The 57,671-nt window shown below is 33.1% G+C and carries 61 protein-coding genes and 1 pseudogene (2 of these 62 cut by a window edge); 43 read left to right on the top strand and 19 right to left on the bottom strand.

Annotated elements, in window-relative coordinates; all coding sequences use genetic code 11:
* The 3 genes in view from CSUIS_RS02000 to CSUIS_RS01990 are tightly spaced (at most 3 nt apart) and all read right to left on the bottom strand, a layout consistent with a single transcriptional unit that may run on beyond the window.
* Window positions 1-309, bottom strand: partial view of an efflux RND transporter permease subunit gene (locus CSUIS_RS02000; RefSeq protein ID WP_086296901.1) — the beginning only. It extends 2,118 nt beyond the left edge of the window; the window shows 309 of its 2,427 coding nt (coding positions 1-309); its start codon is at window positions 307-309; its stop codon lies off the left edge, out of view.
* Window positions 306-899: a Tgt2/MlaC family protein gene (locus CSUIS_RS01995; RefSeq protein WP_086237732.1), complete on the bottom strand. Its 594-nt coding sequence runs from the start codon at window positions 897-899 to the stop codon at window positions 306-308. The genes CSUIS_RS02000 and CSUIS_RS01995 overlap by 4 nt, the downstream gene beginning before the upstream one ends.
* A 3-nt stretch (window positions 900-902) precedes the next feature.
* Window positions 903-1,622, bottom strand: coding sequence for an MlaA family lipoprotein (locus CSUIS_RS01990; RefSeq protein WP_086296900.1), 720 nt, complete (start codon window positions 1,620-1,622; stop codon window positions 903-905).
* Window positions 1,623-1,798: 176 nt separating this feature from the next.
* Between CSUIS_RS01990 and CSUIS_RS01985 the strand changes: the two genes are divergently transcribed.
* The 5 genes from CSUIS_RS01985 to CSUIS_RS01965 all read left to right on the top strand — a co-directional run bounded on the left by CSUIS_RS01985 (window position 1,799) and on the right by CSUIS_RS01965 (window position 5,547).
* On the top strand, window positions 1,799-2,587 hold the full coding sequence (locus tag CSUIS_RS01985; protein WP_086296899.1) for a TOBE domain-containing protein: 789 nt from the start codon (window positions 1,799-1,801) through the stop codon (window positions 2,585-2,587).
* Between the two features lie 155 nt (window positions 2,588-2,742).
* Window positions 2,743-3,474, top strand: coding sequence for a molybdate ABC transporter substrate-binding protein (gene modA / locus CSUIS_RS01980; RefSeq protein WP_086296898.1), 732 nt, complete (start codon window positions 2,743-2,745; stop codon window positions 3,472-3,474).
* Window positions 3,475-3,482: 8 nt separating this feature from the next.
* Window positions 3,483-4,310 (top strand): sulfate/molybdate ABC transporter ATP-binding protein, encoded by an 828-nt coding sequence (locus CSUIS_RS01975; RefSeq protein WP_086296897.1) that lies wholly within the window; start codon window positions 3,483-3,485, stop codon window positions 4,308-4,310.
* Window positions 4,307-4,972: a molybdate ABC transporter permease subunit gene (gene modB, locus CSUIS_RS01970; protein ID WP_086296896.1), complete on the top strand. Its 666-nt coding sequence runs from the start codon at window positions 4,307-4,309 to the stop codon at window positions 4,970-4,972. The genes CSUIS_RS01975 and modB overlap by 4 nt, the downstream gene beginning before the upstream one ends.
* Window positions 4,973-5,004: 32 nt before the next feature.
* A complete protein-coding gene (locus tag CSUIS_RS01965; protein ID WP_086296895.1) occupies window positions 5,005-5,547 on the top strand; it encodes a hypothetical protein in 543 nt (180 codons plus the stop codon).
* Window positions 5,548-5,575: 28 nt separating this feature from the next.
* Here the strand turns inward: CSUIS_RS01965 and CSUIS_RS01960 are convergent, their stop codons facing one another.
* Window positions 5,576-6,349 (bottom strand): sulfite exporter TauE/SafE family protein, encoded by a 774-nt coding sequence (locus CSUIS_RS01960; RefSeq protein ID WP_330518889.1) that lies wholly within the window; start codon window positions 6,347-6,349, stop codon window positions 5,576-5,578.
* A gap of 132 nt (window positions 6,350-6,481) precedes the next feature.
* Between CSUIS_RS01960 and CSUIS_RS01955 the strand changes: the two genes are divergently transcribed.
* From CSUIS_RS01955 to cas4, 16 genes are all read left to right on the top strand, one after another.
* A complete protein-coding gene (locus CSUIS_RS01955) occupies window positions 6,482-7,744 on the top strand; it encodes an anthranilate synthase component I family protein (RefSeq protein ID WP_086298541.1) in 1,263 nt (420 codons plus the stop codon).
* Window positions 7,744-9,345 (top strand): anthranilate phosphoribosyltransferase, encoded by a 1,602-nt coding sequence (trpD, locus tag CSUIS_RS01950; RefSeq protein ID WP_086296893.1) that lies wholly within the window; start codon window positions 7,744-7,746, stop codon window positions 9,343-9,345. The genes CSUIS_RS01955 and trpD overlap by 1 nt, the downstream gene beginning before the upstream one ends.
* Window positions 9,342-10,439: a DNA adenine methylase gene (locus CSUIS_RS01945; RefSeq protein ID WP_086296892.1), complete on the top strand. Its 1,098-nt coding sequence runs from the start codon at window positions 9,342-9,344 to the stop codon at window positions 10,437-10,439. Before trpD ends, CSUIS_RS01945 begins: the two co-directional genes overlap by 4 nt.
* Complete coding sequence (locus CSUIS_RS01940; RefSeq protein WP_086296891.1) at window positions 10,439-11,050, top strand: phosphoribosylanthranilate isomerase; 612 nt, start codon at window positions 10,439-10,441, stop codon at window positions 11,048-11,050. The genes CSUIS_RS01945 and CSUIS_RS01940 overlap by 1 nt, the downstream gene beginning before the upstream one ends.
* Entirely contained in the window at window positions 11,047-12,228 is a 1,182-nt protein-coding gene (trpB, locus tag CSUIS_RS01935) for a tryptophan synthase subunit beta (RefSeq protein WP_086242200.1), read from the top strand. Before CSUIS_RS01940 ends, trpB begins: the two co-directional genes overlap by 4 nt.
* On the top strand, window positions 12,221-12,967 hold the full coding sequence (gene trpA, locus CSUIS_RS01930) for a tryptophan synthase subunit alpha (RefSeq protein WP_086296890.1): 747 nt from the start codon (window positions 12,221-12,223) through the stop codon (window positions 12,965-12,967). The genes trpB and trpA overlap by 8 nt, the downstream gene beginning before the upstream one ends.
* A gap of 110 nt (window positions 12,968-13,077) precedes the next feature.
* Entirely contained in the window at window positions 13,078-13,497 is a 420-nt protein-coding gene (locus tag CSUIS_RS01925; protein WP_086296889.1) for a chemotaxis protein CheX, read from the top strand.
* The gene (gene fliN / locus CSUIS_RS01920) at window positions 13,494-13,799 is read left to right on the top strand and encodes a flagellar motor switch protein FliN (protein WP_086237746.1); all 306 of its coding nucleotides are present in this window, start codon (window positions 13,494-13,496) and stop codon (window positions 13,797-13,799) included. Before CSUIS_RS01925 ends, fliN begins: the two co-directional genes overlap by 4 nt.
* Complete coding sequence (locus tag CSUIS_RS01915) at window positions 13,796-14,698, top strand: hypothetical protein (RefSeq protein ID WP_086296888.1); 903 nt, start codon at window positions 13,796-13,798, stop codon at window positions 14,696-14,698. Before fliN ends, CSUIS_RS01915 begins: the two co-directional genes overlap by 4 nt.
* A 20-nt stretch (window positions 14,699-14,718) precedes the next feature.
* Window positions 14,719-15,906 (top strand): 2,3,4,5-tetrahydropyridine-2,6-carboxylate N-succinyltransferase, encoded by a 1,188-nt coding sequence (locus CSUIS_RS01910; RefSeq protein WP_086296887.1) that lies wholly within the window; start codon window positions 14,719-14,721, stop codon window positions 15,904-15,906.
* A 9-nt stretch (window positions 15,907-15,915) separates the two neighbouring features.
* Entirely contained in the window at window positions 15,916-17,508 is a 1,593-nt protein-coding gene (locus CSUIS_RS01905; protein WP_086296886.1) for an ABC-F family ATP-binding cassette domain-containing protein, read from the top strand.
* Window positions 17,505-17,708: a sulfur carrier protein ThiS gene (gene thiS, locus CSUIS_RS01900; protein ID WP_086296885.1), complete on the top strand. Its 204-nt coding sequence runs from the start codon at window positions 17,505-17,507 to the stop codon at window positions 17,706-17,708. Before CSUIS_RS01905 ends, thiS begins: the two co-directional genes overlap by 4 nt.
* Before the next feature lie 572 nt (window positions 17,709-18,280).
* Entirely contained in the window at window positions 18,281-22,102 is a 3,822-nt protein-coding gene (locus CSUIS_RS01895) for an HNH endonuclease domain-containing protein (protein ID WP_086296884.1), read from the top strand.
* Window positions 22,083-23,039, top strand: a complete 957-nt coding sequence (gene cas1, locus CSUIS_RS01890; protein WP_086237752.1) for a CRISPR-associated endonuclease Cas1 — start codon at window positions 22,083-22,085, stop codon at window positions 23,037-23,039. The genes CSUIS_RS01895 and cas1 overlap by 20 nt, the downstream gene beginning before the upstream one ends.
* Window positions 23,040-23,309 carry a CRISPR-associated endonuclease Cas2 gene (gene cas2, locus CSUIS_RS01885; protein WP_086296883.1) on the top strand — a complete coding sequence of 90 codons (270 nt, stop codon included), beginning with the start codon at window positions 23,040-23,042 and terminating at the stop codon, window positions 23,307-23,309.
* Window positions 23,310-23,876, top strand: a complete 567-nt coding sequence (gene cas4, locus CSUIS_RS01880) for a CRISPR-associated protein Cas4 (protein WP_086296882.1) — start codon at window positions 23,310-23,312, stop codon at window positions 23,874-23,876.
* 249 nt (window positions 23,877-24,125) lie between these two features.
* Here cas4 and CSUIS_RS01875 read toward each other — a convergent pair whose 3' ends face one another.
* From CSUIS_RS01875 to gap, 6 genes are all read right to left on the bottom strand, one after another.
* Window positions 24,126-24,899 carry a hypothetical protein gene (locus CSUIS_RS01875; RefSeq protein WP_086296881.1) on the bottom strand — a complete coding sequence of 258 codons (774 nt, stop codon included), beginning with the start codon at window positions 24,897-24,899 and terminating at the stop codon, window positions 24,126-24,128.
* Window positions 24,896-25,366, bottom strand: coding sequence for a ComF family protein (locus CSUIS_RS01870; RefSeq protein ID WP_086296880.1), 471 nt, complete (start codon window positions 25,364-25,366; stop codon window positions 24,896-24,898). Before CSUIS_RS01870 ends, CSUIS_RS01875 begins: the two co-directional genes overlap by 4 nt.
* Before the next feature lie 313 nt (window positions 25,367-25,679).
* Window positions 25,680-26,498 carry an enoyl-ACP reductase FabI gene (fabI, locus tag CSUIS_RS01865; protein ID WP_086296879.1) on the bottom strand — a complete coding sequence of 273 codons (819 nt, stop codon included), beginning with the start codon at window positions 26,496-26,498 and terminating at the stop codon, window positions 25,680-25,682.
* Between the two features lie 2 nt (window positions 26,499-26,500).
* On the bottom strand, window positions 26,501-27,172 hold the full coding sequence (locus CSUIS_RS01860; protein ID WP_086296878.1) for a triose-phosphate isomerase: 672 nt from the start codon (window positions 27,170-27,172) through the stop codon (window positions 26,501-26,503).
* Window positions 27,169-28,377, bottom strand: coding sequence for a phosphoglycerate kinase (locus CSUIS_RS01855; RefSeq protein ID WP_086237760.1), 1,209 nt, complete (start codon window positions 28,375-28,377; stop codon window positions 27,169-27,171). Before CSUIS_RS01855 ends, CSUIS_RS01860 begins: the two co-directional genes overlap by 4 nt.
* 1 nt (window position 28,378) lies before the next feature.
* Window positions 28,379-29,374 (bottom strand): type I glyceraldehyde-3-phosphate dehydrogenase, encoded by a 996-nt coding sequence (gap, locus tag CSUIS_RS01850; RefSeq protein ID WP_086296877.1) that lies wholly within the window; start codon window positions 29,372-29,374, stop codon window positions 28,379-28,381.
* Window positions 29,375-29,433: 59 nt separating this feature from the next.
* On the opposite strand from gap, the gene nadD reads away from it, so the two are divergent.
* Together nadD and rsfS are read left to right on the top strand one after the other, a co-directional pair.
* Window positions 29,434-29,982 (top strand): nicotinate (nicotinamide) nucleotide adenylyltransferase, encoded by a 549-nt coding sequence (gene nadD / locus CSUIS_RS01845; RefSeq protein WP_086296876.1) that lies wholly within the window; start codon window positions 29,434-29,436, stop codon window positions 29,980-29,982.
* Window positions 29,972-30,298: a ribosome silencing factor gene (rsfS, locus tag CSUIS_RS01840; RefSeq protein WP_086237763.1), complete on the top strand. Its 327-nt coding sequence runs from the start codon at window positions 29,972-29,974 to the stop codon at window positions 30,296-30,298. Before nadD ends, rsfS begins: the two co-directional genes overlap by 11 nt.
* A 48-nt stretch (window positions 30,299-30,346) precedes the next feature.
* Here the strand turns inward: rsfS and argS are convergent, their stop codons facing one another.
* The 6 genes from argS to CSUIS_RS01810 all read right to left on the bottom strand — a co-directional run bounded on the left by argS (window position 30,347) and on the right by CSUIS_RS01810 (window position 36,314).
* Complete coding sequence (argS, locus tag CSUIS_RS01835) at window positions 30,347-31,942, bottom strand: arginine--tRNA ligase (protein WP_086296875.1); 1,596 nt, start codon at window positions 31,940-31,942, stop codon at window positions 30,347-30,349.
* Window positions 31,942-32,154, bottom strand: coding sequence for a twin-arginine translocase TatA/TatE family subunit (gene tatA, locus CSUIS_RS01830; protein ID WP_086237765.1), 213 nt, complete (start codon window positions 32,152-32,154; stop codon window positions 31,942-31,944). Before tatA ends, argS begins: the two co-directional genes overlap by 1 nt.
* Window positions 32,155-32,203: 49 nt before the next feature.
* Window positions 32,204-32,815, bottom strand: coding sequence for a guanylate kinase (gmk, locus tag CSUIS_RS01825; protein WP_086237766.1), 612 nt, complete (start codon window positions 32,813-32,815; stop codon window positions 32,204-32,206).
* Window positions 32,812-34,353 carry a response regulator gene (locus CSUIS_RS01820; protein ID WP_086296874.1) on the bottom strand — a complete coding sequence of 514 codons (1,542 nt, stop codon included), beginning with the start codon at window positions 34,351-34,353 and terminating at the stop codon, window positions 32,812-32,814. Before CSUIS_RS01820 ends, gmk begins: the two co-directional genes overlap by 4 nt.
* A 60-nt stretch (window positions 34,354-34,413) precedes the next feature.
* Entirely contained in the window at window positions 34,414-35,184 is a 771-nt protein-coding gene (gene fliR, locus CSUIS_RS01815; protein ID WP_086242214.1) for a flagellar biosynthetic protein FliR, read from the bottom strand.
* A gap of 68 nt (window positions 35,185-35,252) precedes the next feature.
* Window positions 35,253-36,314 (bottom strand): LptF/LptG family permease, encoded by a 1,062-nt coding sequence (locus CSUIS_RS01810; protein ID WP_086296873.1) that lies wholly within the window; start codon window positions 36,312-36,314, stop codon window positions 35,253-35,255.
* 110 nt (window positions 36,315-36,424) lie between these two features.
* Between CSUIS_RS01810 and CSUIS_RS01805 the strand changes: the two genes are divergently transcribed.
* The 20 genes from CSUIS_RS01805 (at window position 36,425) to trxB (ending at window position 53,690) form a co-directional block, all read left to right on the top strand.
* Window positions 36,425-37,027, top strand: a complete 603-nt coding sequence (locus CSUIS_RS01805) for a TVP38/TMEM64 family protein (protein WP_192940198.1) — start codon at window positions 36,425-36,427, stop codon at window positions 37,025-37,027.
* Window positions 37,024-37,635, top strand: coding sequence for a non-canonical purine NTP pyrophosphatase (locus CSUIS_RS01800; protein WP_086296871.1), 612 nt, complete (start codon window positions 37,024-37,026; stop codon window positions 37,633-37,635). The genes CSUIS_RS01805 and CSUIS_RS01800 overlap by 4 nt, the downstream gene beginning before the upstream one ends.
* A gap of 169 nt (window positions 37,636-37,804) precedes the next feature.
* The gene (locus CSUIS_RS01795; RefSeq protein WP_086296870.1) at window positions 37,805-38,653 is read left to right on the top strand and encodes a hypothetical protein; all 849 of its coding nucleotides are present in this window, start codon (window positions 37,805-37,807) and stop codon (window positions 38,651-38,653) included.
* A complete protein-coding gene (locus CSUIS_RS01790) occupies window positions 38,638-39,210 on the top strand; it encodes a C39 family peptidase (RefSeq protein ID WP_086296869.1) in 573 nt (190 codons plus the stop codon). The genes CSUIS_RS01795 and CSUIS_RS01790 overlap by 16 nt, the downstream gene beginning before the upstream one ends.
* Before the next feature lie 121 nt (window positions 39,211-39,331).
* Window positions 39,332-39,967: a bacteriocin gene (locus CSUIS_RS01785; RefSeq protein WP_086296868.1), complete on the top strand. Its 636-nt coding sequence runs from the start codon at window positions 39,332-39,334 to the stop codon at window positions 39,965-39,967.
* Window positions 39,955-40,947, top strand: coding sequence for a hypothetical protein (locus CSUIS_RS01780; RefSeq protein ID WP_086296867.1), 993 nt, complete (start codon window positions 39,955-39,957; stop codon window positions 40,945-40,947). The genes CSUIS_RS01785 and CSUIS_RS01780 overlap by 13 nt, the downstream gene beginning before the upstream one ends.
* Before the next feature lie 12 nt (window positions 40,948-40,959).
* Complete coding sequence (locus CSUIS_RS01775; RefSeq protein ID WP_086296866.1) at window positions 40,960-41,829, top strand: hypothetical protein; 870 nt, start codon at window positions 40,960-40,962, stop codon at window positions 41,827-41,829.
* A gap of 99 nt (window positions 41,830-41,928) precedes the next feature.
* Complete coding sequence (locus CSUIS_RS01770) at window positions 41,929-43,875, top strand: TonB-dependent receptor domain-containing protein (protein ID WP_086296865.1); 1,947 nt, start codon at window positions 41,929-41,931, stop codon at window positions 43,873-43,875.
* A 5-nt stretch (window positions 43,876-43,880) separates the two neighbouring features.
* Window positions 43,881-44,480, top strand: coding sequence for an energy transducer TonB (locus CSUIS_RS01765; RefSeq protein ID WP_086296864.1), 600 nt, complete (start codon window positions 43,881-43,883; stop codon window positions 44,478-44,480).
* Between the two features lie 87 nt (window positions 44,481-44,567).
* Complete coding sequence (locus tag CSUIS_RS01760) at window positions 44,568-45,788, top strand: saccharopine dehydrogenase family protein (protein ID WP_086296862.1); 1,221 nt, start codon at window positions 44,568-44,570, stop codon at window positions 45,786-45,788.
* A gap of 50 nt (window positions 45,789-45,838) precedes the next feature.
* Window positions 45,839-46,039, top strand: a complete 201-nt coding sequence (rpmE, locus tag CSUIS_RS01755) for a 50S ribosomal protein L31 (RefSeq protein ID WP_086237777.1) — start codon at window positions 45,839-45,841, stop codon at window positions 46,037-46,039.
* Between the two features lie 4 nt (window positions 46,040-46,043).
* Entirely contained in the window at window positions 46,044-46,865 is an 822-nt protein-coding gene (gene rsmI, locus CSUIS_RS01750; protein WP_086296860.1) for a 16S rRNA (cytidine(1402)-2'-O)-methyltransferase, read from the top strand.
* A gap of 71 nt (window positions 46,866-46,936) precedes the next feature.
* On the top strand, window positions 46,937-47,623 hold the full coding sequence (gene rlmB, locus CSUIS_RS01745) for a 23S rRNA (guanosine(2251)-2'-O)-methyltransferase RlmB (protein WP_086296858.1): 687 nt from the start codon (window positions 46,937-46,939) through the stop codon (window positions 47,621-47,623).
* Window positions 47,616-48,509 carry a hypothetical protein gene (locus CSUIS_RS01740; RefSeq protein ID WP_086237780.1) on the top strand — a complete coding sequence of 298 codons (894 nt, stop codon included), beginning with the start codon at window positions 47,616-47,618 and terminating at the stop codon, window positions 48,507-48,509. The genes rlmB and CSUIS_RS01740 overlap by 8 nt, the downstream gene beginning before the upstream one ends.
* Window positions 48,503-49,321, top strand: coding sequence for a hypothetical protein (locus CSUIS_RS01735; RefSeq protein WP_086296855.1), 819 nt, complete (start codon window positions 48,503-48,505; stop codon window positions 49,319-49,321). The genes CSUIS_RS01740 and CSUIS_RS01735 overlap by 7 nt, the downstream gene beginning before the upstream one ends.
* A 10-nt stretch (window positions 49,322-49,331) precedes the next feature.
* On the top strand, window positions 49,332-50,540 hold the full coding sequence (locus CSUIS_RS01730) for an LL-diaminopimelate aminotransferase (RefSeq protein ID WP_086296853.1): 1,209 nt from the start codon (window positions 49,332-49,334) through the stop codon (window positions 50,538-50,540).
* Window positions 50,537-51,802, top strand: coding sequence for a homoserine dehydrogenase (locus CSUIS_RS01725; RefSeq protein ID WP_086296851.1), 1,266 nt, complete (start codon window positions 50,537-50,539; stop codon window positions 51,800-51,802). Before CSUIS_RS01730 ends, CSUIS_RS01725 begins: the two co-directional genes overlap by 4 nt.
* 2 nt (window positions 51,803-51,804) lie before the next feature.
* Window positions 51,805-52,143: a YraN family protein gene (locus CSUIS_RS01720; RefSeq protein WP_086296849.1), complete on the top strand. Its 339-nt coding sequence runs from the start codon at window positions 51,805-51,807 to the stop codon at window positions 52,141-52,143.
* Between the two features lie 174 nt (window positions 52,144-52,317).
* The gene (gene trxA, locus CSUIS_RS01715; RefSeq protein WP_086237785.1) at window positions 52,318-52,632 is read left to right on the top strand and encodes a thioredoxin; all 315 of its coding nucleotides are present in this window, start codon (window positions 52,318-52,320) and stop codon (window positions 52,630-52,632) included.
* A 119-nt stretch (window positions 52,633-52,751) separates the two neighbouring features.
* Window positions 52,752-53,690: a thioredoxin-disulfide reductase gene (gene trxB / locus CSUIS_RS01710; RefSeq protein WP_086296847.1), complete on the top strand. Its 939-nt coding sequence runs from the start codon at window positions 52,752-52,754 to the stop codon at window positions 53,688-53,690.
* 1,031 nt (window positions 53,691-54,721) lie between these two features.
* On the opposite strand, the pseudogene CSUIS_RS01705 reads toward trxB, so the two are convergent.
* The 3 genes and pseudogenes from CSUIS_RS01705 to groL form a co-directional block, all read right to left on the bottom strand.
* A pseudogene (locus CSUIS_RS01705) lies at window positions 54,722-55,942 on the bottom strand (autotransporter outer membrane beta-barrel domain-containing protein); the annotation flags it as partial.
* 60 nt (window positions 55,943-56,002) lie between these two features.
* Window positions 56,003-56,602: a hypothetical protein gene (locus tag CSUIS_RS01695; protein ID WP_086242537.1), complete on the bottom strand. Its 600-nt coding sequence runs from the start codon at window positions 56,600-56,602 to the stop codon at window positions 56,003-56,005.
* Between the two features lie 704 nt (window positions 56,603-57,306).
* A protein-coding gene (gene groL / locus CSUIS_RS01690; RefSeq protein ID WP_086296842.1) for a chaperonin GroEL crosses the window boundary here: on the bottom strand, window positions 57,307-57,671 show its final stretch. The gene runs 1,273 nt beyond the window's last position; only the last 365 of its 1,638 coding nucleotides appear in the window; its start codon lies off the right edge, out of view — the gene reads right to left on this strand; the stop codon is at window positions 57,307-57,309.

The raw sequence follows: 57,671 nt of genomic DNA, 5'->3' as shown, positions 1-57,671 counted from the left end.
AGAAAATACAGAATCCACGCTTTGTAACTTCTCAAGATCGTTTGATATAGCCTCAATCTTGCTTAAGCTCTCCTTGCTTAATAGATTAGAATTTGGCTTATAGGCGATGATGAGAAAATTCTTACTCTCATAGCGTTTTACAATCTCTCTATAAATAGCTAGGTCTTTATCATTTTCTAAAAGTAAAGTTTGGGTTGAAGCATCAATCTCTAATTTATATGAAAACACCCCAATCCCAATGGATATAGCTAGGTTCAATGCCAAGACTAATTTAGGAAATAAAACTATAAATTTAAATATCTTTTTCATTTAATGGTTGTATTGTTATCTAAATTTACACTTTGCAATCTCTTTATAATCTCGTTAAAATCAGTATTTTGCGATAAATCACTAAATTGACTTCTATAGCTTTGAATTATGCTAACTCCCATAATATCTATATCATAAATTAGATAATCACTCCCATTAGCAGGGTGGAATTTAAGTATCAACGGGTAGTTTTCACTCTTATTTTTTATAATCGCATGAGCATTATATCGATTTTTATTTGTCAGCTCACCTTTTACAAACTCAATCTCTTGGTCGCTATAATATCCAAGCTTTTGAGAAAAAGATAGCTTTAAATTTGATACAAAAAGCCTTTGAAATTCATCTTGCTGGCTACTATTTAGAGCTTTATACTGCTTAGAAAGTGAGAGTTTAGCCATCAAAGAGTAATCAAAATAACCATCAAAAAGCTCAAAAATCTTAAGCGGTTTTTGCTCTTTGCTTATCTTATTATCGCTCATTATATTCAAAGCTTTTTGAAAATCCGCTCTAAGCGTATCATCAATACTTTTAAGCTCGATAGAAAAAGATATTGTGTAAATTAAAGATAGTAAAATTAAAATTCTCTTCATATTCTACTCCTGAATTTGTGCGTTTCTGCGTTGTTCATATCCATCTTTTAAGAATGCGTATAGATCGATTGTGCCGTTAGTTAGTTTATTATACAGCTCTGGATCTTTAGAACCATCATTGATTACCCGCCATGATTTTGCTATTAAATTTAGATGAAAATATCTATTTGCATTATCTGTAAATATCTCATTTGTATAGCTCATTGGATTGATAAAAAAGTCGCCACTCATACCTATTAAATCCCGCAAATTTGTCTGACCTAAAAATGGTAACACAATGGGAAATCCACCGCCAACACCCCAATAGCCAAGAGTTTGCCCTAGATCCTCATCATGCTTTTTAAGCCCATATACATTAGTAGCTACATCGCTAATTCCGCCAAAACCAACTATAGTATTAACGATAAATCTTAAGCTCTCTTCACTAGCATTTGCAAATTTAAGTTGTAATACATTATTAACTAATCTAATAGGAAAGAGTAGATTATCAAAAAAATTGCTTATAGCATCTTGAGCTGGATTTGGCATCATATAGTCATAGCCTTTAAATGTCGGTATCAACACATTTTGATAAAATATATGGTTAAATTCTGTCATAACTCTATTATACCCACTTAGCGGATCAAAGCTATCTTGAGCGATATACTCATCTTCAAATGAATCAATATCAGTAGCAAAACAGCTAATGATAAAGATAAAATTAACAAAAAAGATCCTAAGCATAAATAAGCTCCAAAAATAAAAAGTTAGTATTATATTAAACTCAACCTTAAGTTTAGTATAAACAATAAATTTACTATATTTAATCTATTTATTTTTAAATTTAGTAAAATATATGCCAATTTTTAATAAAAAAATATTATAATACACTTAAAAAATAAATTTATAAAGAGGTTTTTATGAAAGCACGAATAAATCTTGAGCTAATTTTAAACGATGAAGTGGTGCTTTTGCCAAAACATATTAAGCTTCTAAAAGCTCTAGATGAGACTAGAAGTATTACCAAAGCTGCAACTGTAGTGGATATATCATACAAAAACGCTTGGGATTGCCTAGATTTAATCAATTCCAAAGCCGATGAGCCACTCATTCTAAGGGTTGATGGCAAGAGAAAAAATAGCGGTAGTGAGCTAAGCCAATACGCAAAAGATATAATAGATAAATATGATGCAATCTTAAAGGCTCAAAACCACTTTCTAAATGAAATTTGTAATGATTTAGATGGCGATATTATAAGTAACTTAAAGGGGATAAATATGAAACTAAGCGCTAGAAATCAGCTCCAAGCTACAATCACAGATATTGAAATTGGTGCGGTAAATGCCCAAATCACCGCTAAATTAAGCGATGGAGTGTTACTAAAATCCATAATCACAATAGATAGCCAAAAAGAGTTAAATTTAGAAGTTGGCAAGGAGATTATCTTTGTTTTTAAAGCCTCAAGCGTGATTTTAGCTAAAACTGATGATAAAGAGTTAAAAATTTCAGCAGCAAATAAACTAAAAGGCAAGGTTACTCAAGCAACCTTAGGTGCGGTAAATGCGAAAATTTCTGTAAATATAGGTCATAACCAAATAATCCACGCAATAATCACAAATGAATCAGCTCAAGATATGAGAATTAATGTAGGCGATGAAGTTGAGCTATTTATAAAAGCTAGCCATATAATTATCGCTACACAAGCCTAATTTACACAATTTAATCTAGCTAAATTTTGGCTAGGTTAGCTATCTTTAAAATATAAATATATAATTTATATGTATAAATATCATTTTATTTATCGCATATTTACTATTTAATCATATAATTTTGAAGTATAAATTTAAAATATAAAGGATAAATAGTGAGAACACTTCTACTTATTCTAGCCTTTGTGATTTGCTCTTTTGCTTCAAACCTTAATGTCGCCGCTGCGGCAAATACTGCTTATGTCCTTGAAGAGACAAAGCGTGAATTTATCAAGATTCACCCAGACGCTAAGATCAACATCACACTAGGCTCAAGCGGCAAATTAGTAGCTCAAATAAAAAATGGAGCCCCATTTGATCTATTTTTAAGTGCTAATACCAGCTTTGCTGATACCTTATACAAAGATGGCTTCGCAGTAGATAAACCACAAATATACACTAGCGGAAGCGTAGCAATACTAAGCGTAAGAGGCTATGAGCCAAGTCTAAACTCACTACAAAACAAAGATATAAAAACAATAATAATCGCAAATCCTAAAACCGCACCATATGGAGCCGCCACAATCGAGGCTTTAAAAAATGCTGGAATTTATGATGAAATAAAGCATAAAATCATAGAATCAAATAGCATAGGAGATGCTCTAAATCAAACTATAAAAGCTGGAGATATAGGATTTGTAGCAGCTAGCGCTCTAAAGGCTAAGCAAATGCTACAATATACCAACTACTCTATCCTTGATAGCTCACTTCATACTAGCATAGACCAAGCGATGGTAATTTTAAATAACGGCAAAGATAATAAACTAGCTAAGGCGTTTTATGACTTTATTCTAAGCAAAACCGCTCAAGATATATTTGCTAAATTTGGGTATAAATCAATCGACTAGGCTAAATTATGATTAATTTCCACTGCCAAAAATCATTTAATGGATTTGAGCTTGATGCGAAATTTAGTGTAGAAAATGGTGAATTTGTCGCACTATATGGCAAGAGTGGTAGTGGTAAAAGCACGATATTAAGGCTACTTGCTGGATTTGATAAGCCAAATAGCGGAGTAATTAGTAATAATGAGCAAATTTATTATAATAAAGATATATTCTTACCACCACAAAAGCGAAATATAGGCTATCTTTTTCAAGATTATGCCCTATTTCCTAATATGAGTGTAATGCAAAATCTACTATTTGCTAAAAATGATATTAAATTTGCCACTGAATTGCTTGAATTAACCCAGCTTTTAGAGCTTAAAAATGTCTATCCCCATACTCTCTCAGGCGGTCAAAAGCAACGCACAGCCTTAGCAAGGGCTTTGATGAGACGCCCTAAACTACTGCTTTTAGATGAGCCGTTATCTGCTTTGGATACAAATTTACGCACTAAACTCCAAGAGTATCTAAGCCAAATTCACAAAAAATATGGTATGAGTATAATCATAGTTAGCCATGATAAAAATGAGATTTATAGACTTGCAAGCCATGTATTTATAGTAGATAGTGGCAAAATTATCCAAAGTGGCTCGCCAAAAGAGCTGTTTTTAAACTCAAATTCGCACCAAAATATCGATTTTCTAGCCACGATTTTAGAGATTAATCAAAACTTAATCACTTGCGAATATGCAAATCAAATTTACCAAATCACCTTACCAAATAGCCTAAATAGCCTAAAAATCGGCGATACCATCACTCTAAGCACACAAATATCAAATCTAAAGGTTACTATATGATAGATTGGACGCCACTACTATTATCATTTAAATTAGCTTTAATAACAACAATTATACTATTTATCATCTGCTTATTTTTTGCTTATATTGTGGCTAGGTGTGAATTTAGATTAAAGCCCGTTATCGAAAGTGTAATATCATTGCCACTTGTGCTGCCGCCATCGGTGCTTGGATTTTATATCTTAATACTTCTATCTCCATACTCATTTTTGGGTGAATTTATGCAAAAGTATTTTGATATTAGACTTGTTTTTAACTTTACTGGCCTTGTAATTGCTAGCTGTATCTACTCATTGCCATTTATGTTTTCACCCATATTATCAGGGTTTAAATCCCTGCCAAATTCGCTTATAGAGGCTAGTTATAGCCTTGGTAAAGGCAAGATTACTACCTTGTTTTGCGTAGCTATGCCAAATATCAAGCCATCGCTACTAAGTGCGATTATCATTAGTTTTGCTCATACTTTAGGCGAATTTGGAGTAATTTTGATGATTGGTGGGAGCATTGATGGAGAGACTAAGGTTGCTAGTATTGCTATTTATGATGCTGTTGAGATACTAGACTATAAACTAGCACATATATACTCAGCCATTATGCTAATAATCAGCTTTGTTGTGCTGTTTTTAGTCTATTTTATAAACCAAAAAATAGAGAAAAAGTAGTATAATAATCAAATTTATTTTAAAGGAATTTGATGAAAAATATATTTTTTTCTCTGATAATTAGCCTAATATTTTTAGGTTGTGGTAGTCCTGCTTTTACTAGCTATCTTGCTACTTCTAATCCCATTTTTATAACTGAAAATATCAAGGGCAAAAGTTTTAGCATATATTCACAAAACTTAACTGAAAATTTCGATATCAATCTAAGCTCTGCCCTAATCCAAAATGGCTATAAAAAAGCTGATAAAAATCCAGATATTACAATCAAAGTAGCCTTAAATTACCTAAGGCAAAATAGCGATATTAAAAATAATAATTTTATGGAATTTGGCTTTGGAAGTGGCGGTTTTAGACATATTGGCTTTGGAAGTGGGTTTGGCAATGGATATGAGAGTGAGTATTTTTACGACGCTCAAGCCTCGCTATATATCGCTATTAAAGATGGCAAAGATTATCAAACAAATTTAAATTTACAAAGTCAAAAATCTAGCTTTAGCTACTCACAATCTCAAGCTACAGAGGATTTTCAATCCAAAATAATAGCTAAGATTGTAGAGATTTTAAATGGCTTTTAGGCTGATATTCTAAAGCCATTTAAAATGATTAAAATAATATATTTTTTAACATTAAAATAAACATAATTATATATAGCCCTAGAGCCAACCTTTTTTGAGTTATTTTATCAATTTTATGACCAAATTTAACACCAAAATAGACCCCAATTATAGAGCCAATCCCAATCATCAAACCACTTTTATAATCCACTAGCCCAGCACTTCCTAAGCTAATAAGTCCAGAAAATGAGCTAAATATAACAAAAAATAGCCCAATTGATATGGCCTTTTTAATATCCATTTTCAAAAATCCCACAAATATCGGAGTTAAAAATAGAGCTCCACCAATCCCAGCAGATATAGCCACAGCACCCACAAAAACCCCCACAATAAACATTACAAATTTAGATATATCTTTTGGATTATCATTTACTACATCAGCTTGAAAAAACTTAATTATAGCCACAAAAAGTATAAAAAGCACCGCTAATTTAAGCACAATACTAGGCATATTTAAAACGATAAATCCGCTAAAACTAGCCCCCAAAAGCCCACCAATACCAACTACAATCCCATCATTTAAAACTAATTTTTTATTTTTATAATTTATATAACTACCAAACACCGCCCCCATAAACATCTGAAGCACACTAATACCAATTGCACTCTTAATATCAAAACCCAAATTTAGCAGTATCGGAACCAAAATCGTCCCCCCACCAATCCCAAAAAATCCGCTAATAAACCCCACGCCAACCCCAATAGCGACAAATAACGCAATCAAAAAATAGATAGTATCGCCAGATAAGATCATATCAACCATTTTTACACCTTAAATTTAATGCCAAATTATAGTAATCCTAAGATAAAATCTAGCTTTGAAATAGTAATTTTTAAGATTGATAAAGAAAATTTTTTGTATAATATTTTTTTAAAAAAACTTTTTGGAGCTAATATGCTTTTACTCTGTGATCCAACCATATATTTTAGAGAAATTTTACGCCAATACCCAAAATCTTATCTAGCTGAAGATGAGATGCAAGTCATCATCGGCATTGATTGCTATTATATTAGCGGAGATGATTTTACTAAATTAAATGAGAGGATTAAAAATGGCAAAAAAATCTCAAATTTTGCCGGACTTTTTGGGATTTTAAGCTACGAAGCTGTATATAAATTTGAAAAAATCGCAGATATAAAGCCATCTTTATACGAGTTCCCAATATATCATTATAGCGATGCTAAAGCATATTTACACTATGATAAACAGAGTAAAATTTATAGCTTTTATGGGGATAGCGGATACTTTAATAATCTAAAAGATATAAAGCCTTCAGCAAAATCAGATAAAAGCTATTTCTACACCATAAAAAGCGATCTAGATAGCCAAAAAACCGATTATCTAAATATGATTAAAACGGCTAAAAATTATATAAAAAATGGCGATATCTTCCAAGTAGTTTTATCTAAAACTTTAGAATTAGAAAGCGATTTTGACCCACTTGAATTTTATGAAATTTTAAAATCCCAAAATCCTAGCCCATATATGTTTTATTACCCAAGTGAATTTGGCACCATCGTAGGTAGCAGCCCTGAGCTTGTAGTAGAGATCAAAAAAGGCATAATCCACACAAGCCCAATTGCTGGAACAAGAAAACGAGGGATTGATGCTAATGAAGATGAAGCGATAAAAAAAGAGCTTTTAAGCGATGAAAAGGAGCTTAGCGAGCATAGAATGCTAATTGATCTAGCTAGAAATGATATAGGCAAATTCGCCCTTCCAAGTAGCGTAAAAGTTACAAATCCTATGCATATCAAACTATATGAGAGCGTAATGCATATTGTAAGTGATATTTACGCAGAGCTAAGTAGCTCATCAACGGCAATGGAGGCGATAACTACGATATTTCCAGCTGGAACCCTTAGCGGAAGTCCAAAGATTAGAGCAATGCAGATTATAAATGAGCTTGAAGGGCATAGTCGTGGAATTTATGGTGGTGGGATTGGATTTTGGCATTTTAATGGAGATATGCAAATGGCAATTCTCATTCGCTCAGCAATCTTCGTACCAAATTCAGACTCAAATAGCGTATTTATCGGAGCTGGTGCTGGGATAGTGTGGGATAGCGATGCTAAAAATGAGTATGAAGAAATTTGCAATAAACGAAAAAGTTGCCTAAAGATATTTGAGCAATACGCAACCAAAAGGGATAAATAATGATTTTGATGATAGATAATTACGATAGTTTTGTTTATAATATATATCAATATATTTTAGACACGACTAAAGAGCCTATAAAATGCGTAAGAAATGATGAGATTACAATTGATGAAATTAAGGCCTTAAATCCATCTAAAATTATCCTAAGTCCAGGACCAAAACACCCTAAAGATAGTGGGATTTGCCTTGATATTTTAAGAGCGAATTTAGGCATTCCTATACTTGGAATTTGCCTTGGGCATCAAGCCATTGGGCTAGTAAATGGAGCTGATATTAAGGTGCTTGATATCCCAGTTCATGGTAAAATTAGCCAAATCAAAACCCAAAACGATAGCATAATCTTTGCTGGATTACCAAGTGAATTTAATGTGATGAGATACCACTCTTTATATGTGGATAATCTCCCGCCAAACTTGCAAGCCACAGCATATAGTAGCGATGGGGTTTTAATGGCGTTAGAGGATAAGCAAAATCAAATTTTTGGGATACAATTTCACCCTGAGAGCTTCTTTAGCCAGTATGGAAAGCAGATAATTACAAATTTTCTCCTACTAAATCAAACAAAAGACGAAAGCCCTAAAAAGGCAAATTTCGCTCCATTCCTTACAAAACTCCAAAAAGGCTTTGCGCTTGATAATAGCGATTATGAGATAATTTGCAAAGAGATCTATAATAAAAATTATGATGAAATTCAGCTTGGTGCTTTGCTAGTTTTAATAAGCGAAAAATCACTATATCCAGATAGCCTTGCTGCACTTGTAAAAAATATACTAAAATACTCAACTACATATAATGATAACTCACCGATGATGGATATAGTGGGCACAGGTGGCGATGCTTTAAAAACCATTAATATCTCTACAACTTCAGCTTTCATACTAGCCTCTTTAGGCATCAAAGTAGCTAAACATGGCAACAAAGCCATAACATCTAAAAGCGGTAGTAGCGATGTTTTAAGCCAAATTGGCATAGATTTAGATAGTGATATAAAGCGTCTAAAATCTAGACTAAATAGCCAAAATTTAGCCTTTTTCCATGCTCCATACTTTCATCCTATTACAGCTTCTGTGCGTGATGTAAGATTAAGGCTTGGAGTGGGAACTGTGTTTAATATCCTTGGGCCACTTCTTAATCCAAATTTAAGCCTTAGCAATCAAGTAGTGGGAAACTATCTTGAAGAAGTTAATGGGCTAATTGCGGCTACTTTATTAAATTTAGGTCGCAAACACGCTCTTGTCGTGCATGGCATGGATGGAATGGACGAGATAAGCCTTTGTGATGAGACACTAATACACGAAGTAAAAGATGGCAAAATACTTGAGTATAAGATCACTCCAGAGCAATTTGGCTTTAATAGAGCATTTCATGCTGATATTGCTGGTGGAGATGCTAGTTATAATGCTGATATTTTAAGAGCTACGCTAAAAGGAGAGCTTGGTGGGGCTAAATTTGATATAGTGCTTTTAAATGCGATGTTTGCCCTATATGCTGCAGATGGTGCTAGCTCACCACTAGAGGCTAAAGATATAATCTTAAATGCTATAAAAAGCGGTAAAGTTTGGGAGTTTTATAAAAACTACACCGGAGATAATAGGTGAGCGAAAATACAGAGTATTTGACAAATCAACTAATTAGCTATTTGGGTAATAAAAGATCGCTTTTAGGCTCGATTGATAGCGTTGTATGCGATATAAAAAAAGAGCTTAGAAAAGATAAAATCGCCTTTGCTGATGTCTTTAGTGGAAGTGGAGTGGTCGCAAGACTGGCTAAAAAGCACTCAAATTTGATATTAGCAAATGATTTAGAAAAATACTCTTTTGTTATAAATTCATGCTATTTAGAAAATTCAGATAATGAGCTTATATCAAGCTTAAAGCAAATTCACGATAAAATTTTACAAAATTACACACCGCAAGAGAGCTTCATCAGTGAAATTTACGCCCCAAAAGATGATAAAAATATCCAAAAAGGCGAAAGAGCTTTCTACTCAAGGCAAAATGCTTTGATTTTAGGCGGTTTAAGAGATGAAATATCTAAAATTCCAACTGAATTTCAAAAATATTTTATAGCTCCACTTCTTAGCCAGGCCTCCATTCACTCAAACACCGGTGGCGTTTTTAAGGGCTTTTATAAGGATAAAGATGGCATTGGAAAATTTGGCGGTAGCGGGGAGAATGCTTTAAAGAGAATTTTAGGCAAAATAGAGCTTGAAATGCCAATTTTTTCAAATTTTAAAAGCGAATTTAAGGTATTTCAAAATGACGCTTATGAGTTTGCTAAACTAGCCCCAAGCGTCGATATAGCGTATTTTGATCCACCTTATAATCAGCACCCTTATGGATCAAACTACTTTATGCTAAATTTAATATGCGATTTTAAAGCACCAAATATAGAGCAAATCAGCAAAGTTAGCGGTATCCCAAATGATTGGAACCGCTCGAATTATAATAAAAAAGCAAAAGCAGGTAGTGAGTTTTTCACTCTTTTAAGCGAGTTTAAAGCAAAGTATTTGATAATCTCATTTAACTCAGATGGATTTATCAAAGAGAGCGAGTTTTTAACAAATTTAAATAAAATAGGCAAGGTTGAAAAAGTAAAGATCAAATACCCAACCTATAGAGCAAGTAGAAACTTAAACTCAAGGGATTTATATGTAACCGAGTATCTTTACATAGTAAAAAAGGTTATATAATGAGCCCTTTAATTAAAATTTGTGGTATCAAAACTTTAAGCGAAGCTAAAAGCGTGTGCGAGTGCGAATTTAAGGGTAAAAGAGTGGATTTTATCGGGCTAATTTTTGCTGAGAGTAAAAGAAAAATTAGCAAAGAAATGGCTAAAAATATAGCGGATTTGGCTCATAAATTTGGTATAAAAGCCGTTGGCGTTTTTGCTAAAATACCATTTGATGAAGTGGCAAAAATAGTGAAATTTGCGGATTTAGACACCATTCAAATCTATGAAAAAGTAGATGATAAAACTAAATTTGATTGTGAGGTGTGGCAAGTTTTTAGCGTAGGAGAGAGTTTGCCAAAGCCTGAAGGGAGCTATGATAAAATATTATTTGATACAAAAGGGGATAAGATTGGTGGAAATGGGGTTAAATTTAACTGGGATTTGCTAAAAAATTTAGATATCAAATTTGGTCTAGCTGGTGGAATCGGCGTAGAAAATTTAAAAGAAGCAATAAAGCTTAAACCAAATTTAATTGATATAAATAGCAAAATAGAAGATGAATTTGGAATAAAAGATAGCGATAAAGTAATGGAAATTTTAAAAATAGTTAGCTTAGGAGATTTAAAATGAACGCAAAAGCATATTTTGGCAAATATGGCGGACAATTCGTCCCTGAAACCGTGATGAGCGCCCTAATGGAGCTTGAAGAGGCCTATGAAAAGATCGCAAAGAGCGATGAATTTAAATCTGAATTAAACGCCCTTTTAAAAGATTATGTCGGCAGACCAAGCCCCATGTATCACGCCAAAAGATTAAGCGAGCACTATGGGCATAATATATATTTAAAAAGAGAGGATTTAAACCACACAGGAGCTCACAAGATAAATAACGCTCTAGCCCAAGCACTTCTTGCTAAAAAGATGGGTAAGACAAAGGTTTTAGCTGAAACGGGCGCTGGTCAGCACGGAGTAGCCACTGCAACAGCAGCGGCACTTCTAGGGCTAGAGTGCGATGTATATATGGGGCAGTGCGATACCAAAAGACAAGCCTTAAATGTATATAAAATGCAGCTTTTAGGAGCCAATGTAGTACCTATTAGCGATGGGCTTGGCACACTAAAAGAGGCCACCACAGCAGCCATTCAAGCATGGGTAAATGAGATAGAGAGTAGATTTTATGTTATAGGTTCAGCCGTTGGCCCTCACCCATACCCAATGATAGTTAGAGATTTCCAAAGCGTAATCGGCTCTGAAGCCAAAGCCCAATTAGATGAAAAAGGCGTTAAGCCAGATTATATCATAGCTTGTGTGGGTGGTGGGAGCAATGCTATAGGTATATTTTCAGCATTTTTAGATGATCCTAGCGTAAATATCATAGGCGTTGAAGCTGCAGGTCTTGGTATAGAGACCAAATACCACGCAGCCACTTTAACCAAAGGCACCAAAGGGATAATCCACGGCATGAAAACCATAGTATTACAAGATGAATTTGGAATGATTTTGCCAGTTCATAGCATAAGCGCAGGACTTGACTATCCAGGGGTTGGACCAGAGCATGCCCACTTACAAGATATAGGCAGAGTAAGCTACTACGCCGTAAGCGATGATGAGTGCGTAAATGCCCTAAGACTTCTTTCAAGATTAGAAGGGATAATACCAGCTATTGAGAGCTCACACGCCCTAGCTTACCTTGATAAGCTCTGCCCTACTCTAAATAAACGCTCAAATATCGTAGTAAATGTAAGCGGTCGGGGCGATAAGGATATGAATACCATAATGGAGTATAAAAAAGGAACAATCTATGGATAAGATACAAAAAGCATTTAATGATAAAAAGGCAAATATAGGCTATATAGTGGCTGGGTATCCAAATTTAGAATATACAAAAGAGTTTTTGAATTTACTAGATGAGAGTTGCCTTGATATTTTAGAGATTGGAATTCCATATTCTGATCCGTTAGCTGATGGCAAACTCATAGCAAATGCGGCTTTTGAGGCTTGCCAAAATGGAGTTACTACAAATAGCGTATTTGATATATTAAAAGAGATTAAAACCAAAAAAGCTTTAGTATTTTTGGTATATTATAATATCATTTTAAGCTACGGCGAAGATAGATTTTTACAAGATAGCAAGGAGTGTGGTATCAGCGGTATTTTAGTTCCTGATATGCCATATGAAGAGAGCAAGGAATTTGCTAGTAAATGCCAAAAACACGGTATCTCGCTCATAAGATTAATCGCCCCTACAAGTGCTAACCGCAGTAAAGAGATCGCTAGTAATGCAGATGGCTTTATCTATGCTGTAGGATCTCTAGGCGTAACTGGCGGAGAGCAAAGCTCAATTGATAGATTAAAAGATATGATTAAATCTATAAAAGATAGTAGTAAATTGCCAGTTGCAATTGGCTTTGGGGTTAAAAATTCTCAAGATGTCAAAGCGATCAAAGAGTATGCAGATGGTGCGATCATAGGCACAAAAATTGTAGAGATAACAAGCAAATTTGACCCACAAACCGCTCATAAAAAGATAAAAGAGTTATTTGAATAGATAGCAATTTGGCTAAATTTAATAATCACAAATTTAGCCAAAAAATTTATAAATAATCTCTTTTAAAGTTAAATTTTGTATAATACTACCCAAAACTTAAGGAGATTATAATGCTAAATGCTATTAATTACGCTACTAAACACTTTTGCACTGATATCTTTGGATATAAATTAGAAGAGGGAAAAAGCCTAGGCAAAGACCTATATGGTGCTAGTATTCCTATATACAAAGATGGCGAAGAGATCCAATTTTATCTATATTTTAAAAAAGAGACTTTAGAGCTTTTTGTAGATAAGCTATTTAATAAAGAAGAGGGTAAAAAAACAGATTTAGGTGATTTAAGCAGAGAAGTTGCTAATCAAATCGTAGGATATGCAAAAAATCTACTAAATGATAACAATAATGGAACTTATAAGCTTGGAACGCCTGAATTTCTAGGTAAAGTTGAGAGATTTCCAGTCAGACTTGAAAAATCTCAAATATTTAAAATGAAAAATAAAACATTTAAAATAGGCTATAAAAAAGCATGAATGATGAAGGTCTAAGCCCAAATGGGCTATTTCACGGCTATGATGAACTACTTGATATAGGCGTGGAGTTTATAAGCGATCTTGGCATGACGACAATTAGCGTAAGGGAGCTTTTAAAGCTAGAAGTTGGCTCCGTTATAGACCTAGAAAAACCAGCCGGAGAGAGCGTGGAGCTATTTATAAACAATAGAATATTTGGTAAAGGCGAGGTAATGGTATATGAAAAAAATCTCGCCATTCGTATAAATGAGATCTTAGACTCAAAATCTGTAATCCAATATTTCAAAAGAGAGCAATTATGAAAATTTGGCTTTTAATAGCATTAGCGTTACCGCTTTGGGCTGTAAATTTGCTTACTCATAATATTTATCAAAGAGATGAGAGAATTGATATTATGCTAAGCTTTGACGCGCCATATAATGGCACGATAAAGCAGCAAAACAACCCCCAAACCATCAATATAATATTAAGCGATGTAAATACAAAAGATAAAATAAATAAAGAGATAAAATCCAATATCTTACAAAATATCAATATCTCTTCAATTAATAACGCTACAACTCTAGAGCTAAAATCTCAAAAACCAATATCTATAATAGCCTCTAAAACAAGTGATAAATTTGGACTTCGTATCCGCATAACACCTAAGGCAAATCAGCCACAAAACTCAGTTAAAAACACGCCAAAAGAGCAGCCATCGCTATCTAATATACCGACCAAAAAGGATAATCAAGATAGCTTATATACAAACTATATTATAGTGATTTTAGTGCTTTTTGCGATGTTTGTATTTGCTATGTATATAAAAACCAAATACGCTAAGAAAAATTTAAAATCCACTAAATCAAACAAAGTAGATCAAACAGCAAAGATTGAGCCATTTGAGTTATCTACTCCCAAAAATTCATTAAATCAAAGCGGTAATTTAAGCCGGAATTTAGATAATGAGAGCGTAGATATTATATATGAAAAGCCACTAGATACACAAAATAAGGTAGTTTTACTAAACTATGAAAATCAAAAATATCTAGTATTAGTCGGAAGCTCAAATGTGCTTTTGGATAAATTTGGTGAAGAGAAAATAAAGACAAAAGATGATTTTGAGCTATTTTTCGAAGAGAATAAACAAAAGCTTAGTGGCTACTTGCAAGAGCGTAAAAACGCTATAAGTAGATACAAAGATATGATGGATAAAGAGTAAATTTAAAATAAAGGAAAAAAATGAGTATCAAAAATTTAGATGAATTAAAAAAATTTACAGGTGAGATTCGCTCCAAAGCTGGGTATAAAGACCCAATGGCATTTGCAATTGGTAGAAGCATTAAAGGTAAATCTGGCAAGACAATTAGCGTAAATTACGCAGTTGTAAATATGAATGAAAACTACGCAAGTGCGGCTATATTGAGCTGGGCAATTGAGAAAAATGGGATAAAAATCGATAATAGCACAAGCGAATTTGTAGCGCCAATTAGCTCAGCTATTATAGCAGATGCTCTGGGTATTTTTGATTTTTTAATTAATGAGTGTGAAGGCGATAAGCACAAAAATATCCAAAATCTACTAGTTATAGATGAGATTTTAAATGATGACGAAATGGACAATGATGCTGAGTTTGTAGTTACATTTTTATATAGCGATGAAGCGCCTAAGAGCGTTGAAGCTGTCTATTTGAAACTATATCTTCTATCATTAAATAAAGCTGAAATTAGAAGTTTAAATCTAAATGGAGCCTTTGGGTTATTACCAAATTTAGCTTGGGATAGCGATGGAAATCCGCATGAATTAGACCATTTAAGAGAGAATGAAATTTGGCTTAAAATGAAAGGCTGGTATCCAAATATCATTAGCGTAGATAAATTCCCACGCTATCTAAACCACATAATTCCAAGCGACAACACTAGAATACTAGATAGCTCAAAAGTTAGAATGGGAGCAGTTTTAGCCCCTGGTACTACCATAATGCCTGGTGCGTCTTATGTCAATTTCAACTCTGGAACCACTGGTGCGGTAATGGTAGAGGGTAGAATATCAAGCTCGGTTAAGGTAGGCGATGGAAGCGATATAGGCGGTGGAGCTAGTATTTTAGGCGTATTAAGTGGGACAAATGGCAATCCAATTAGCATAGGAAAAAGATGTTTATTAGGTGCTAACTCAGTAACAGGCGTGCCACTTGGCGATGATTGTATAGTAGATGCTGGGATAGCTATTTTAGAAGGCACAAAAGTCTATATAAATGATAAAGAAGCCCTTAAAAAGGTAAATCCTGAATTTGAGTTTGATAAAGATATTTATAAAGCACTTGAACTAGCTAATCTTAATGGAATTCACTACCGCCAAAATAGCCAAACAGGTCAAATCACGGCTAATATTAGCAAAAGAGCTATTAAATTAAATTCCGATCTACACTAAGGGGGCAAAATGGTTGAAATCAAGGGCTTAACTCATCGTTTTGGCTCGCAACTGCTCTTTGAAGATGTGAATTTAAAGCTAAATTCGCACAACAGATATGGTCTAATCGGAGCTAATGGCGCTGGGAAATCTACATTTTTAAAGATTTTAAGCGGTCAAATCGAACACACTAGCGGTGAAATCATCATAGAATCTAATAAAAAAATTGGCGTCTTAGGTCAAGATCAATTTGCTTTTGAAGATTTCACCTTAAAAGACGCTGTTTTGTGGGGAAATAAGAGATTATATGATGCGATAAAAGAGAAAGAGAAGCTCTATTTAAGCGAAGAATTCACAGATGAGATCAATGAACGCCTTAGCGAACTTGAGATCATCAGTGCTGAAGAAGATCCAACCTATGAGTATGAAACTAGAATAGAAAAAATTTTAAGCTCGCTTGGATTGCATGAGTATGATAAGCTAATGAGCCAAATCGAAAGTAGCGATAAAGTTAAGGTATTATTAGCTCAAGTGCTATTTCCTAGACCTGATATTTTATTTCTTGATGAGCCTACAAATAACCTTGATATAGATGCTATTGCTTGGTTAGAAAGAGAGCTAATCAACCATGAAGGCACACTAGTTGTAATCAGCCACGATAGACACTTTTTAAATAGGGTTTGTACTCATATTTTAGATGTGGATTTTAGGCAAATTAGGGAATTTAGTGGTAACTATGATGACTGGTATATCGCAGCAAATTTAGTAGCTAAACAAGCCCAGATGGAGCGTGATAAAAAGCTAAAAGAGCGTGAAGAACTAGAGAAATTCATAGCTAGATTTAGTGCCAATGCAAGCAAAGCAAAGCAAGCCACAAGTAGAGCCAAACAGCTTGAGAAGCTCCAAATTAATGAGATCAAAACATCTAGTCGCCGTGATCCTAGTATTTTATTTCGAACCAATCGTGATATAGGCAATGAGCTAATCGAGCTAATCTCAGTAAGCAAAAAATTTGATGAAAATGTGATTTTAGATAATTTTAATTTTAAAATGAATAAGGGGGATAAGGTCGCTATCATCGGCACAAATGGCGTAGGCAAATCCACCTTATGTAAAATCATAATGGGCCAACTAGAAGCAAGTAGCGGTAATGTCCGTATCGGTGCTACCATAGAGCTGGGCTATTTTGCTCAAGATAGCTCAAGTAAAATCACAGGCAACCTAAAATTATACGAGTGGCTCCAAGACTCCAAAAATAAAGATCTAGATGAGATACGCAAATGTCTAGGTAGAATGCTATTTAGTGGCACCGAGCAAGAAAAGGAAGTAGGCAGTCTAAGTGGTGGGGAAAAGCACCGCTTAATGCTATCAAAACTTATGCTACAAAGAGCAAATTTATTAATATTAGATGAGCCAAATAACCATCTTGATCTTGAAGCCATCATCGCTTTGGGTGAGGCACTTTATAATTTTAGCGGTAGCTGTATCTGCGTAAGCCACGATAGAGAGCTTATAGATGCATTTGCTAATAGAATTTTACACCTAAAAGGCAATGCAGAGATAGTGGATTTCAAAGGGACTTATGAGGAGTATAGAGCGTATTGCGGATTGGATGAGAAATGATCCAAATTTGGCTTAATTCAAATTTAATTAGCATTGATGATGGCTCTAACCTTGCTAAGCTTATAAAACTACAAGGCTATGAAGAGAGCAGAGTCGCTGTTGAAGTAGATATGCAAATAGTCCCAAGGAGTGCTTGGGGCGAATTTAGCATTAAAGATGGAATGAAAATCGAGATTGTAGAGTTTGTCGGCGGTGGCTAAAATAGCCTAAATTTATAGATATTATGGTATTTGCGATGGCTTTTTGGGGTTGGTTTGTGGTATAATTTGCAACGGTCTTGTGTTGCTTCTTAATGATGGGAATAGATAAGTTTCAAACCGAGTTGGTTTATGGTATAATTTGCAACTAAAACTGCTGGGTTACTAGCTCTTTTTACGGCTCAAGTTTCAAACCGAGTTGGTTTATGGTATAATTTGCAACTAATACTCTTAAAAAGGTATCTTAATACTCTTAAAAGTTTCAAACCGAGTTGGTTTATGGTATAATTTGCAACACTTCCAAATTTAACCCATTTTATGGGTATTTGGTAGCGGTAAAGGGGTTTAAATTTTCCACTTTTAAAAAAATTGCTAAAATAGGCAAATTTGTGGAAAAATTTAGATATAATTCGATTTGCAAATTATACTACAAATCAACTCTTTAGCGTTTGAAATCACCTAAAGGTATTAATAGACCTGGGCAACTGCCTTTGGCACCCCAGGTAGTTTATCAAATTTATGACCTTTTAGACTAAATTTATTTAAAGCATCATAAGTATTTTTAAAGGTTTTAAATGCGTGAATTATCTATAAATGTGGATATGGGAGCAGCAAATAACGGCGTATTTATAGTAAATACCGATGAAGATTCTATACTTTATAAAAAAGCATTTAATCTATATTTTGATAAACAATTACAATTTTCTAAAAGCGATAGAACAGCGCGCCGCCATACTAGGCGCAGTTATGATAGGGATAGATTTATTCTTAGGCTTATTGGCGAGATTTTACCTATTAAAATGCTAAATAAAGAGCAAATAGAGATGATTTATGGGCTTTTTAAAAATCGTGGCTTTAATTATCATAATATTGAATTTGATGAGAATTTAGATGATGAAGTGGCGGAATTTTTAAGCAAATTAGATGGATATATATTTGGGGCTAGTAAGAGCAAGGATGAATTTGAAAAAATATTAAACGAGGTGGTTGTAGATCACTCAAATAGCGAAATTTTAGAGATATTAGATACTCAAAGCTGTATTCTAAATAGCATAGATAAGAGCAATAAAAATGTATTAAAGGCTAGTAAGAGTATATTTAGCTTAATTCAAAGTATCCGCAATGAAATTTCTAAAAATAATAAACACCGCACTAGCTATCTAAAAGATATTAAAGATATAATAAATAATAAATGCGAATTTATAACTCAAAAAAGCGATAAATTTGATAATTTAAATGAATTTTATAATTTTGTAGGAAATATCTCAAATTTGCAAACTAGAGTTTTGCGAAGATATTTTAACTCTAAATTTAATGCTGAATTTGATGATGAAAAACTTAAGATAAATTTAATAAGAAATATAAACTATATGGAGTATATAGATAAAAAGAGCGATAAAGAAAAAATGCTAAATACTCTAAATCAAAAATCTGCATTAGAGTATCTAAAGAGCATTGACCCTATAATCACTATTCCACCATATGAAAATCGTAAAAACAAAAATCCACAAAAGTGTAATACGCTACAAATAAATAGCGATAAAATCACTGCTAATTTGCTTAGTGCTACTTATAAAATTTTAAAAAGCGATGATTTTGTGCATATATTGCGAGATGAAAATGGCCAGATAGCAAGCGTTATAAAAGATTGCGATATAGCCAAATATCTCCAAAGAATATTAGATGTATCAAAAGATAGTCTAATGGATACAAGTCTATATCCAAGAACTCTTGATAATAATCCAAAAATCTTTGCTGATACATTTAGGCTAAATAGCGATGAATTAAGGGAATTTAAAGATTTTGCTAAGCGGTATTATGATGAAGTAGATAATGCTAAAAAGGGGATAATATCTGCTAATTTACTAATCCCATGTGGTAAAAATACACCTCATAAAAATGGAAATAAGAGTGAGTTAGTTTCGGCACTTTTTGGTAGGCATATTACTAATGATGATTTGGTGAATTTAGAAAAATTTATGCTAGAAAATAAGATTAAGGGAAATAAGAGTTATAAAGGATTTTTTGAAGATTTAAATCAATTAAAAAAGAGCTATCAAAATGGCTTTTATCATAAGCTAAATAGCGATGAAATCGGCGATAAAGATATAAAATCCATTTTAGAATTATACCCAAAAGTTATCCAAAATATAAGCAATCATAATCAAATTTTTGAGTTTAAAACTCCGCTTGATCAAAATAATCTAAACACAAATATAAATTATTTAAGTCAATTAGGCGAGATAATATATGATGAAAAAAATCGTGGTTTTTTAAAAACTTGCAAATGTCATACACTAGAAAATTTAATTCGCTCCGGCTCAAAAACGGCTATTTGTACCCGTTTGCCATCTAATTCAGCTAGGCTTATAAATGGCAAAATTGAGATGTATCTAAATCGCTTAGCTTACGAGATTAGCACTGCGATAGAGACTGAAAGCTTAAAAGATATTAAGCGTATAAATATTAATGTAGAGATGAATAAATTTAGCTTTGAAAATAACGCTTATGATTTAAAATTAATAAGCAAACGCCAAAAACCAAAGGATCTAATATGTCCATATTCAGGTCAAAAGATAGATCTTACTAATTGTGAATATGACCATATTTTACCACGATCAAAGGCACTATACAACTCTAAGGCAAATCTTATTTGTAGTAGCTCTACAGCCAACTTACAAAAAGGCAATCAAAACTACACCTTAGAAAATTTACATCAAGATTACCTAGAGTCAATCTATAAAATTATAAAAATTAAAAATCTTGATGAGTTTAAGCATTTTATAGATGATAAGATAAAAAATATAGATATAAATAAATTTACAAATTACGATAATCTTAATAGCTTTGAGCAAATTGCCCTTAGACATGCTCTATTTTACAAGGGTTCAAATAGTTTTAATAAAGCACTTGAAATTTTAAAATTAGATAGGATAAAAACGCATTCTAATGGAACTCAAAAGAGATTTGTAAATATATTAATACAAAAGATAAAAGATAGGTTAGCTAAACTAAATTTAAGTAGCGATATCGAATTTAGCGTTAATTTCATCAATGCAGAACTAGTAAGTGCAATCAGAAATGAATTAAGCAAAGAAGATAAAGAGCTACAAAAAGCCAAAATTCAAGATAGTCATAGCCACTGCATTGATGCTAGTATAGTATTTTATTACGCTAATAGCAAACTTATAAATAACTCAAAAGGTCAGCGTGAATTTAAGTATGATTATAATCATATTAGGCCAGAGTATAGCAATAAAATAACTATGCAAAGTAAAAAATATCTAGAATTAAACTCTAATAAAATAGCTCGTAAAAAGCTATTTGATGATGGTGTGTATTCGCTAGTTTATGAAAATACTAATATATTAAAAGATAAAGAATTTAATATCTTGCTTGATCTTGGGCTTTTGCATACTAAAGAAAATGGCAAAAAGGTTGCTATAACTAGTGATTTTAAATCAGGTAAATTTTATATAAGCACACATAAAGTTTTTGATTTATTATTTAAAGCCTTTAATGATGGCGATATTAAATTATTAAATAAACTCAAATTTCTAGATAATCATCTATCTTTTTATATACGAAAAGATATATTTGCTATTATAAAAGATAAAGATAAAAGTAGTATGTTTTTTACCAATGAAAATAAGCTAAAAACTCCAGATGAAAAAATAAAAACAAAAAATATTGATAAATTCTACCATATCTTACAAGCTAATGAAAGCAAGATTATAGAGATAAAAGATGGTAAAAACATATTAAAACATCAAGAGATAAAAGAGCTGTTTAAAGAGTGTTTTTATACCAAACAAGCCAAAAGAAGTAGAAACAGATCTCGTATAATCTACTCTTTGCCTATAAAAACAAGTTCTAAATATATTATAAGGAAAAATGGCGGATATGCTGGACTTAGCAATTCAGATATAGCTACTAAAACATATATAGATTTAGATAATAAAAATATAATCAAAATTCCATTTTTTAGCAAAAATATACTGCCTTGTAAAATAGCAGATATTATAAATATAATTAAATTAAAATCTAAAAATATAAAGCAAATTTATAAACTTCCAATAACTAAAAATCTCCCATCAGCCATCACAAAACTTGAGTTTATAATCTCTCAAGCTAATAGACACGATATAGAGGTTGAATTTGATAAAAGCCAAATTGGAGATTATAATTTACTTGACCAAACTAGTCGTGATGAGTTTATAGATAAATATTTAAATGGTGAATTTAAAGAGCTACTAGGAGAGCCAAGAGATAAGAAAATAACTATAATTAAAGATACAAAAGATAGTCTAATAATCGCATACTGTGTAAAACAAACATCGGCTATAAATAAAAAAATAATGATAGATAATTTAATCGATGAAACATCTAGTTCTTAATAGTTTTGGGCTATTTTTAGGATTAAAATCTCAAAGAATTATAATATATCAAAACAAAGAGATTATAAAAGAGATAGCCCTTAAAACATTAAAAACTATATCTATAAATTCAAATGGCATAACTATTTCTAGCGATTTGATTTTTGCTTGTAGTATGCGTGGAATAAAGATATTTTTTCAAAATTTCAACACATTTAGCGCTACACATGCTCTATATGAGCACAAAGGGGTAAATATCTTAAAGCAACAATTTGCCTCTAAAGAAAATGCCAAGGGGTTAAGTTTAGCCAAAGAATTAATAATTGGTAAGATTAAAAATCAACGCTCGACTATTTTATATTTTTCTAGAAATCAAGAATTTAGGTCAAAAGATATAACTATTCAAAGCTTGGATAAGGCGATCAATATGCTAAGAAACTTACAAATAAAAGATATAAATGAAATTTTCACCATAGAAGCAAATGCCGCTAGTAGATATTTTGATTTTCTTAAGCTTAACTCATTTTTGCCTGATAGCTTTGAGCATCGCACTAAAAAAGAAAGCACAGAAATCACAAATCAAGCGTTAAATTACGGCTATGCCATACTGTTAAATATAGTTTATAAGAGTATAATAAATGCTGGATTAAATCCATATTTTGGGGTTTTACACACTATGCGAAGCTCCAAACCATCTTTAGCACTGGATATTATGGAGGAGTATAGAAGTTTTGTCGTAGATAGAAATATCATCAAAATTCGCTCACTATTAAAAGGCGAATTTAATATGCAAATAAAAAAGTTAGTAGCATCAAATATATTAAATTCACTAAACAAAAAATTGATATACAACCATAAAAAGCTCACCTTAGAGAGCATTATCCAGCGTCAAATTTATAAAATTTCAGCATATTTTTGCGGCGATACTAGGTATAAATCTTATATATTTAGGTGGTAAATGCGATATTTAATCTGCTATGATATAGAAGATAATAAAAACCGAACCAAGCTTTTTGAGAGATTAAAGGATTTTAATCTTTTGCCTGTGCAAAAATCAGTCTTTTATGGCGAGTTAAGCAAAGCTGATAAAATCGCTATTAAAGCACTTTTGCATAGACATTGCTCAAAGAGCGATAAGGCTATTATAACTTCTGTAAATTTAGATATCGATGATACCTTAGGTTATAGTAAAGAGTATTTTAAGAGTAAATCATATGAGATTATTTAGATGATTTTAATAAGTCATATTCGGCAATTTATATTTTGCCCTAGAATTTTATACTTTTATACATTTTGTGATATTAAGCCACTATATCCAGAGTATGTCAGCCTAGGCACACAATACCATAATAGACAAAATGAGCTATTTAAAAGTAGAAAATTTCTTAAATTTAAACTACCAATTATAAAAGTATATAATAATTTATATCTACAAGATTTATCTATGAGCGGTATAGCAGATTTAGTAATAGAGTGCAAAGATGAAATTATAGTAGCAGAATATAAAAATCAAAATAAACCCATATTAAGCACTGGAGCCAAAATGCAGCTCATAGCATACTCAATATTAGCCAGTAAATATCTTAATAAGCCGTTTTCTAAAATAATGTTGATTTGTAGCAATAATCTTAAATTTAAAATATTTGATATTACAAATGATGATTTAATCAAATTTGATAAGGTTATAAACAGTATTAAAAAGATGATAGATCAAGAGATTTTTCCACATAGTAATGCTAGTATAGCAGCGTGTATACAGTGTGAATTTAAGAACTATTGCGATGATAGAGAGTAGATACCTGGGGTGCAGTTGCCCAGGTCTATTAATACCTTTATGTGAACGCTAAAGAGTTGGTTTGTAGTATAATTTGCAAAGTAGGATTTATCTAAATTTTTCCACAAATTTGCCTATTTTAGCAATTTTTTAAAAGTGGAGAAATTAAACCCCTTTACCGCTACCAAATACCCATAAAATAGGCTAAATTTGATTCTTGCCAATTATACCATAAACCAACTCGGTTTGAAACTGTTGATTAATAAATCCTTAAAAATTATCAAATGAGTTTTGGATTGGATGGTCTTTTTTGATAAGTTCTTCTATAGTTGCGTATAACTTATTTGTAAAATTATAGCTAACAAATTTTCCTTTGGATCGTTTTTCAATAAAATATTTTTTGTATTCATCTGCTGGGATATATTTGTCATTTTCATCTTTTTTAACTATTTTATTTTTTACTAAAAACTCATTAAATTTTTTAGTATTTTTCAAATTTGGGTTATCAGGATTTGATTGCCTAAGCAATTCAATAAATTTTTCTTTTTTAATTCCTGTATTCTCGGTGTATATATTTTCAATATTATTTTTAAAATTATCTTCTTTTGAATTACAATACTTTTGAGATTTTGTCAAACATACTTTGACAAATTTTTTTGCGTTTAATGCACGCATTATATTTTCATAACTGCCGCTACTCTTTTCATCCCATATTACAAAAGAATAAGTGCAGTATTCTGTCATTTTTATATCTTTTCGTGTTAATTTTTCTATTTCTGTTTTATCTTGTTCTTGAATATTTACTTTTTTTGTTTTAAAATCTGGATCTACCAAATTTCTTGGTTCATCACCTATGTAGCATACTGTGATATTATCATAATTTTTTCTATTACAATATTCTTGAATTAATGTATCTATACCAGCAGCATCTCCAACCAAAATTTCAAAATTATTATAAATTATTTTATCTAAGGTTTCTTTAGCTATATCGGGTAATTTTTTTATAGATATTGACCCAGAAATAAAAACTTTTTCATTATTCATCTTTTGCTCCTAGTTTTTGTAAAGCATAAAGCATACACATTATTAACTTCACCTTGTGTATAAAGTGTTTTTGTAATTTCGTTTAAAGTAGCACCACTTCTAAACAAATCATCAATTAGTAAAATTTTTTTATTTTTATATCTCTTATCGCATCTAAAAGCATCTTTTAAAATTCTAGCTCTCTCATCTGGATCATCTATGGATTTTAATTCATCAGTATTTTTTATTTTTTTAATATAGTCAAAATCAATCGCTTTATTAAGCAAATAAGCCACTCTATCAGCCAACAAATACAACGGCTGTATTTCTCTATCTTTTGAAGCTGGAGCTGGTACTATAACCCATATATATGGAGCAACCATAATCTTACTATTTAAAAAATCAACAGCGATGGTTGCTAACTTTTCAGCTAATTTTATCTTGTCATCAAGAGAGATTAAATTATTGTATTTTAAATCGTAAATCATACGACCTATTTCTGTATGTGTAGTATTATAACGCCCCCCCCTAAAGGCTCACTACTTATAGTGTGCAAATCTAACGCCCATCCGCCTTTCTAATTTCCATTTAATGTATAATACTCCATAAAATCCACCCCTATTTTTATGCATTGCTAATCAGGCTTTATTGCTTAAAATCTTAATAATTTCTAAATAAATTTAACTATTTTACAATTCTTTAAAGTAGCAAATTCAGACTATTACTTTAAAGAATATATCCAACTTAGTTTTAAATTTATATACAAATCTAATTTAAAAATTTAACTCAATATTTTTAAATTCACTTCTTATCCCACGCAAGAATGGTAGCACCGTTTTGATCTACTGCCACATCGCCCATTCCCATTATATTATACCCAGCATCTACATAGTGAATTTCGCCAGTTACACCACTAGCAAGGTCGCTTAAAAGATACATTCCACTTTTACCCACATCATCTATGCTAACATTTCTTTTTAATGGGGCGTTGCATTCATTCCAGTGTAAAATCATCTTAAAGTCGCCTATCCCACTAGCTGCTAGAGTTTTAATCGGACCAGCTGAGATGGCATTTACTCTAATATTTTTAGCTCCAAGGTCATGAGCTAGGTAGCGAACTGAACTCTCAAGAGCGGCTTTAGCTACACCCATTACATTATAATGCGGCACAAATTTAGCCCCACCAAGATAGCTAAGAGTCAAGATAGAACCACCCTCTTTTAGCACCGGTAAAACAGCCCTAGTAAGACTAATAAGCGAATACACGCTAGTACTCATAGCCACATCAAAGGCCTCTTTGGAAGTATCGATAAACTCACCTTCTAAAGCCTCCTTAGGAGCGTAAGCCACAGCATGAACGATAAAGTCAATTTCGCCAAAATCAGATTTTATCTTATCAGCCAAAGTATCAAGGTGGGATTGATTATTTACATCAAGCTCATATAAATAAGGGTTTTCAAGCTCAGCTGCGATAGGCTCAACACGCTTTTTAATAGCATCATTTAAAAATGTAAATGCCAAATTCGCCCCCTGATCCTTACACGCTTTTGCGATACCATAGGCTATACTCATCTTATTTGCTACGCCAACTATCAATCCCTTTTTGCCTTCTAATATCATTATTAATCCTTTTTGATAATCTCTAAAAATTTATTAGCGTCCCAGCTAGCAGTCCCAATCAAAACACCATCGCAGTTTTTTATAGCTTTGATATCATCTATATTTGCGATATTTACACTTCCGCCATATAGTAGTGGCGCTGTCGTTTTAGTAGAGATAAAATCCAAAATTTCAGCTATAAACTCAGCCTTAGCACTCTTGCCAGTCCCAATAGCCCAAATAGGCTCATAAGCTACTACTAAATTTTCATATTCTAAATCGATATTTTCAAGCTGATCGCATAAAAATTCTTTTGTGCTACCATTCATATGAGTTATATCATCTTCACCAATGCAGTAGATAATATCCCAGCCATTTTGCTTAGCAAAATCAAATTTTGCTTTTAAAAATGGCTCATCTTCCCCCAAAGCCCTTCTCTCGCTATGCCCTATTAAAACGGTAGTGATACCAAACTCATCTAGCATATCGCTACCGATTTCACCGGTAAATGAGCCACTTTTAGCTGGGTAGAAATTTTGCGCTCCTTGAGTGAATTTAAACTTAGTTTCTAAAAACGCACTTGAAGGCGGAAATACCATCACGCTTTGATCGCTTATATTTCTATCTAATACCCTTGCATACTCCAAAAAACCACTTCTTGTGTAGTTGCATTTTAAATTTGCAGCATAAATCATAGACCATCTTCTCTTAAAAGCACTCTAACTCCAGGCAGCTCCTTGCCCTCTATAAGCTCAAGACTAGCTCCACCACCAGTGGAGATAAAGGTCATCTCATCAGTATCTCCAGCTCTCTCGACCACATCGGCCGTATCGCCACCACCTACTACTGTGGTTGCAAAGCTCTCGCCAATAGCGTGGCTCATTTTTATACTACCTTTGCTAAATTTATCCATCTCAAAGACCCCCATAGGCCCATTCCACCATATGGTTTGAGCATCAGCAATAGCTTCTTTAAATAGCTTCACGCTAGCTGGCCCAATATCAAGCCCCATCCAGCCATTTGGAATTTCTTGGACTGGGACATACTTGATCGCACTATCATTGCTAAAGCTTTGAGCTGCCACCACATCAACTGGCAAATAAATTTTAACTCCTAGCTCACGACCCTTTTTAAGGATATTTGCCGCTTCTTCTACAAGCTCCTCTTCCAAAAGTGAGTTTCCGATATTCTCACCCAAAGCCTTTAAAAATGTAAATGCCATACCGCCGCCGATGATGAGCTTATCAATGCGTGGAAGTAGATTAGTTAGGGCTTGTAGCTTACCACTTACCTTTGATCCGCCTGTAACTGCGACAAATGGCCGACTTGGATGGCGGATTAGATTTTGGCCAAATTCAATCTCTTTAATCAGCAAAAATCCAGCCGCTTTATGCTCGTTATCAAAATAATTAGTAATCGAATGCACGCTAGAGTGCGCTCTGTGACACACGCCAAACGCATCATTAATAAAGTAATCAGCTAACTCGCTAAGAGATTTAGCTAAATTTGCATCATCTTTTGTCTCGCCCTTTTCAAAGCGTAAATTTTCTAATAATAATATCTCTCCAGCTTGTAATTTTTCTACCTTTTCTTTGGCATCATGACCGATTACATCATGAGCAAATTTAATCTCTCTATCCATCAATCTACCAAGTCTTTTAGCCACTGGTAGAAGTGAATATTTCTCTTCGTAGCCATTTTTTGGGCGTCCTAAATGACTTGCTAAAATCACAGAGCAACCCTGGTCTAGAATATATCTTATAGTTGGGATAACTGAGCGAATTCTCCTATCATCTGTGATGTTATTAAATTCATCCATAGGAGTGTTAAAATCACACCTTACAAGAACTTTGCTACCACTTTTAAAATCAATATCTTTTATAGAAATTATCTCACTCATATCACTTCTCACTTATAAATTTAGCCATCTCTACTAAGCGGTTGCTATAGCCCCACTCATTATCATACCACGCCATTACCTTTATCATATCTCCACAAATTACTTGAGTAAGGTCAGCTGCGACTATACTTGAGTAGCTAGAAGTGATAAAATCTCCACTAACCCTCTCATCAAAATCTACTGCCATAATGCCTTTTAAACTACCCTTACTAGCCTCTACAAATGCACTATTTAGCTCATCTTTTGTTACATTTTTCTCAAGCACAGCGGTCAAATCCACAATCGATACATTTGGCACAGGAACTCTAACGCTTTGTCCGTGAAGTTTGCCATCTAGGCTAGGCATTACTAACTTCATAGCCTTTGCTGCTCCTGTGCTTGTAGGGATCATATTTACCGCTGCTGCTCTAGAGCGTCTAAAATCTCTACATTTTACATCTACTAGACTTTGGCCGTTTGTGTAGGCGTGGATTGTAGTCATTAAGCCCTTTTTTATGCCATAAAGATCTTCTAATACTCTAGTTACTGGACCAAGGCAGTTGGTGGTGCAACTAGCATTTGATATGATGGTTTGACCTTCGTATTTATCTGAATTTACACCTAAAACAAATGTTGGAGTATCATCTTTAGCAGGAGCACTCATAACTACTTTTTTAGCGCCTCTTGCGATGTAGGCTTGGCACTTCTCTTTTGTTAGAAATTTACCTGTGCACTCTAATACTACATCTATTCCACTTAAATCCATATCATTTATATCTCGTGTGCTATAAACTCTAATTTTTTTACCATTAATAGCGATATAGTCATCATTTAAGACCTCTACATCTTGATTAAATTCGCCATGAACGGTATCATACTTTAGCAAATACCTAGTCATTTTACGCTCAGCAGTGTCGTTAATAATAGATAATTCATACTCTGCTGGGTTATTAAGTATAATCCTAGCAGCACATCTGCCAATTCTTCCAAAGCCATTGATTGCTATTTTAAGTGCCATTTTTATCCTTTTTTGGGTATAATTAGGGCTTATTTTACTAAAAAAAAGGTTAAAAAAAATTGAATATAGCCATTTTTGGTGGAAGTTTCGACCCACCGCATTTTGGTCATGATATGATTGTAAAATCAGCGTTAAATAGTTTAAATATTGATAAACTTATCATTATTCCAACATTTCTAAGCCCATTTAAGAGTAAATTTAGTGCGCCGCCGCTTCTAAGGCTTGAGTGGTGTAAGGATTTGTGGCTAAATTTAGATAGCAAAATCATAGTAAGCGACTATGAAATTCGTCAAAACAAAGCAGTTTATACTATAGATAGCGTTAAATACTTTAAAGATAAATTAAACGCTAATAAAATTTATCTAATAATCGGCGCTGACCAGCTAGAAAATCTGCATAAATGGCATAAATTTGATGAGCTTGATAAAATTGTAAGCTTTGTAGTAGCTAGCAGAGATGGGATTGAAATTAAGCCAAATTTGCAAAAACTGGATATAAATGTTAAAATCTCATCTTCAAAGATTAAGTCCAAGCTGGATTTCGACCAAATTCCAAATACTATTTTAGATAGTGTTAAAAAATTTTACAAGGATACAAATGCAAAATAGAGTAAATAGAATTGTTAAAATATTAGATGATAAAAAGGCTGAAAATATCGAAATTATAGATATGCAAGGTAGAGATTATCTTAGTAAATTTGTAGTTGTAGCAACCACTTTAGCCCCAAGGCACGGATTTGCCTTGCTTGATGATTTAAAAAGTGAGCTAAAGCCAGTTGGGGAGGAGTTCTTAGGTGTAGAAAGTAGCGATGACTGGATAGTAATAGACCTAGGAGATATAATGATCCACCTTATGAGTGAGACTTATAGAGCAAAATACAATATCGAAGAGTTCTTAAAAGAGCTAAATATAAAATCTAAGTAAATCTAGCTTAAGCCAAATAGAAATTAATCTAATTTGGCTTAAATTCGCTTAATTTTCCATTATATCTTTAGCTTTTATCCCCATTAAATTTAACGCCACTTTGATACTTAGCGCTACAACGCTAAATAGCTTTAAAAGCTCATTCTCATTTTGGCTACCTACAACCCTATTTTCATTATAGAATTTATGAAAACTCGCACTAAGGAATTTTAGATAATCTGGGATTTTATGCAAACTTCTTTGGTTTAGTGCATCTTCTAAAATTTCAGGCATAATCAGTGCTTCAAATAGCAGATTTTTACCCTCATCGCTTAAATTTGCTAAAGATACATTAGCTACATCTGCAGGGGTTTTACCCGCTTTTGTAAAAATCTGATTTATTCTAGCGTGGGCGTAGTTGATATAAAATACTGGATTTGAGCTATCTTGCTTTTTTAACTCATCAATATCAAACTCAAGGCTTGAGCTGTTAGCCTTAGAGATAAATATAAATCTCAAAGCATCACTACCAATCTCAGCTAAAATATCACTCATCAGCACAGAAGTCCCAGCTCTCTTACTCATTTTAAAAGGCTTACCATCTTTTAAAAGGCTTACCATCTGCATTAAAATCACTTCAAGCTTACTCTCATCATAACCAAGAAAATGTATAGCAGCCTTTAATCTAGCGATATAGCCGTGATGGTCAGCACCCCAAATATTTATATAAGTATCATATTCATTAGAAAATTTAATATTATGATAGATTATATCACCAGCTAGATATGTAGGGCGACCATCACTTCGCACGACAACCCTATCACTATCATCGCCAAGCTTAGTAGAAGCGATATAGGTTGTTTCATCTTTTTTATATATTTCACCGCTTTTTTCTAAACGCTTAAGAGTTGGCTCTAACTCACTATAATAAGATTTCTCACTCGCCCAATTATCGATAGTAATGCCAGCGTCTGCTAGATCTTTTTTTATAATCTCAAGTACCCTATCCTTAGCAAATTCAGCTAATTCAAGGTTGCGACTGGAGTCAAAAATATCCTTACCAAATCTCTCATAAGCCTCCTTAGCTAACTCATCAATATAATCTCCCCTATAATACTTTGGCGGATACTCTACACTTTCATTAAACAAAATTTCACGCGCCCTAAGAGAGATAGAGATACCAAGTAGGTCTATTTGATTACCAGCATCATTTATATAATACTCAGTATGCACGCCCATACCAATATGTCTAGCCACTCTAGCTAATGTATCACCATAAACAGCACCACGCACATGGCCTATATGCAATGGACCAGTAGGATTAGCACTGATATACTCTAAAAATATGCTTTTAGGATTTTTAATCTCTTTAGAGCCAAATTTTTCTCCACTTTGTAGTGCCTTATCAGCTAGGGAATTTAAAAATTCGCCACTTAATTTGAAATTTATATATCCATTTACAGCACTCACCTCATAATTTGGCGAATTAAATTTTTTCGCCATCTCATCAGCTATAGCAACTGGGGACTTTCTTAACTCTTTTGCTAGACTAAAAGCAAGTGGCGTAGCATAGTGAGCTAACATCTTATCTTTTGGTTTTTCTACTATAACTTCACGCCCTAAAATGGTGCTTATCTCGCTTTTTAGCGTATCTTTGGCACTCATTAGGCACTCTTTTGAGACTCATCTTTTTTGGCTTGAGTTGTCTCTTCGCTCTTTTGAATTTGCTCTAATGGCGTATCATCTTCCATCTCTTTTTTGAAGCTTTTTATCCCTTTACCCATGCCTTTTGCTAGTTCTGGAATTTTCTTTGCACCAAATAATAAAACAATAATTGCCAACACAATCAACCAATGACTTATACTCATACTACCCATAATTCTCTCCTTAAATTAAATTGTAAATTCTACCTTAAAAATCTTAAATTTAACACTCATTCCAACTCTCTATAACTTCATTAATATCAAAACTTTGGCTCTTTGAGCCCATAGAGACAAATATAGATTTTAGACAATCATATGATTTATCTATATTTTCGTTGATTATTAGATAGTCATACTCGCCGATATGAGCTATCTCTGTAGCTGCGTTAAATAGCCTATTTTCTATAGTTTGAGCGTCATCACTACCTCGATTTATAAGGCGTCTTTTAAGCTCATATCTATCTTTTGTAGTTATAAATACAGATGTGATAATGCTACTATACTTCTTCATAACTAGATAAAAGCCTTGCACATCAATATCAAATATCACTATTTTACCATCTTTTAGTGCTTTTTCTACCGGCTCAAGACTGGTGCCATAGTAGTTTTTATGCACATTTGCCCACTCTAAAAATTTACCCTCATCAATTCCTTTTTTAAACTCATCAACACTAATAAAATTATAATCAACCCCATCTTGTTCGCCATCTCGTGGCATCCTTGTGGTGCTAGATATAGAAAAATATATATTGTCAAATTCACTCATTAAACGAGACAATAGCGTGCTTTTACCGCTTCCGCTAGGACCGCTAATTATTAGAATTTGACCTTTCATTTATCGCCTTTAAAACTAATATTTACATTAATATTAATATCTTTTAATATATCTTTTAACGCACTACTACTTAAAGCTTTACTAATTTCATCGCTAATTTGTGTAGCTAAAACCTTAGCTAATTCATCTTTGTTCTCATTTTCACTAGTGGTTTCATCTGATTTTACCAACTTAGTCTCTTCTAGCGTTTGGCTAATATCCTCATTTAAAGCTGCTTTAATCGCCACTTCATCTATCTCATCAATTGTATTAGCCTTATAAGAGCTACTTAAATCAGCGATTTTAGCTTCATTTTCTATAGTTTGACTCACACCCTCATCCTTACAATCCATATTATCTATCTCATCAAGCATATCGCTTAGCTTATCTAAATTCTCTGTATAGTCTAGATCATCAATCTCTTTTGGCTCTTTGACCTCTTCAACCTCTATTGTGGGCTCAGATTTTACTTCATCATCTGGCAAATCATCTAATGCAGATATATCAAGTTCTATATTTTTATACTCATTTGTTATATCTTGGATGCTTGGCTTATCATCATTATCTTTAATTTCGCTAGTGTTAATTGCTTCATCATCGCTAATTTCTTTAATTTTATCATCTTTAATCTCATCAATAATCTCGCTAATTCCATCATCAATTTCGCTAAATTCGTCTATGCTCCCACCAGTATGGTCGCTAATCTCATCTATAGCTTGTATATCATCATTGCTATTAATATCATCAATCTGAGCAAATTCATCTTTAACTTCATCTATCACTTGAATATCGCCGCTATTATCACTAACTTCATCTATACCGCTAAATTCATCTTTGGTCTCATCTATAGCTTGTATATCATCATTGCTATTAATATCATCAATCTGAGCAAATTTATCTTTGACTTCATTGATCTCATCATCGCTAATTTCGCTAAATTCATCTATGCTCCCACCAGTATGGTCGCTAATCTCATCTATATGGCTGATATCATCACTAATTTCATCTGTGGCTTGCCCTAAATCCTCATCTTTTAGCTCTTTTACTTCATTTTCTACAAATTTCTCTTCTATTTCACCATCATGATCTAGTAGCTCATCATCGCTAAAATCAGCAAAATCGCTAAGATCATCGCCAGAGTCAAATTTCATATCATCTATATCTTGAATTTCTCCAAATTCATTGCCTATTTTTATACCATCATTAGGCTTATTTAACTCTTGTTTTGTAGGCTTAATCTCCATAGGAGTAGCTTTTAAAATTCCATTTATCATATCTATAAAATCAGTTGGCAAAAATGGTTTTTGTAGTATCTGCTCTTTTGGTAGATTATACTCATCAGATCTATTTCTAGGGAGTAAAAATAGCTGATTTTTAGCATATTGTAAGTAATCTACCTGATTATCATAAAGCCCACTATCACATATAATCAAATCAGCATTATCACTAGCTAGAGTTTCTAAATTATCAATCTCTACAAATTCATATCCTAGTTTATTTAAACTCACACTTATAAGCTTTGAAACTGCTGGGTTGTTATTTAGCAAAATTACTTTCATAGATGACACCTTAAAAAATTTGCGTTATTTTACGAAATTTTTCATTATGTATTGCTTTATTTAGTAAAATAAACTTGGTAAATCATTTAAAACCTTCATCATTAGCGTTGTAAAAACCTTCACAATCACAGCAAGTATAGCCATCAATACCACAAATGCGATGGTAATTTTAATAGGATAGCCAACTACAAGTAGATTAAATTGCGGCATGGTTTTCATAAGCATTCCAAATATTAAATCTGACATTAAAGTAAGAGCTAAAATAGGAAATGAGATGATAAAGCCGTATAAAAAGAGATTTACCATACCTTGAGCTGCGTATTTAATGATATTTTGCTCAGGATAAAATCCGCCAAGAGGGATAAACTCAAGCCCATAAGCTAAAAAATATAGTATCAAATGATGCCCATCAAATAGTAAAAAAGCTAGCAACACAATCAAATTTAAGATATTTGAGATTAGTGGAGCATTAATTCCACTTTGTGGATCAATAACCGTAGCCATCGAAAAGCCCATAATCATCGAAATTTGCTCTCCAGCTAACTGCACCGCACCAAAAACCAAGGTCAAAAATAGCCCCGCACACAGCCCAAGCATAATCTCTGCTAAGGCCTCTAAGATCAAATACTGAATGTTTAATCCATCAAGATTTACCTGTGGGGCAAGTGGAAATAAGTAAAGAGTAAGCATAAATGAGAGCGTGGCTTTGATGACAACTGGAATTTGTAAATGGTTAAAAAATGGGAAAAACACCATCAAAGCACCAGTTCTAACAAGAAGTAAAAAAAATGTAACTACATTTTCTTGCCCAAGATAATTTACAAATTCCACAATTCACCTAGTTAATTTGCCTATTATGATACTTATATTTTATAAAATTTTGGCTTAATAAGATGAATTTATCTATTCTTATATACCTTATATCCAGCAAATAGCATTAATATAATAATTGGTAAAATTATCCCAAATTCAGCAGCTATTGCACCATTAATACTAATTCGCACTAATAAAAATAGCACCCCCCAAACACAAAGCGATACAAAAATCGATATAAAGCTAGCAATTGCCAAACTCGCAAATCTCCCAGTAAGTGGCATATAGTAGTATAATATCAATATCATAAACGGGGCAAAAAGCGGGAAAAATATCATTGAGTATAGTGTGGATTTGATTTTAGTTATATTGATATTTTCGTTTTTAAAAGTCCTAATAGCATCGATAGCATCGCCAATAGAGTAGAGATTATCGCTATTTTTTATACTCTCTATTATGCGTGGGCGGAAGTTATTAAGTGCGACTATCTCATCTAAATTTTTAATCTCAAGTCCACTGCCACCTAGCTTAATATCTTGTGGTAAAGTGATAATAGTATTATCTTTTAAAATCCAGATATTATCCTTATAGCTACCCTCTTTAGCGATGATTTGGGATAGAATTTGACTGCCATTCATATCAAATATTTTTATATCTTTAGCACTTTGTTTATCCCCAAAAAGCTTATCAATATATATAAATTTATTCTCAAATCGCAAAAATATCCAGTTAGTAAATCTCTCAAAACTTTGAAAATCCTCAAGCGACTCTTGACGCTCTTTAGCATAGGCAAATTGGGTAAAGCATAGTCCAATATATCCAAAACTAATAGCCAAAGCAATGGTAAAAATCGGCATTATTAGGCGGTTTTTACTAACTCCTAAAGCGTAAAAGCTCACTAATTCATTGGAGCGAATGAGATTAATCATAGTTACAATCAACGCTAAAACCAAAGATATTGGCAAGATATAATTAACTGAAATTAACGCAGTCAAACTAACATAAATAAGCTGTAAATTAGCACTACTTGGGAGATTTTTTAGATTAGTTAGTGTATCGATAACTACATAAAATCCAATCAAAGAGATAAATATGATAAAAAAATATTTAAAATATATAAACGAACTATATCTAGCAAAAAGATTCATCCAAAATCCAAATTTGATATTAATTGGGCTGAATTTTATCTAAATATGCTTAAATTTATTATCAAATTTTGGTAAATTTGGCTAGAATTATGATTTTTTACAGAGAAAATATGAGATTAATTTTATTTATATTTTTTATAATTTTTTGTGTGGTGATTTTATCTAGTTTTAATCAGCAAAATTTAAGCGAATTTATGAGCGATTATGGCAAATTTGGCTGGGCGATTTATATCGGATTTTGGGTAATTTTGCCTATATTTTTATTTCCGGCTGGGATTTTGGCTATTGGTGGTGGGGCGATTTTGGGCTTTTGGGAGGCTTTAATCTGTGCGATGATAGGGGTTGGGATAAACTCAGCTATAATGTATTTTATCGCAAGATATTTTAGTGGGGCTTTTGACACTGCTAAATTTGAGAGAGTTAAAAATAAATTTTGTAAGGATGAATTTAGTCTAATAATTTTGCTTAGATTAATACCAATTGTCCCTTATAATGTTGTGAATTACATGGCTGGGGCGTTGAGGTTTGATTTTGTTAAATTTATCATTGCCGGGGTGCTTGGCAAATTAATTAGTGCGGTGCTATTTATAAATTTAGGAAGCAACATAACAAACTATAAAAGCTATGAGTTTTGGCTAGCCCTACTCCTTGTGGTTTTGATGGGTGCGGTGGCATTTTGGGTTAGAAAAATTCTAAATAGGAGAGTTGGATGAAGATAGTTTTAGCCACAAATAATATGGATAAGGTAAGAGAGATTAAGGCTTATTATAATAAATTTGAAGTTTTGGCTTTAGGCGATATATGTAAGCCCTTTGAGATACAAGAGTATGGCAAGAGCTTTTATGAAAATGCTATGATAAAAGCAGATGCTGTGTATGATAAAATCAAAGAGCTTGGCTTAGAAAATGAGTGTATAGCCCTAAGCGATGATAGTGGGATAAGCGTAGAAGCACTAGGCTTTGCCCCTGGGATTTACTCAGCTAGATATAGTGGTGATGGGGCTAGTGATGCTAGTAATAGAGCAAAATTGATTAGCGAGTTAAAAAAATTAGGCTTAAGCCACTCTAAGGCATTTTATACTGCTTGTATTGGTATTGGCTCTAAATATGGCAGATATGGCGTCCATGGATTTATGTATGGAGAAGTCATCGATAGAGAGCTTGGGGATAATGGCTTTGGGTATGATTTTATGTTTATTCCTGATGGATTTGATAAGACTATAGGGCAGATTGATGAGAGTATCAAGCTTCAAATTTCGCACCGATCTAAAGGGCTAGAACTAGCTAAACCTATACTTAAAATGTTGAGTAGATATTATTGAGTTTAAATACAACCATTAATAATATTATTAAATTATATTTTAATATATTTTATGTCAAAATAGCTCAATATTTAAAGATAAGATTTTTAGAAAAGCGAATTTGATAATGGCAAGACGGAGCTTGAGATATTAAAGCAACTAGCAAAATTAAATTTAAAGGTATAACAACATGAGAAAAGTATTATTTGTATTATTGCCTTGTTTGGCTTTAGCATCTGATCCAATAACAATTGATAGCTTATTTAAAAGACAAATTGGTCTTAGAAGTATAACTACTTTTTCACTGCTTAGTTCTGGTAATCCAAATACATATACAGATTACCCATCTATAACTATACAAGGCGATCCTGTTGTATGGGATGATACAAAACAAGCCAGTTTGAATCAGATATTTATGTATGCCATAGATGACAAATTGGATATTTTGACTTCATTTGGCGGAAGCTACATAAGAAATGAGTATATCAATTATTTTACACTTGATCCAAAGAGCGAATCTAGGACACAATTTGATTCTTCTTGGATCGGATTTAATTATAGAGCAGATAAAATAAACAATTTAATACCTATGATTACTTTACAATCTGCAGTTATACAAAATGAAAGAGCTAATAAAGATAGTAAACATTTTTATTTTAAATCATTTTTATTAAAAGGAACATTAAAAGGATATAGCGATCCAGTTGTTTATTCTATTTATTCTGGTTTAATATATAATGCATCAAGAAATTTTGATTTTGCCAAAATTGATTATGGGCATACTTTATTATTCGGTGGAGATCTAAATATAGTGCTTAGTCCTAAAATTACATTAGATATGGGAATAGAACAAAGATTTCAGTCAGCCAATAAAATAAATAACAAAAAAACTACAAATATACGATCAATTCCAACATATAGTGTAGGCTCTACATATAGCGTAGACAACGATACCGCATTATCTATAAGCGCTAGTTTTGGCGGTTCAAGTGCTGCACCAGATAATATATTTAGCTTAAATATATGGCAAAAATTTTAATATTATTATTATTGCTAATTCAGCAATTAAACTCTCAATTTATTGTCTCATCATATTATGAGATAAGAAATAAAAATGTTGTAAGACAAAATTATGAAGAGTCTTGCGGTGCAGCAAGTATAGCTACTATTTTAAATTTAATAGATGTAAAAAGATATAGCGAAAATGATATATTACAAAAATTAAAACAAAACAATATTGTTAATACAAATATGATAAGTTTTATGGATATACAACGCACATTAAAAATACTTGGTTACCGCTCAGTTGGTTATCAAATTAATCGAGGTATATTTAATCATTTTAAAATACCAATAATAGTAAAAATAGAAAATGATCCAAGATATCCACACTTTGTTGTTGCTATGAATTATGATGGAGACTATATAAAAGTATTTGATCCAAATTTCGGAGAATATATAAGTTCAAAAGAACAATTTTATAAATTATGGGATAAAAGCAATAATGGCGGTTATGCATTGATCGTAGAGCCTAAAATTCAATTTATTTTTAATCAAATCGATATAAAATTAAATGGAAAATTAATAGATAATTAATTAAATTTACTAAATATAAATTCTTTATTTAAAATAAAATATAGATACTAGTTATATTATAAAATTATATTTTAACATAAATTTTACTAAAATATGAAAACTTCAACAGAAAGGATAAATTATGAAAAAACTAAGTATTGGCGTCTTCTTGACTATTTTATTAACCATAAATATAAAAGCAAGCGATCTATTAAGCATTGCTACAAATGGAATGTTTAATAGCAATAGTTTTGGTGCTAAGACATTGAATACTAAAGAAATGCAAGAAATTAAAGGCGGATATCAATTATATACTATTGATAACTCTTCAAATGGTTTAATGATGGCTATTGCAATTCCTAATGATACGACAGAATTAAGTTCGATCAGGGCAAGCAATGGAAAATTAATTTCTTTTTTGCCAAATACAAATACAGTTGGAATATGCGGTTTGGGTGTTACAGAATGTTATCAAAATAAGACAACTAAAACACATTGGGAAAGTAATATAGCAAGATTTTATCAATACACTAGTGCACTTGGACCATATACGCTTGCTCAAGGATATTATTTATCATTTATAGTTAGTAGAAATATTGGGATAAATGCACAAGGACAAAGATATTCATATTTTAGATATATACCTACAGCCATCAATTTATATAACGGCAGTGTTGGTTATCCAAACACCAGTTTAGATAATCCTATTATCCGTGAAATAAAAGCAAATGTAGAAAAGAATTTTACCGATAGGTTAGGTGGATTATGGATAAGATAGGAAATTTAGCCACCATAAGCAGTAATCTATATGATTACAACAACTGGATGGATAAGATACAAAATTTTGTTGGTAATAATGCAAATTTAGATAATAGCCAAGATGGCATAAAACCATATAAGATAAGCTCAGAAGATGTGAAATTGGATTTAAAATTAAATTTAAATGAAACTCAAAAAGAGAAGGTCATTAAAGCATTTGGCTATCAAAAAAATAGCGATGGCACATATGGATATGCGCAAAAATTTGATATCATCAACGGTGATTTATCTTTGCTAAGCTATCAAGAGCGAGTAAAATTAACTGGATTAAATGAGTATAGACCGCTAAGTGGATTTACTAGATATAGTGCTGATAAAGTAAGCATTTGGGGCAAGATAACTGGACTTGATCCAAATTTTAGTAAAGAAGAGATTAAGGATTTGGTAGATTTTATAGATTTAAGTGGCGGTATAGCAATAGAGCAGATAGAAGCACTTCAGTATAATCCAAATCCAAAAAGCCGCACACTTAGAACCACGCCATACACAGTAGAAGAGTTAGCCCTACAAAATGCCAACTCCATAATAAGCCCTTGGCAAATTTATGAGCTTGAAGGAGAGCTACCACACACCATATCCTTACTAGACTCAGACCTTAGCGTAGAAGACTTCAAAGCCCAGTGGGCAAAGCATGTCATAAAGATACAATATGGGTTAGATATAAGCGATGAAGATGCTAAAAATGCAGTGAATATTTTCAAAGAGCTAAAAGCTGGCGAATATAAAAATGATAAATCAAATTCAAATGAAGCTAACAAAGAAGATACAAAAAAGCCCTTTACACCAATCCAAGGCTTTTCATTAAATAATAAAACTTATCAAGATGAAGCCACAGAGAGGCTAAAAAAGCTTTACGAGATGATTAAAAGCGAATTTGATAATGGCAAGACGGAGCTTGAGATATTAAAACAACTAGCAAAATTAAACTTAAAGGTATAAAAAGGCTATTAAATGGATATTAAAAATGCAGCTACTCCCATATATGACCCTTCTATGAAAGCAGACAGAGCTTTGTATGATAAGAATGAATTAACCTTACTAAATCCACCAAATGACTTTGGATTGCTAACACAAATGATGCAATACCATAGCGATGGGGCTACAAAAGGTGCGTATAGAAGTAGCTTAGATAGTAATTTTTTGATTTCAGGCTTAATTCAAAATACAATTGGCATATTTAAAGGATTTGTTGTTGAGTTTAATGCAAAGATCAACTGGAAAAATACAGCTAATAATGCTTTAATAGATTTTAATCTAGCTTTGGGTAAAGATTTTAAAAACTCAACTTTTAGCAAATCAGAGTTAGAAAACATCGGTTTGAATTTAGAAAATATGCCAAGTTTAGGTGATAATATAGATAAAAAGGACGCTTTTAATATATTTCTATACCAAAATATAGATAAATATATAGATGTTGATTACGCTATAAAAGATACGCTTAATCCTGGGAATTATAAAAAAGGAGATGAAGCACAAGAAAAACAGATAAAAGATTTTGTCAAATTTCAGCTTATGTCGCATTGGAAAGATAGTCCTGATAGTATGGAATTTATCAAAAATTTAACCAAAGATATGAATTTAAATGGGGTAAAATTAGAAGAAAATAAGACAAATAATCCCCAAGCCAAAGCACAAAATGAGCCACAAGCTGATGAAAAGAGAACGCCGATAAAAGGCAAAAGCAGTAATAGCGCAACTTATAGTAGCAAAAGGCAAATTTACTCTGACGCTTTTAAGAGATTTGCTAATTTACAAAATTTAGATAACACTTCTATAACAACCCTTTTAAACAGCATAAATAAAAGCAATATTAAAGTGTAAATCTAAGTTTAATTTAATAATTATTTTAATATCATTTAGAGAATAAATCTATTTGAAATAATTATTAAATTTACTTATATAAATCTTTAAGGAGAGTTTATGAGAATGCTTTGTGCTTTGTGTGCTGCTGTAAGTTTATATGCTCAAGATGTGAATTTAGGTAGGGTAAATGTAACTCAAAGCTATGAAAAAAATATTTTAGACAATCCTACCACCACCCAAATAACCAAAGATACCATACTTAACTCTCCAGATTTAGCCAAATCCTTGCTTGATATAAGCGGATTTAATATGGTTAGAAAAGGTGGTGGCGGTAGTGAAGTATCATATCGCTCAGGACTTTCGGCTAGACTTCCTATATATATAGATGGATCTGAAATTCAAGGCGGTTGCGGTGGTAGAATGGATACAGCCATCACATATATCGAACCACAAAACTATCGCTCCATAAAAATAATAAAAGGTCCTCAAGATGTGCGATATGGGGCTTTAGTTAATGGTGGATTGGTCTTTGATAGGGGGATTATCAGACTAGATAATGCTAGCTATGGTGCTGATATATCTATGTTAGCTGGTAGTTTTAATCAAAAAGAGCTAAGTGGCGAGGCCATAGATGGTAATGAGCTTGGTAGTATTCAAATTAATGGCGGAATTTATCAAAGTGATAATTATAAAGATGGTGATGGCAACATTGTCCATTCAGAATATTTTCGCAAACAAGGAGCTATAATTGGCACTATAACTCCAAACGATGAGAGTGCTATTAGCTTAAGTGCGGATTTTGGCAATGGTGAGGCAGCCTATGCTGATAGAGCTATGGATGGGACAAAATTCCAAAGAGAGTCTTATAACCTTGCATTAGAGCAAGTCTTAGGCAAACACACTCTAAATTTACAAGGCTACTACCACTATATAGATCATGTGATGGATAATTTTAGCCTAAGACCAGCAATGCCAAATAGATATAATATTAGCAATCCAAAAAGAGAGATTATAGGCACTAAAGCTGAAATAAAGCTAAATTTTGATGATATAACCACATATATCGGTGGGTCTTATAAAGAAGATAAGCACTCTAGCAGAATGGCACAAAATGCCACTAGTGCTACTGACGCACAAAATAGAGTCTTTTCTCAAAATTACAATAAAAATGCTCTAATTAGCACAACTTCTATATTTACTCAAAGTGAGTATTTCAGCGAGAATTATGGTATATTTGGCGGTCTAAGACTAGATAGGGTTGAGATTGATAAGTATAATATAGGGATATTTGACCGCTCTAAAATACAAGCTCCAATCTCTGGATTTATGCGTTATGAGAGATATTATGACGCATTAAGCCTCTATGCTGGGGTTGGTAGAGCTGAGAGAACTTCTGATTTTTGGGAGTTTCAAAAGATTGATGGAATGAACTTAAAAACTGAAAAAAATCATCAAATCGATTTGGGTGCTCTTTATGATGATGGAAATATAAATTTAAGCACAAATTTATTTTTATCTAAAATTGATGATTATATTGTCCTAAATTATGGCACTACTACATCGGCTTTTAATACAGATGCACTCCTAATGGGCGGGGAGATGGATATGGAAATTTTAATTGATAATTTTTATAAATTAGGTGCTGGATTATCATATGTATATGGTAAAAATTTGAAAAATACAAATGGATTAAAAGATGGAGACCCACTACCACAAATCTCACCTTTAGCATTTAAAGCTGTAGCTGGGCTAGTGCGTAATGAGTGGTTTGTTGATTTGGATTTTTATGCCAATGCTAGCCAACATAGATATAAGGAGAATTACGGCAATGTCGCCGGAAAAGACCTAGGCTATAGCGATAGCTTTTGGACTATTGGATTAAATGCTGGATATAAATATAATAATTACCAAGTAATGTTAGCAGCGATGAATTTAAATAACGCACTATATAGCTATCATACTAGCAAAAATGGAGCCGCAATAGCAACTTTAGATATTCCAGCTACCACTAGGGTTTATGAGCCAGGTAGGAGCTTTTGGATAAAATTAAAAGCTAGTTTCTAAGCACTATGCAAAGGGTATTTGATCTAGTATCATTTATACTTTCGCTACTTATATATGTGGTGCTTTTATGGCTTGTAGTAGCTGGTAGCAAAATATATCTAGGCAAGGATAATAGTAGTAGTGATTTTGAAATTTTCCTAGTTCAAAGCATAGAGCCAAATTTTAAAAAACTAGAGCCACAAAAGCCAAAAACCGCCGAAAAAATCACGAAACTACCATCTGCAAATCCAGCTCCCAAAGCACAAATTAAACAAACAGATCATAACTCACAAGAAACGCAAACACCAGCTAAACACTACTTTGCTACCCAAGAGCAAATAATACCACTAGGTAGTAACGATCCAGTATTTAAAGCCTTAAAAGATGAAATAGCCAAAAATACCATCTATCCAAGAGCTGCTAGAAGAGCTAGATTAAGTGGCGTAGTGGGAGTGGAGTTTCAAATAGATAAAAGCGGTATAAGCAATGAGAAAATCTCACGCCCTAGCCAATATAAATTGCTAAATGAAGCAGCTTTAAACGCTATTAAAAACACAAAGCCAAATTTAGAAAAAATAGATAAAAAATATAGCATTTCTATGGAGATTGCCTTTGAACTTCGCTAAATATTTTTTAAATTTATCAACCTAGAATTAAAGGAGTTTTAGCTAAATTTAGCTATAATTTAAAAATTTCATATATAAGGATAGCAAATGAGCCATATTTTAATCATTGGAGCTGGCGGAGTAAGCCAAGCAGCAACGGTAAAATGTGCGATGAATTCGCAAGTATTTACCAAAATAACTCTAGCAAGTCGCACCAAAAGCAAATGCGATAAGATAGCTAAATTTATAAAAGATAGATTAAATATAGATATTGATACAGCGGTGATCGATGCTGATGATACAGATGCGGTTGTAAAGCTTATTAGGGATATTAAGGCTGATTTACTCTTAAATGTCGCTTTGCCATATCAGGATTTGACCCTAATGGACGCTTGCTCTAAGGCTAAAATTCCATACATAGATACGGCCAATTACGAGCACCCAGATACAGCTAAATTCGAGTATAAACTCCAATGGGCTAAAGATAGCGATTTTAAATCTGCTAACACTATGGCGTTACTTGGTAGCGGATTTGACCCAGGCGTTACTAATGTCTATTGTGCCTATGCGAAACAATATATATTTGATGAGATTGAGTATATCGATATTTTAGATTGTAACGCTGGAGATCATGGCTATGCGTTTGCTACAAATTTCAATCCAGAGATAAATTTGCGTGAAGTCAGCGCAAAAGGTAGATACTACAAAGATGGCAAATGGATAGAAACCGAGCCGATGGAGATAGGATTTAGCTGGGACTACCCAAAAATTGGCCCAAAAGATAGCTATTTGCTATACCACGAAGAGCTAGAAAGCCTAGTAAAAAATATCCCTACTCTAAAGCAAATTCGCTTCTTTATGACCTTTGGCCAAAGCTACCTAACCCATATGAAATGCCTAGAAAATGTCGGTATGCTAAGGATTGATGAGGTTGAGCACAATGGGGTAAAAATCGTGCCAATTCAATTTTTAAAAACCTTACTACCAGACCCAGCAAGTTTAGGCGCTAGAACTAAAGGCAAGACAAATATAGGCTGCGTAATCACTGGTATAAAAGATGGAAAACCAAAAAAAATCTATATCTATAATGTATGCGATCACCAGGAGTGCTATAAAGAGACAGGCGTTGGTGCGGTTAGCTACACCACAGGAGTGCCAGCAATGATAGGCTCAATGATGGTAGCAAAGGGGATTTGGAAGGCAAATGGAGTGTTTAATATGGAGGAATTTGATGCTAAGCCATTTATGGATGAGCTAAATAAACAAGGCCTCCCATGGGAGATAATAGAGATGGCACCAAATGAAACCAGATTAATCAAGGAAATTTAAGCCAAATTTAGATAAAATCCCAATTTTTAAACTCAAAAAAAGGAAAAGCAATGAAAAAAGATATACATCCAGAGTATGTTGAATGCACAGTTAGTTGCGCTTGCGGAAATACTTTTAAAAGCAGATCAAATAAAGCAGAGATAAAAGTAGATATTTGCAATGCTTGTCATCCATTCTTCACAGGTAGTGAAAAGATCGTAGATAGCGCAGGTCGTGTAGATAAATTTAAGAAAAAATATGGTATAAAATAGTAGTTTGCTCTACTTTCTTCCTACTCCAATTGGTAATTTAGATGATATTTCAAAGAGATGCCTGGACATCTTGAACCTTTGCGATATTATCATTTGTGAAGATAGTAGAGTAACTAAATCTTTTATAAATCTTCTAAATTCAAGATATAATCTAGATATAAAGCCATCTGAGTTTTACTCCTTACACACTCATAATGAGAGTGAGTTTTTTGCTAAATTTGAAGTTAGTAAATTGGTAGAAAAAATCGTAGTATATGTAAGTGATGCCGGTATGCCTTGTATTAGCGATCCAGGAGTATCCTTAGTCAAATTCGCCCAGAAAAACTCCATCAATTACGAAGTGTTAAGCGGATCAAACGCCTTGCTTTTAGCAGTAGCAGCTAGTGGGCTAGTAGAAAAGGAGTTTAGCTTTTTAGGATTTTTACCAAATAATGGAAAAGATAGAGATATAGCCTTACAAAATGCCCTTAACTCACCCTATCCAGTAGTTATATACGAATCACCAAAAAGAGTTTTTGAGCTTATTACTTCAGTAGCAAAAATGGAGCCAAATAGAGAAATTTTCGCTATTAAAGAGGCTACGAAGAGATTTGAAACCAAATTTAAAGATAGAGCACAAAATTTAGCAATAAAGCTAAAAAATGCCAACCTAAAAGGCGAATGGTGCGTAGTAATCGCCGCTTCAAATATAATAAATCAAGAAAAAATCACAATATCAGATATTGATGAATTAGATATCCCACCAAAGCAAAAGGCAAAATTACTAAGCAAATTAACAGGCAAAAGCGTCAAAGAGATATACAACCAATTAACCAATCAAAATTAAAATAGAAAATTTGCTAAATTTATCTATAAAAATAAGCTAAAATTTAAGGGCTTTTAGATACCATAAGCACTATGATTGTCTATGGAAAACAGCTATTTTTACATTTGTTAAAACATCACAAAGAGAAGCTTGAAGAGATATATCTAGCAAAAGAGGTTCAAAAAGATATATTCAACCAAATAGCAAAAGTTGGTTTGAAAATTCAAAAAGTTGATAATCAAAAAGCTCAAGCACTCGCCCGTGGTGGCAATCATCAAGGCTTCTTAGCAAAGGTAAAAGAGTATGAATTTGCCACTTTAAATGAGATTAAAAAGTCTGATTATTTGGCAATTTTATATGGTTTAAGCGATGTGGGAAATATCGGTGCTATAGTAAGAACTGCATATGCCCTAGGAGCTGGAGGAGTAATCGTAGTAGGAAAAAACCAAAATCTAGCAATACAAGGCATAATACGCTCTAGTAGCGGTGCGGCGTATGAGTTGCCAATCGCTCTTTGTGATGATGGATTGAGCTTTATCAATGAGTTAAAGCAGGTTGGATTTAAAATTTACGCTGCAAACGCTGGTGGCAAGAGTGCTAAAGATTTTAAATTTACCCCTAAAACCGCTATAATTATGGGTAGTGAAGGTGAAGGAATACCAAATAAGGTATTACAAAAGTGTGATAATATCCTAGGCATAAATATGCGTAGGGATTGGGATAGCTTAAATGTCAGCGTGGCATTTGGAATATTATTTGATAGGATTGTAAATGGCTAATGGTATAGAAAAACTTTTAGAAATGGATCTTAAAGAGATCACTAAACGCACTCATATAGAGACTGAATATTTAGAGTATATGTGTGAGAAAAATTATGAAAAACTTCGTAAATTAAACGCTTCTGGCTTTGCTAAAATCATAAGTCGTGAGTATGGGCTAGACCTTCAAGATTGGATAGATGAGTATAATGCTTATTGTAAAGAAAATGGTTGTGCTGGTAGCTCTAATTGCAGTGTGGCACCTAAAATTCCAGCATATACTCCAAAGAGCGATAATAGCAAGGCTCTAACGATAATTTTAATCATAGCTTTAATAGCTGTAGCTATCGTTTGGCTGATTAAATTTACCAATATTTTAGATGGTATAGAGTTGCTAAATTTTGAGAAAAACCAAAGCATTGCATACTCCGCTACCACGGTAGTAGAATCCGCTAAAGAGAATTTAAAAAGCACAGATAGCGTAGCGGCACAAAATGATGAAAATATCACTAATATAGAAGATAACAAAACTCTAGCTATAAGCGATGATAACGCCACTATAACAGAATCAAATTCAACCATCCAAAGCATAGAGATTCAAACTCCACAAATAGTAAATCAAGCAGATAAAATAGCTAAAATTATCCCAGCTAAATCCATTTGGATAGGCATCAAAAACATAGATGGCAAAAATAAAAAATCATACACAACCAAAAATGCTTTAGATATAAATTTAAGCATAGACCAACTAATCCAAACAGGCCATGGTGAGCTTACCTTAGAATTAGATGGCAATCAGAAAAAATTTACATTGCAAAAACCATTGAGATTTGTAGTAGAAAATGGAGTTATCAAAGAGATTGATTATGCTGAATTTGTCAAGCTAAATAGAGGCGCTCAATGGTAAAATCAATATCTCTATTATTTATCCTTGCTATGAGTTGTTTTGGCTTTGATCTATATAGCAATATTAAAAGCATTATATCAGAACAAACTTACGCTAAAAATAGAGATAAAATAGAAAAAATATTTGCTATACAATCTGAATTTATAGATAATAACGGCAACCCAAACTATGCTAAAATCACAAGTACCCTAAGGGTAAATTCGCTTTTAAATATTAGCTACTCTAAGCCTGTAAATTTAGAAATTGCATTTTATAGTCCAACTTCTGATATTTTGATGTTTAAGAGTATATCTGAAGCACTAAAAAGCATTGGATACTCATATTTTTTAAGCAAATCTTTAAAGAGCAACACCGAAGGGATAGTCTGGCAAATTTCAATGAGCTCAAGATTTATCCTTGACCCTGGCACACTATATAAAGAGCTTGGCAAAAACCAGATATTTATCAAAGATATTAAGCGCGATGGAGAATTTAGCTTCACTTATAGCATTGATGCGTCTCAGGCTGTGCTATCTACTCATGATTATATTAGCGATGTAGAATTTGACCTTGCTAAGCCACTTGAGCCATATTTTTTAAATATAAATCAAAAGAGTGAAGCATTGATAAAAAGCTATATATCAGATAGCTGGATATGCGATATAAGGGTGCTTGATAGGGATTTGAATTTAATAACTCAGATCAAATCAGATAAGCCAGAAAAGGAAATTTATATCAAATTTCCTCCAAATTCATACTATTTACTCATAGATGATGCTTTTAGCTTAGAAAATATTAAACGAGGTTTAAAAATTTATATAAAATCAAATTAAGGAGTTAGTTGTGTTTGATGAGATAAGGTTTAATACCATTGAGAGATTGCCAAACTACGCTTTTGCAGAAGTCAATGCCATTAAAATGGCAGCAAGAAGAGATGGTGCTGATATTATAGATTTTTCTATGGGAAATCCAGATGGCAGGACACCGCAGCACATAATAGACAAACTATGCGAAAGTGCTATGAAAGATAAAACACATGGCTACAGCGTCTCTCAAGGTATCTATAAACTTCGTGTTGCGATATGTAATTGGTATAAGCGAAAGTATGGCGTCATCTTAGACCCTGAAACAGAAGCAGTCGCCACTATGGGTAGCAAGGAGGGCTTTGTCCATTTAGTTCAAGCTATAACCAACCCAGGAGATGTCGCCATCGTGCCTGATCCTGCCTATCCTATACACACTCAAGCATTTATTATAGCTGGTGGCAATGTAACCAAAATGCCTCTAATCTATAATATAAATTATGAATTAGATGAGAATAAATTCTTTGAAAATTTAGAAATCGCCATAAAAGAGAGCATACCAAAACCAAAATATGTAGTGGTAAATTTCCCTCACAACCCAACTACAGTAACATGCCAAAAAAGCTTTTATGAAAGGCTTGTAGAGACTGCAAAGCGTGAGAGATTTTATATAATTAGCGATATAGCTTATGCTGAGCTTACATTTGATGGATATAAAACTCCAAGTATATTTGAAGTAGATGGCGCTAAAGATGTAGCCGTAGAGTGCTATACTCTATCAAAATCATATAATATGGCAGGTTGGCGTGTAGGCTTTATCTGTGGAAATAAAAAGCTAGTAGCAGCACTTAAAAAGATAAAATCTTGGTTTGATTATGGAATGTTTACTCCTATTCAAGTAGCAGCCACCGTGGCACTTGATGGCAATCAAGATTGCGTTGAGCAAATCAGACAAACTTATGAAAAGCGAAGAGATACTCTCATAGAGGCATTTAGTGCAGCTGGCTGGGATATAGCTAAGCCAAGAGCTAGTATGTTTGCTTGGGCAAAGCTTCCACCACAAGTAGGCAACATAAGTAGCAAAGAATTTGCCAAGCAGCTATTAACCAAAGCCTGTGTAGCTGTAAGCCCTGGGGCTGGATTTGGCGTAGCTGGAGATGACTATGTAAGAATAGCTTTTATAGAAAATGAAAATAGAATTCGCCAAGCTGCAAGAAATATCAAAAAATATCTAAAAGAAGTCCAATGAGAGTAGCAATATTAGGCTTTGGAACGGTAGGAAGTGAAGTTGCTAATGTCCTTATAAAAAATAGCGACTTAATAGCCTCTAGAGCTGGTGTAAGCATAGAGCCCGTAATAGGTGTAGTAAGAGATCTATCCAAGCACAAAAACCCTATAATCCCACTAAGCGATGATCTTCAAAGTGTGATAGATAGAGATGATATAGATGTATTTGTAGAGCTTATGGGCGGGATCGATAAACCATATGAGATAGTAAGCAAAATTTTAGAGCGTAAAAAGGCGGTAGTAACGGCAAATAAAGCCCTTTTAGCATACTATAGAAATGAGCTTGAAGCATTAGCTGGGGATACGGCATTTGGCTATGAAGCTAGTGTCGCTGGTGGAATTCCAATCATAAAAGCCCTAAGAGAGGGATTAAGTGCAAATCATATCCAAAAAATTATAGGGATAATGAATGGCACTAGCAACTATATTTTAACAAGTATGATGAGTAGTGGAATTCAATTTGATAAAGCTCTTAAAATGGCTCAAGAGCTAGGATATGCTGAAGCAGACCCGACATTTGATATAGGTGGATTTGACACGGCTCATAAATTGCTAATTTTAGCTAGTATTGCCTACTGCGTACATGCTAAACCAGAAGATATCATGATAGAGGGCATAAGTGAAATTAGCAGTGAAGATATATATTTTGCTAATGAATTTGAATACTCCATTAAGCTTTTAGCCATTGCTAAGCGTGATGAAGGCACCTTAGAGCTAAGAGTTCATCCAGCATTTATAAGCAAGGATAAGATGCTAGCAAATGTAAATGGAGTTATGAATGCTGTAAGCGTCGTAGGCGATGCTGTGGGAGAGAGCTTATTTTATGGGGCTGGTGCTGGTGGAAGTGCTACTGCAAGTGCTGTTATAAGTGATTTAATAGATATAGCTAGAGAGATTAGAAACCCTATGCTTGGCTATAAAGCACCACTTGAGTCCTTGCCACTTAGGTTATTAAAACCAAATGAGATCAAAACTAAATATTATTTAAGATTAAAAGTTGCTGATGAAGTGGGGGTTTTGGCTAAGATTACGAATTTAATGAGCCAAAATAATCTCTCAATAGATAGTTTCTTGCAAAAAGCCAAAAGCAAAGATAATGAGTATGCTACACTATTTTTTACCACTCATACTTGCTTAGAGGCTGATATGTTAAGAGTGATTGATAACCTAAAAAACGAAAACTTCATCAAGGCTAAGCCATTTATGATTAGGATTGAGAGTTAAATTTGGGCTTAAAAGAGTATCTTTTTGGGCATGAATCTGAGAAAAAAGCAGCCAAATATCTGGTCAAAAATGGCTATAAAATTTTGGAGTTAAACTACAAAACCAAATTTGGAGAGATTGATATTATCGCTAGTAATAGATCAACTCTCCATTTTATCGAAGTTAAAGCCTCTACTAAAGATTATCAAACAATTTATAGAGTAACCAAATCCAAATTAGAAAAAATAATTAAAGCTATAGATTTTTATATGCTAAGTTTAAACTTAAATATTCCTTATCAAATTGATTTAATCTGCATTAATGGCGAAGATATAGAATTGATAGAAAATATCACATATTGATTAAATTTCTTGCCATATTTTTTTAAAATTTAATAATTAATAAAATTTATTAACTTTTATATTTTATAATATTTTCTGATTTGATGAAGTTTGAGTTACCTAAAATTATGTTTGTTATTTTTAGTTTAACTTTTTTAATGTATAATTTTACTATAAACCATAAAGGAGATAAAAATGGGTAAATATATTGACTTAACTGCTGAAAATTTCAATATCGCTAAAGAGGGTGTCGCTTTAGTGGATTTCTGGGCTCCATGGTGCGGACCATGCAGAATGTTAGCTCCAGTTATTGATGAATTAGCCGAAGAGTTCGATGGCAAGGCAAAAATCTGCAAAGTAAATACAGATGAAGTTCAAGATTTGGCTGTAGAGTATGGCGTTCGCTCTATTCCAACTCTACTATTTTTCAAAAATGGAGAGATTAAAGATACTTTAATCGGTGCTCAATCTAAAACTGCAATCGCAGAAAAAATAAACTCACTTCTATAATTAACAGGGGCTGTAAGCCCCTAACTCACTTCAATTCAAATCATTCTTTTATATCAAATTTATTTTTATGTAATATCTGTAAATATTATATAGATATAAATTTAAAATTAGGAGAAACTATGTTAGATGTAGCTATAATAGGTGGGGGACCAGCTGGTCTTAGTGCAGGGCTTTATGCTACTCGTGGTGGGTTAAAAAATGTCGTAATGTTTGAAAAAGGAATGCCTGGCGGTCAAATCACCAGTAGCTCTGAGATGGAAAACTACCCTGGCGTAGCAACCGTAATGGATGGTATGAGTTTTATGGCTCCATGGCTTGAGCAATGCACAAGATTTGGTCTAAGGCATGAGATGGCTGGAGTAGAAAAAGTATCTAAAAATAGCGATGGTAGCTTTACTATTACCTTAGAAGGTGGCAAAACAGAAGAGGCAAAAGCGGTGATTGTCTGCACAGGCTCAACTCCAAAAAGAGCTGGATTTAAAGGCGAAAATGAATTTTTTGGTAAGGGAGTTAGCACTTGTGCTACTTGTGATGGATTTTTTTATAAAAATAAAGAAGTGGCAGTTTTAGGCGGTGGCGATACTGCTATTGAAGAAGCTGAGTATCTATCAAGAATTTGTTCAAAAGTCTATTTAATCCATCGCCGTGATACATTTAGAGCAGCTCCAAGCTCTGTTGAAAAAGTTAAGAAAAATGAGAAAATAGAGTTAATCTTAAACGCTACAATAGAAGAGGTATATGGCGATAGCGTAGCTGGCGTAAAGGGCGTTAAGATTAAATTAAATGATGGAAGTATAAGAGATTTAGTCGTTCCTGGAATATTTACATTTGTTGGGTTAAATGTAAGAAATGAAGTTTTAAAAGATGGAGATAAATTTATTTGCGATATTTTGCCTACTGGTCAAGTCAAAGTAGATCTAAAAATGCAAACTTCAACTCCAGGGCTATTTGCCGCAGGAGATTTAAGACAAGATGCACCTAAACAAGTAGTTAGTGCAGCTGCTGATGGTGCTGTAGCCGCACTTAGTGCGATGAGCTATATTGAGAGCTTACATTAGCATTAAAGCCACTTATTAATTTAAGTGGCTCTTTTACTAAATTTTATATACAAATATTTTAAAAAATAATAAAATTTATTTATGCTAATCTTAATATAATTATTAAATTTAATAGTAAAAATAATGCCAATAAGTGTATATATAAAACCTTTAACTACTATTATAATCTAAACAATTACCATTATAAAAAGCATAAGTAAAAATCTATACATAACACTCTTAAGGATTTTGCTATTAAAACATGCGTTACTCTTATGCTTTACACTCTCTTTGAGAAAGTTCCTATTTTTACTTCGCTAGAGCCAAGCTAATCTTTGCGACCAAAGTTTTTTAAATTCTTTTCTTTAAAGGACAGGGGAAACTAAAATTTGAAAGCCAAAACAGTTTCCCCTATCCTATTTTTTATCTACTTTTAACGCACGAACAAGTCCGTGCTAAAGTAGCAAACACTAAAGTCCCTACTGCGTAAGGTTACCCTTAAGATCTGGGTCCCTTCCCAATTTGGCATTTTTATTTTTACTCCAAATTTTCGCCAAAAACTCCTTCGAGTTTTTTGTTGCGAAAATTTTGTGGCGTAAGCCACTTATTTTTAACTTCGCAGTGGAGCTAAGCCCCACTTTGCGACAGGGAGCTACGCTCCCTTAACCCACCTAAAGTTATCCATCCGACAAATGCGAATGAAATTATGGTTTAACTTCACTAGAGCCAAGCTAGTCTTTGCGACAAACTTTTTTAAATTCTTTTCTTTAAGGGGCAGGGGAAACTATTTTTAACTTCGCAGTGGAGCAAAGCTCCACTTTGCGACAAGAAGCTACGCTCCCTTGACCCACCTGAAGCCCCACAAGTGGGGTACCCCATTTATGGGGACTTTAGTATTTGCTACTTTAGCACGGACTTCGTTCGTGCGTTAAAAGTAGGTAAAAATGGGTTTTCCCTATCCCTTAAAAATCAGAGCCCCTTCCCAGTTTGGCATTTTTATTTTATAAAAACTGAGCTATAGCTCAGTTTTCTTTTTATCTATTTATTTTAAATTAAAACTTATACTTAACCCCTAGTGTTCCATTATAGATTTTCTCATTATTTCTTAGTTTTGCTCCTATGTTGGCATTTATGCTAAATGAGTTATTTAGAGATACTTCAGCACCTAAGGTTGTGTTTATATAGGTGTGTTTTTTCTCATCAGCTTGACTTATTATACTATACTCATTTCCTACGAAATTTGCTACACTATCTGTGCCACTTTTGTATATATCTCTCTCAAGGGCTGGTTTGAAATAGAAGTAGCTATACTCATCATAGTATTTTCTAAGCTCAACTCCTAATTTAGCAGTGGCGTTTTTATTAGTTGTTTTATTATAGTGTAAGTTTATATCTCCACTCTCATTAAAATCTTTTGTTTTTATATAATTATAATTTAGTCCAATAAGTGGCTTTATAAATATATTATTAGTATCAAATACATATCCATACTCTAGCTCAATCCCAGCAAAATTAGTATCATAATCAGCTGTGTAGATACTATTTAATACATTCTTGCTATAATCACTCTTACTAATTCCATAGTAGATTTTACTATCTAGTTCTGAATTTCCAAAGAAGCTTTTTGAGTAGATACCAAGTTGGTAGTTATCACTACTATTTACTATATTATCTCCACTGCTTTTTGCTTTAGCATAGCTAAAGAATACTCCAACTATATCACTATCAAATGCATAATCATATCCAAATATAAAACCATATATCTTAGTATCTGGGCTATTTTTTAAATATGCTTTAGCTCCTAAGATATTAGCCCATAGATTATTATTAGTTTCAAATCTCTTTGTATAGTCTCTAATCATACAAGCTAAAGCCTCATCATCACAAGAGGCAAACTCTACCCCATCAAGGTTTTTTATAGCTGAGGCTAGAGCCATACTACTATTATTTGGATTTAATAAAGATATAACCCTAGCATCAAGAGCATTTTTACTTAAGCTTATTATAGAGTTTATATTTGTATTTAGCTTTAATGCTTCAAGGGAGTTTTGGATTGAGTTTTTCTCTAAAGATTGTAGTTCTTTGATGGCGGTGTTAATCTCTTCGATAATATCATCGATCGCATCTTGTACTTCTTTAGGAATTTCATCTGTGTTATTGGTTGGATTAACTTGGGTTGTGGTGTTATTTTGGTTAGCTGAATTTTCATTGTTGGTTGGGTTATTGTTTTGATTAGTTGAGTTTTGGTTACTAGCACTTTCATTTGTGTTTGTATTGCTCTCTTGGTTATTTGCTGCGGCTGAATTTCCACCACCATTTTGGTTATTTGAATTTTAATTATTGCTTGGGTTAGTTGCTGGAGTTGTAGGTCTTTCCAATCCACTAATCACATCTTTGATTGTCTCATTACCCAAGGCTTCTAATTTTTTAATTGAATTATTAAATATTTCTTGCGCTATTCTTGGAATATCATATACATTAGATGGATTTTTTGGATCATAGTCAAGATCGCCTATATCTAATTTTTTATCTCCAGTAATATGATCATATATATTTTGTATTGCGTAGGTTATATTTGCTTTTTCATCTGGGTGTAAAGCTTCCCATGCTTGGCTTAATAAAAACTCCCTATGCGAATTTGTATCTATATTTAGCTTATCGCCAAAGTATTTAAGGGTGCTATGCCATATTATTAAAGCCTCGCCAAGAGCCCTTACATCAGAGTATTCATGGATTTTTTCCATTTTATCTATGTATTGTTCGATTTTACTCCTAATATCCTTACTTGCGCTACTATCTATGGTGGTTATATCAAAATTAATACACTCCAATCCATAAAGACGGCACATCATCGTTTTAGGGGTATTGGCATAAAGTGAGCTATCTAGACCAAAGCTAATTATTGCCATACTTACAATTTTTGATATTTTCACAATTCTCCTTATATGATTTAAATTCAAGGTAGGCATTATACCCCCCCCCATTAATCTAAGCTTAATTTTTGATAAATTTAGATAAAATTTTAAAAATTAAAAGATTATTTTTAGGATATTTTAATGAGTATTTTGGTTATTAAAGGCTACCATACTTCACATTAAATACTTCGCTAGTAATAACTAAAAGCATTTTAGAAATTACAAATTTTATTAAATCTGTGCGTAGAATAACAATCTTAAAAGGCTTTTAATGGGTGGATTACGCCATGGATTTTAATAAGGGGTACCCCATTGTGGGGACTTCAGTAGAGCGTGGCGAAACTAGTTTTACTAGTGAGCCAAAAAGCATAGGTAACCCCACTCAAGGAAACCACCCCTAAAGGGGTCGCATTCGCTGGTTTTGCAGGAACCTTCTCAAAAAGAGTACAAAGCGCAAGAGTGCGGGGTCAAGTGGGTGGAGCTTAGCTCCACTGCGAAGTTATAATAAAAAATAAATTATATCGATACTAAGCATACTTTTTGCCGTAAAAATTATCAAATTTAATCTTTAAAATCCAATTTCAATATATTTGTTTTGTTACGATGAGTAAATAAGAATTAAGTTGTGTTAATGATAGAATTTATGATTTAATTGTGTTAAAAATCTGAATTATATAAAAATTTATATAAATTTGACAGCCAAAAAGGCTGCCAAATCGGGCTTACATCATACCGCCCATTCCACCCATACCGCCCATATCAGGCATTGCTGGCATAGCTGGTTTATCCTCTTTGATTTCGCTTACTGTAGCCTCTGTAGTTAGTAACAAGCTAGCCACGCTCACAGCATTTTGAAGTGCTACACGCTCTACTTTAACCGGATCTATAATCCCAGCTTCAAACATATCTACATACTCTCCGCTTGCAGCGTTAAATCCGTAGTTTGCATTATTTGCTGTGCTTACTGCATTTGCTACTACTCCTGCATCAAACCCTGCATTTTCAGCGATTTGGCGAAGTGGGGCAAATAGGGCACGTTTGACAATATTTGCTCCGATTAGTTCATCTCCGCTTAAATTTAAATCCA

Origin of the sequence: Campylobacter porcelli, from assembly GCF_002139855.1 — a bacterium.
Taxonomy (GTDB): domain Bacteria; phylum Campylobacterota; class Campylobacteria; order Campylobacterales; family Campylobacteraceae; genus Campylobacter; species Campylobacter porcelli.
This window is presented reverse-complemented; position numbering and strand designations above follow the sequence as displayed.

Bases quoted from the DNA above. Each gene is read 5' to 3' on its own strand.
- CSUIS_RS01965 (WP_086296895.1), top strand. From the start codon at position 5,005: ATGAAAAATATATTTTTTTCTCTGATAATTAGCCTAATATTTTTAGGT.
- CSUIS_RS01915 (WP_086296888.1), top strand. From the start codon at position 13,796: ATGAAAATTTGGCTTTTAATAGCATTAGCGTTACCGCTTTGGGCTGTA.
- CSUIS_RS01770 (WP_086296865.1), top strand. From the start codon at position 41,929: ATGAGAATGCTTTGTGCTTTGTGTGCTGCTGTAAGTTTATATGCTCAA.
- rsfS (WP_086237763.1), top strand. From the start codon at position 29,972: ATGCAAAATAGAGTAAATAGAATTGTTAAAATATTAGATGATAAAAAG.
- CSUIS_RS01990 (WP_086296900.1), bottom strand. From the start codon at position 1,622: ATGCTTAGGATCTTTTTTGTTAATTTTATCTTTATCATTAGCTGTTTT.
- CSUIS_RS01785 (WP_086296868.1), top strand. From the start codon at position 39,332: ATGAAAAAACTAAGTATTGGCGTCTTCTTGACTATTTTATTAACCATA.
- CSUIS_RS01790 (WP_086296869.1), top strand. From the start codon at position 38,638: ATGGCAAAAATTTTAATATTATTATTATTGCTAATTCAGCAATTAAAC.
- CSUIS_RS01905 (WP_086296886.1), top strand. From the start codon at position 15,916: ATGGTTGAAATCAAGGGCTTAACTCATCGTTTTGGCTCGCAACTGCTC.
- CSUIS_RS01940 (WP_086296891.1), top strand. From the start codon at position 10,439: ATGAGCCCTTTAATTAAAATTTGTGGTATCAAAACTTTAAGCGAAGCT.
- gap (WP_086296877.1), bottom strand. From the start codon at position 29,374: ATGGCACTTAAAATAGCAATCAATGGCTTTGGAAGAATTGGCAGATGT.
- modB (WP_086296896.1), top strand. From the start codon at position 4,307: ATGATAGATTGGACGCCACTACTATTATCATTTAAATTAGCTTTAATA.
- argS (WP_086296875.1), bottom strand. From the start codon at position 31,942: ATGAGTGCCAAAGATACGCTAAAAAGCGAGATAAGCACCATTTTAGGG.
- cas1 (WP_086237752.1), top strand. From the start codon at position 22,083: ATGAAACATCTAGTTCTTAATAGTTTTGGGCTATTTTTAGGATTAAAA.
- trpD (WP_086296893.1), top strand. From the start codon at position 7,744: ATGATTTTGATGATAGATAATTACGATAGTTTTGTTTATAATATATAT.
- cas4 (WP_086296882.1), top strand. From the start codon at position 23,310: ATGATTTTAATAAGTCATATTCGGCAATTTATATTTTGCCCTAGAATT.
- CSUIS_RS01740 (WP_086237780.1), top strand. From the start codon at position 47,616: ATGGCTAATGGTATAGAAAAACTTTTAGAAATGGATCTTAAAGAGATC.
- trxA (WP_086237785.1), top strand. From the start codon at position 52,318: ATGGGTAAATATATTGACTTAACTGCTGAAAATTTCAATATCGCTAAA.
- tatA (WP_086237765.1), bottom strand. From the start codon at position 32,154: ATGGGTAGTATGAGTATAAGTCATTGGTTGATTGTGTTGGCAATTATT.
- CSUIS_RS01760 (WP_086296862.1), top strand. From the start codon at position 44,568: ATGAGCCATATTTTAATCATTGGAGCTGGCGGAGTAAGCCAAGCAGCA.
- CSUIS_RS01725 (WP_086296851.1), top strand. From the start codon at position 50,537: ATGAGAGTAGCAATATTAGGCTTTGGAACGGTAGGAAGTGAAGTTGCT.
- CSUIS_RS01870 (WP_086296880.1), bottom strand. From the start codon at position 25,366: ATGATTTACGATTTAAAATACAATAATTTAATCTCTCTTGATGACAAG.
- CSUIS_RS01765 (WP_086296864.1), top strand. From the start codon at position 43,881: ATGCAAAGGGTATTTGATCTAGTATCATTTATACTTTCGCTACTTATA.
- CSUIS_RS01985 (WP_086296899.1), top strand. From the start codon at position 1,799: ATGAAAGCACGAATAAATCTTGAGCTAATTTTAAACGATGAAGTGGTG.
- CSUIS_RS01780 (WP_086296867.1), top strand. From the start codon at position 39,955: ATGGATAAGATAGGAAATTTAGCCACCATAAGCAGTAATCTATATGAT.
- CSUIS_RS01875 (WP_086296881.1), bottom strand. From the start codon at position 24,899: ATGAATAATGAAAAAGTTTTTATTTCTGGGTCAATATCTATAAAAAAA.
- CSUIS_RS01995 (WP_086237732.1), bottom strand. From the start codon at position 899: ATGAAGAGAATTTTAATTTTACTATCTTTAATTTACACAATATCTTTT.
- CSUIS_RS01800 (WP_086296871.1), top strand. From the start codon at position 37,024: ATGAAGATAGTTTTAGCCACAAATAATATGGATAAGGTAAGAGAGATT.
- CSUIS_RS01855 (WP_086237760.1), bottom strand. From the start codon at position 28,377: ATGAGTGAGATAATTTCTATAAAAGATATTGATTTTAAAAGTGGTAGC.
- trpB (WP_086242200.1), top strand. From the start codon at position 11,047: ATGAACGCAAAAGCATATTTTGGCAAATATGGCGGACAATTCGTCCCT.
- rpmE (WP_086237777.1), top strand. From the start codon at position 45,839: ATGAAAAAAGATATACATCCAGAGTATGTTGAATGCACAGTTAGTTGC.
- thiS (WP_086296885.1), top strand. From the start codon at position 17,505: ATGATCCAAATTTGGCTTAATTCAAATTTAATTAGCATTGATGATGGC.
- CSUIS_RS01795 (WP_086296870.1), top strand. From the start codon at position 37,805: ATGAGAAAAGTATTATTTGTATTATTGCCTTGTTTGGCTTTAGCATCT.
- CSUIS_RS01860 (WP_086296878.1), bottom strand. From the start codon at position 27,172: ATGATTTATGCTGCAAATTTAAAATGCAACTACACAAGAAGTGGTTTT.
- CSUIS_RS01735 (WP_086296855.1), top strand. From the start codon at position 48,503: ATGGTAAAATCAATATCTCTATTATTTATCCTTGCTATGAGTTGTTTT.
- CSUIS_RS01955 (WP_086298541.1), top strand. From the start codon at position 6,482: ATGCTTTTACTCTGTGATCCAACCATATATTTTAGAGAAATTTTACGC.
- CSUIS_RS01910 (WP_086296887.1), top strand. From the start codon at position 14,719: ATGAGTATCAAAAATTTAGATGAATTAAAAAAATTTACAGGTGAGATT.
- CSUIS_RS01925 (WP_086296889.1), top strand. From the start codon at position 13,078: ATGCTAAATGCTATTAATTACGCTACTAAACACTTTTGCACTGATATC.
- trxB (WP_086296847.1), top strand. From the start codon at position 52,752: ATGTTAGATGTAGCTATAATAGGTGGGGGACCAGCTGGTCTTAGTGCA.
- CSUIS_RS01775 (WP_086296866.1), top strand. From the start codon at position 40,960: ATGGATATTAAAAATGCAGCTACTCCCATATATGACCCTTCTATGAAA.
- gmk (WP_086237766.1), bottom strand. From the start codon at position 32,815: ATGAAAGGTCAAATTCTAATAATTAGCGGTCCTAGCGGAAGCGGTAAA.
- fabI (WP_086296879.1), bottom strand. From the start codon at position 26,498: ATGATATTAGAAGGCAAAAAGGGATTGATAGTTGGCGTAGCAAATAAG.
- cas2 (WP_086296883.1), top strand. From the start codon at position 23,040: ATGCGATATTTAATCTGCTATGATATAGAAGATAATAAAAACCGAACC.
- CSUIS_RS01960 (WP_330518889.1), bottom strand. From the start codon at position 6,349: ATGGTTGATATGATCTTATCTGGCGATACTATCTATTTTTTGATTGCG.
- rlmB (WP_086296858.1), top strand. From the start codon at position 46,937: ATGATTGTCTATGGAAAACAGCTATTTTTACATTTGTTAAAACATCAC.
- CSUIS_RS01820 (WP_086296874.1), bottom strand. From the start codon at position 34,353: ATGAAAGTAATTTTGCTAAATAACAACCCAGCAGTTTCAAAGCTTATA.
- trpA (WP_086296890.1), top strand. From the start codon at position 12,221: ATGGATAAGATACAAAAAGCATTTAATGATAAAAAGGCAAATATAGGC.
- CSUIS_RS01895 (WP_086296884.1), top strand. From the start codon at position 18,281: ATGCGTGAATTATCTATAAATGTGGATATGGGAGCAGCAAATAACGGC.
- CSUIS_RS01975 (WP_086296897.1), top strand. From the start codon at position 3,483: ATGATTAATTTCCACTGCCAAAAATCATTTAATGGATTTGAGCTTGAT.
- CSUIS_RS01810 (WP_086296873.1), bottom strand. From the start codon at position 36,314: ATGAATCTTTTTGCTAGATATAGTTCGTTTATATATTTTAAATATTTT.
- fliN (WP_086237746.1), top strand. From the start codon at position 13,494: ATGAATGATGAAGGTCTAAGCCCAAATGGGCTATTTCACGGCTATGAT.
- CSUIS_RS01805 (WP_192940198.1), top strand. From the start codon at position 36,425: ATGAGATTAATTTTATTTATATTTTTTATAATTTTTTGTGTGGTGATT.